At 68.2% G+C, this 48,743-nt stretch carries 47 protein-coding genes (1 of these 47 cut by a window edge); 13 read left to right on the top strand and 34 right to left on the bottom strand.

Annotation, left to right across the window (positions count from 1 at the left end; translation table 11 throughout):
- The first annotated feature begins 158 nt into the window (after positions 1-158).
- On the top strand, positions 159-461 hold the full coding sequence (locus ACZYZE_RS10110) for a hypothetical protein (RefSeq protein ID WP_463907511.1): 303 nt from the start codon (positions 159-161) through the stop codon (positions 459-461).
- Here ACZYZE_RS10110 and tyrS read toward each other — a convergent pair.
- From tyrS to ACZYZE_RS10090, 4 genes are all read right to left on the bottom strand, one after another.
- Positions 458-1,771 carry a tyrosine--tRNA ligase gene (gene tyrS, locus ACZYZE_RS10105; protein ID WP_459320093.1) on the bottom strand — a complete coding sequence of 438 codons (1,314 nt, stop codon included), beginning with the start codon at positions 1,769-1,771 and terminating at the stop codon, positions 458-460. The genes ACZYZE_RS10110 and tyrS overlap by 4 nt on opposite strands.
- 115 nt (positions 1,772-1,886) lie before the next feature.
- Positions 1,887-4,115, bottom strand: coding sequence for a HelD family protein (locus ACZYZE_RS10100; protein ID WP_459320092.1), 2,229 nt, complete (start codon positions 4,113-4,115; stop codon positions 1,887-1,889).
- Positions 4,116-4,260: 145 nt separating this feature from the next.
- Entirely contained in the window at positions 4,261-4,803 is a 543-nt protein-coding gene (locus tag ACZYZE_RS10095; protein ID WP_463907518.1) for an adenine phosphoribosyltransferase, read from the bottom strand.
- 26 nt (positions 4,804-4,829) lie between these two features.
- On the bottom strand, positions 4,830-5,504 hold the full coding sequence (locus tag ACZYZE_RS10090) for a DNA-3-methyladenine glycosylase (RefSeq protein ID WP_459320091.1): 675 nt from the start codon (positions 5,502-5,504) through the stop codon (positions 4,830-4,832).
- 89 nt (positions 5,505-5,593) lie between these two features.
- Here ACZYZE_RS10090 and ACZYZE_RS10085 point away from each other — a divergent pair, with 89 nt between their 5' ends.
- Both ACZYZE_RS10085 and ACZYZE_RS10080 read left to right on the top strand, forming a co-directional pair.
- Entirely contained in the window at positions 5,594-7,144 is a 1,551-nt protein-coding gene (locus ACZYZE_RS10085) for a DNA-3-methyladenine glycosylase 2 family protein (RefSeq protein ID WP_459320090.1), read from the top strand.
- Positions 7,141-7,653, top strand: a complete 513-nt coding sequence (locus tag ACZYZE_RS10080; protein ID WP_459320089.1) for a methylated-DNA--[protein]-cysteine S-methyltransferase — start codon at positions 7,141-7,143, stop codon at positions 7,651-7,653. The genes ACZYZE_RS10085 and ACZYZE_RS10080 overlap by 4 nt, the downstream gene beginning before the upstream one ends.
- A 6-nt stretch (positions 7,654-7,659) precedes the next feature.
- Here the strand turns inward: ACZYZE_RS10080 and ACZYZE_RS10075 are convergent, their stop codons facing one another.
- From ACZYZE_RS10075 to argC, 10 genes are all read right to left on the bottom strand, one after another.
- Complete coding sequence (locus ACZYZE_RS10075; protein ID WP_463907510.1) at positions 7,660-8,400, bottom strand: maleylpyruvate isomerase family mycothiol-dependent enzyme; 741 nt, start codon at positions 8,398-8,400, stop codon at positions 7,660-7,662.
- A gap of 38 nt (positions 8,401-8,438) precedes the next feature.
- Complete coding sequence (locus ACZYZE_RS10070; RefSeq protein WP_463907509.1) at positions 8,439-8,969, bottom strand: pyridoxine/pyridoxamine 5'-phosphate oxidase; 531 nt, start codon at positions 8,967-8,969, stop codon at positions 8,439-8,441.
- Between the two features lie 102 nt (positions 8,970-9,071).
- Positions 9,072-10,517 (bottom strand): argininosuccinate lyase, encoded by a 1,446-nt coding sequence (argH, locus tag ACZYZE_RS10065; protein WP_459320086.1) that lies wholly within the window; start codon positions 10,515-10,517, stop codon positions 9,072-9,074.
- Positions 10,518-10,521: 4 nt separating this feature from the next.
- Positions 10,522-11,727: an argininosuccinate synthase gene (locus tag ACZYZE_RS10060; protein WP_459320085.1), complete on the bottom strand. Its 1,206-nt coding sequence runs from the start codon at positions 11,725-11,727 to the stop codon at positions 10,522-10,524.
- A gap of 130 nt (positions 11,728-11,857) precedes the next feature.
- Positions 11,858-12,391, bottom strand: coding sequence for an arginine repressor (locus ACZYZE_RS10055; RefSeq protein ID WP_459320084.1), 534 nt, complete (start codon positions 12,389-12,391; stop codon positions 11,858-11,860).
- A complete protein-coding gene (gene argF, locus ACZYZE_RS10050) occupies positions 12,391-13,389 on the bottom strand; it encodes an ornithine carbamoyltransferase (RefSeq protein WP_463907508.1) in 999 nt (332 codons plus the stop codon). Before argF ends, ACZYZE_RS10055 begins: the two co-directional genes overlap by 1 nt.
- Positions 13,386-14,645, bottom strand: coding sequence for an acetylornithine transaminase (locus ACZYZE_RS10045; protein ID WP_463907507.1), 1,260 nt, complete (start codon positions 14,643-14,645; stop codon positions 13,386-13,388). Before ACZYZE_RS10045 ends, argF begins: the two co-directional genes overlap by 4 nt.
- Positions 14,642-15,598, bottom strand: coding sequence for an acetylglutamate kinase (gene argB / locus ACZYZE_RS10040; protein WP_459320081.1), 957 nt, complete (start codon positions 15,596-15,598; stop codon positions 14,642-14,644). The genes ACZYZE_RS10045 and argB overlap by 4 nt, the downstream gene beginning before the upstream one ends.
- A 24-nt stretch (positions 15,599-15,622) precedes the next feature.
- The gene (gene argJ / locus ACZYZE_RS10035; RefSeq protein WP_459320080.1) at positions 15,623-16,789 is read right to left on the bottom strand and encodes a bifunctional glutamate N-acetyltransferase/amino-acid acetyltransferase ArgJ; all 1,167 of its coding nucleotides are present in this window, start codon (positions 16,787-16,789) and stop codon (positions 15,623-15,625) included.
- Positions 16,786-17,817 carry an N-acetyl-gamma-glutamyl-phosphate reductase gene (gene argC / locus ACZYZE_RS10030; protein ID WP_463907506.1) on the bottom strand — a complete coding sequence of 344 codons (1,032 nt, stop codon included), beginning with the start codon at positions 17,815-17,817 and terminating at the stop codon, positions 16,786-16,788. The genes argJ and argC overlap by 4 nt, the downstream gene beginning before the upstream one ends.
- A 184-nt stretch (positions 17,818-18,001) precedes the next feature.
- Between argC and ACZYZE_RS10025 the strand changes: the two genes are divergently transcribed.
- The 4 genes from ACZYZE_RS10025 (at position 18,002) to ACZYZE_RS10010 (ending at position 25,816) form a co-directional block, all read left to right on the top strand.
- Positions 18,002-19,105 (top strand): fatty acid desaturase family protein, encoded by a 1,104-nt coding sequence (locus ACZYZE_RS10025; protein WP_463907517.1) that lies wholly within the window; start codon positions 18,002-18,004, stop codon positions 19,103-19,105.
- 201 nt (positions 19,106-19,306) lie between these two features.
- Positions 19,307-20,272, top strand: coding sequence for a quinone oxidoreductase family protein (locus ACZYZE_RS10020; protein WP_459320078.1), 966 nt, complete (start codon positions 19,307-19,309; stop codon positions 20,270-20,272).
- Between the two features lie 231 nt (positions 20,273-20,503).
- Positions 20,504-24,382 (top strand): Pls/PosA family non-ribosomal peptide synthetase, encoded by a 3,879-nt coding sequence (locus ACZYZE_RS10015; protein WP_463907516.1) that lies wholly within the window; start codon positions 20,504-20,506, stop codon positions 24,380-24,382.
- Between the two features lie 51 nt (positions 24,383-24,433).
- The gene (locus ACZYZE_RS10010) at positions 24,434-25,816 is read left to right on the top strand and encodes a M1 family metallopeptidase (RefSeq protein WP_463907505.1); all 1,383 of its coding nucleotides are present in this window, start codon (positions 24,434-24,436) and stop codon (positions 25,814-25,816) included.
- 27 nt (positions 25,817-25,843) lie between these two features.
- Here the strand turns inward: ACZYZE_RS10010 and ACZYZE_RS10005 are convergent, their stop codons facing one another.
- From ACZYZE_RS10005 to pheS, 4 genes are read right to left on the bottom strand one after another with little or no spacing between them, the layout of a single operon-like run.
- Entirely contained in the window at positions 25,844-26,293 is a 450-nt protein-coding gene (locus tag ACZYZE_RS10005; protein ID WP_459320076.1) for an SRPBCC family protein, read from the bottom strand.
- A gap of 59 nt (positions 26,294-26,352) precedes the next feature.
- Positions 26,353-27,123: a 4'-phosphopantetheinyl transferase family protein gene (locus ACZYZE_RS10000; protein WP_463907504.1), complete on the bottom strand. Its 771-nt coding sequence runs from the start codon at positions 27,121-27,123 to the stop codon at positions 26,353-26,355.
- A gap of 20 nt (positions 27,124-27,143) precedes the next feature.
- Complete coding sequence (pheT, locus tag ACZYZE_RS09995) at positions 27,144-29,687, bottom strand: phenylalanine--tRNA ligase subunit beta (protein ID WP_463907503.1); 2,544 nt, start codon at positions 29,685-29,687, stop codon at positions 27,144-27,146.
- 2 nt (positions 29,688-29,689) lie between these two features.
- The gene (gene pheS / locus ACZYZE_RS09990; RefSeq protein ID WP_459318733.1) at positions 29,690-30,751 is read right to left on the bottom strand and encodes a phenylalanine--tRNA ligase subunit alpha; all 1,062 of its coding nucleotides are present in this window, start codon (positions 30,749-30,751) and stop codon (positions 29,690-29,692) included.
- A gap of 274 nt (positions 30,752-31,025) precedes the next feature.
- Between pheS and ACZYZE_RS09985 the strand changes: the two genes are divergently transcribed.
- Positions 31,026-31,493, top strand: coding sequence for a hypothetical protein (locus tag ACZYZE_RS09985; RefSeq protein WP_459318732.1), 468 nt, complete (start codon positions 31,026-31,028; stop codon positions 31,491-31,493).
- Between the two features lies 1 nt (position 31,494).
- Complete coding sequence (locus ACZYZE_RS09980) at positions 31,495-32,133, top strand: SIMPL domain-containing protein (RefSeq protein ID WP_463907502.1); 639 nt, start codon at positions 31,495-31,497, stop codon at positions 32,131-32,133.
- A 34-nt stretch (positions 32,134-32,167) separates the two neighbouring features.
- Here the strand turns inward: ACZYZE_RS09980 and pcp are convergent, their stop codons facing one another.
- Entirely contained in the window at positions 32,168-32,809 is a 642-nt protein-coding gene (pcp, locus tag ACZYZE_RS09975) for a pyroglutamyl-peptidase I (RefSeq protein WP_463907501.1), read from the bottom strand.
- Between the two features lie 77 nt (positions 32,810-32,886).
- On the opposite strand from pcp, the gene ACZYZE_RS09970 reads away from it, so the two are divergent.
- Complete coding sequence (locus ACZYZE_RS09970; protein ID WP_463907500.1) at positions 32,887-34,056, top strand: Rv2578c family radical SAM protein; 1,170 nt, start codon at positions 32,887-32,889, stop codon at positions 34,054-34,056.
- Positions 34,057-34,069: 13 nt separating this feature from the next.
- Here ACZYZE_RS09970 and ACZYZE_RS09965 read toward each other — a convergent pair whose 3' ends face one another.
- The 4 genes from ACZYZE_RS09965 to ACZYZE_RS09950 all read right to left on the bottom strand — a co-directional run bounded on the left by ACZYZE_RS09965 (position 34,070) and on the right by ACZYZE_RS09950 (position 37,507).
- Complete coding sequence (locus ACZYZE_RS09965; protein ID WP_463907499.1) at positions 34,070-35,443, bottom strand: NAD(P)(+) transhydrogenase (Re/Si-specific) subunit beta; 1,374 nt, start codon at positions 35,441-35,443, stop codon at positions 34,070-34,072.
- The gene (locus ACZYZE_RS09960) at positions 35,440-35,775 is read right to left on the bottom strand and encodes an NAD(P) transhydrogenase subunit alpha part 2 (RefSeq protein ID WP_459318744.1); all 336 of its coding nucleotides are present in this window, start codon (positions 35,773-35,775) and stop codon (positions 35,440-35,442) included. The genes ACZYZE_RS09965 and ACZYZE_RS09960 overlap by 4 nt, the downstream gene beginning before the upstream one ends.
- A 16-nt stretch (positions 35,776-35,791) precedes the next feature.
- Entirely contained in the window at positions 35,792-36,949 is a 1,158-nt protein-coding gene (locus ACZYZE_RS09955; protein WP_463907498.1) for a Re/Si-specific NAD(P)(+) transhydrogenase subunit alpha, read from the bottom strand.
- Between the two features lie 102 nt (positions 36,950-37,051).
- Positions 37,052-37,507 carry a (deoxy)nucleoside triphosphate pyrophosphohydrolase gene (locus ACZYZE_RS09950; RefSeq protein ID WP_463907497.1) on the bottom strand — a complete coding sequence of 152 codons (456 nt, stop codon included), beginning with the start codon at positions 37,505-37,507 and terminating at the stop codon, positions 37,052-37,054.
- A 170-nt stretch (positions 37,508-37,677) separates the two neighbouring features.
- Here ACZYZE_RS09950 and ACZYZE_RS09945 point away from each other — a divergent pair, with 170 nt between their 5' ends.
- Positions 37,678-38,886 carry an MFS transporter gene (locus ACZYZE_RS09945; RefSeq protein WP_463907496.1) on the top strand — a complete coding sequence of 403 codons (1,209 nt, stop codon included), beginning with the start codon at positions 37,678-37,680 and terminating at the stop codon, positions 38,884-38,886.
- A 75-nt stretch (positions 38,887-38,961) separates the two neighbouring features.
- Here ACZYZE_RS09945 and ACZYZE_RS09940 read toward each other — a convergent pair whose 3' ends face one another.
- A complete protein-coding gene (locus tag ACZYZE_RS09940; protein ID WP_459318724.1) occupies positions 38,962-39,882 on the bottom strand; it encodes a cation diffusion facilitator family transporter in 921 nt (306 codons plus the stop codon).
- A 252-nt stretch (positions 39,883-40,134) separates the two neighbouring features.
- Between ACZYZE_RS09940 and ACZYZE_RS09935 the strand changes: the two genes are divergently transcribed.
- A complete protein-coding gene (locus ACZYZE_RS09935; protein ID WP_459318723.1) occupies positions 40,135-40,404 on the top strand; it encodes a GlsB/YeaQ/YmgE family stress response membrane protein in 270 nt (89 codons plus the stop codon).
- Positions 40,405-40,522: 118 nt separating this feature from the next.
- On the opposite strand, the gene ACZYZE_RS09930 is transcribed toward ACZYZE_RS09935, so the two are convergent.
- From ACZYZE_RS09930 to infC, 4 genes are all read right to left on the bottom strand, one after another.
- On the bottom strand, positions 40,523-41,431 hold the full coding sequence (locus ACZYZE_RS09930; RefSeq protein WP_463907495.1) for a TrmH family RNA methyltransferase: 909 nt from the start codon (positions 41,429-41,431) through the stop codon (positions 40,523-40,525).
- A 65-nt stretch (positions 41,432-41,496) separates the two neighbouring features.
- Positions 41,497-41,973, bottom strand: coding sequence for a 50S ribosomal protein L20 (rplT, locus tag ACZYZE_RS09925; protein ID WP_459318721.1), 477 nt, complete (start codon positions 41,971-41,973; stop codon positions 41,497-41,499).
- A 118-nt stretch (positions 41,974-42,091) separates the two neighbouring features.
- Positions 42,092-42,286 (bottom strand): 50S ribosomal protein L35, encoded by a 195-nt coding sequence (rpmI, locus tag ACZYZE_RS09920; protein ID WP_009358635.1) that lies wholly within the window; start codon positions 42,284-42,286, stop codon positions 42,092-42,094.
- Positions 42,287-42,401: 115 nt separating this feature from the next.
- Positions 42,402-43,652, bottom strand: a complete 1,251-nt coding sequence (gene infC, locus ACZYZE_RS09915; protein ID WP_463907515.1) for a translation initiation factor IF-3 — start codon at positions 43,650-43,652, stop codon at positions 42,402-42,404.
- A gap of 352 nt (positions 43,653-44,004) precedes the next feature.
- On the opposite strand from infC, the gene ACZYZE_RS09910 reads away from it, so the two are divergent.
- A complete protein-coding gene (locus ACZYZE_RS09910) occupies positions 44,005-44,391 on the top strand; it encodes a DUF1844 domain-containing protein (protein ID WP_463907494.1) in 387 nt (128 codons plus the stop codon).
- Between the two features lie 191 nt (positions 44,392-44,582).
- Here ACZYZE_RS09910 and ACZYZE_RS09905 read toward each other — a convergent pair whose 3' ends face one another.
- The 6 genes in view from ACZYZE_RS09905 to hisB are tightly spaced (at most 60 nt apart) and all read right to left on the bottom strand, a layout consistent with a single transcriptional unit that may run on beyond the window.
- Positions 44,583-45,896 (bottom strand): MFS transporter, encoded by a 1,314-nt coding sequence (locus ACZYZE_RS09905; RefSeq protein WP_463907493.1) that lies wholly within the window; start codon positions 45,894-45,896, stop codon positions 44,583-44,585.
- Positions 45,897-45,956: 60 nt separating this feature from the next.
- Positions 45,957-46,859 (bottom strand): SseB family protein, encoded by a 903-nt coding sequence (locus ACZYZE_RS09900; protein WP_463907492.1) that lies wholly within the window; start codon positions 46,857-46,859, stop codon positions 45,957-45,959.
- A gap of 12 nt (positions 46,860-46,871) precedes the next feature.
- On the bottom strand, positions 46,872-47,618 hold the full coding sequence (gene priA, locus ACZYZE_RS09895) for a bifunctional 1-(5-phosphoribosyl)-5-((5-phosphoribosylamino)methylideneamino)imidazole-4-carboxamide isomerase/phosphoribosylanthranilate isomerase PriA (RefSeq protein WP_463907491.1): 747 nt from the start codon (positions 47,616-47,618) through the stop codon (positions 46,872-46,874).
- A 54-nt stretch (positions 47,619-47,672) separates the two neighbouring features.
- Positions 47,673-47,831 (bottom strand): CG2302 family histidine operon protein, encoded by a 159-nt coding sequence (locus ACZYZE_RS09890; protein WP_459318716.1) that lies wholly within the window; start codon positions 47,829-47,831, stop codon positions 47,673-47,675.
- Positions 47,832-48,611, bottom strand: a complete 780-nt coding sequence (hisH, locus tag ACZYZE_RS09885; RefSeq protein ID WP_463907490.1) for an imidazole glycerol phosphate synthase subunit HisH — start codon at positions 48,609-48,611, stop codon at positions 47,832-47,834.
- Positions 48,608-48,743: the final stretch of an imidazoleglycerol-phosphate dehydratase HisB gene (gene hisB / locus ACZYZE_RS09880; protein ID WP_459318714.1), read on the bottom strand. It continues 491 nt past the right edge of the window; only the last 136 of its 627 coding nucleotides appear in the window; its start codon lies off the right edge, out of view; it ends in the stop codon at positions 48,608-48,610. The genes hisH and hisB overlap by 4 nt, the downstream gene beginning before the upstream one ends.

Below are 48,743 nucleotides of genomic sequence, written 5' to 3'. Positions count from 1 at the left end.
TTTGAAACCAGCTGTAAAAACCAGACCACACCACGGGGTGGCGGATCCGGTCAATTCAACCAATTCAATACAATAAATTGGTATCAACAAACTTGGCACACTATTGAGTTCTCAAACAACAGACACATTCGAATACTTGTCGAACCAATTCATGTTCAATGAATTCTTTTGTTTCGCTTTTCTTCGCTGCGATGTTTACAGCTTATTTCATTCATTTCCACTTTGCAAATCCGGGATATTCTCTCGAAATTCACTTTGCGGAACGAATCCTCCCAGCAAACATGAAGCAATTTTTCATATCCACGCCAGGCGGAGGAAGAATTGCTTCTCTATTTAGTGGGGGTTGGCCGCCACTCATCGGTGGCGACTCAGAAGACATTACACGCTCCTCCCCGGCCGTGCAAATCGGCTTGGAAGGGCGTGCAGACGACGTTTTGGGGCGGCGGACTGACGCTCGTTAGGACGCAGCGACTTCCACGGTCGCCAGGTTCTTCTTGCCGCGGCGCAGCAGCAGGTACCGGCCGTGCAGCAGCTGGCCCGTCCCAATGACGGCCTCGGGATCCGCGACCTTGGTGTTGTTCACGTAGGCTCCGCCTTCTCCAACCGTGCGCCGGGCCGCGGATTTGCTCTCCGAGAGTCCCGAGGCGACCAGCAGGTCGATGATTCCCAGTGCCCCGCTGTCGACGGTGACGGACGGCAGTTCGGAGGTGGCTGCCTTCAGCGTGGCCTCGTCCAGGACCGTGAGGTCACCATTGCCGAACAGGGCAGCAGAGGCGGCGATGACCTTTTCGGTGGCGTCCACGCCGTGGACCAGCGAGGTCACTTCGTAGGCGAGCTTCCGCTGGCCTTCGCGGGCGAACGGCCGCTCGGCAACGGAAACTTCTAGGGCCTCGATCTCGGCCCGGCCCAGGAAGGTGAAGACCTTGAGGCGTGCCGCAACATCACTGTCCGCCGTGTTAAGCCAGAACTGGTAGAAGGCATACGGGCTGCACATCTCCGGATCCAGCCAGATGGCGTTGCCCTCGCTTTTGCCGAACTTGGTGCCGTCGGAGTTGGTGATGAGCGGCGTCCCCAGAGCGTGGACGTGCCTGCCCTCGACCTTGCGGATGAGATCGGTGCCGCTTGTGAGGTTTCCCCACTGGTCCGAGCCGCCGGTCTGCAGCACACAGCCGTAGTCGCGGAAGAGCTGGAGGTAGTCCATCCCCTGCAGGATCTGGTAGCTGAACTCCGTGTAGCTGATCCCCTCATCGGAATTGAGGCGGTTGGCAACAATATCCTTTTTGATCATGGTGCCCACGCGGAAGTGCTTGCCGATCCCCCGCAGGAAATCGATGGCGCTCAGCGGCGCGGTCCAGTCCAGGTTGTTCACCATGCGGGCGGCGTTGTCCCCTTCGAAGCTGAGGAAGCGCTGGACCTGTGCCTGCAGCTTGCCGACCCATTCCGCGACCGTCTCGGGGGTGTTCAGCACGCGCTCGGCGGTCTGCCGGGGGTCTCCGATCAGACCGGTGGATCCGCCGACCAGGCCGAGGGGCTTGTGGCCGGCCAGTTGGATCCGGCGCATCAGGAGCAGCTGGACCAGGTTGCCCAGGTGGAGGCTCGGCGCCGTCGGATCGAAGCCGCAGTAGTAGGTAGCGGGATCACCGGCGAGCAGCTTCTCCAGCTCCGCCTCATCCGTGGAGACGTGGACAAGGCCCCGCCATTTCAGCTCCTGCCAGACATTGGCGAAGCTCGGGTCATTCTGCTGGGAACGGAGATCATTTAGCTGGGACACGGAATCTAAGTTAGCAGGATCGGGACGCCGGCCGCCGATCGGCGCACCACCGGTGACCGTCACCGCCGTCACCGCCGTCGGCTGCCGGCGCCGCCGTACCGGCCGCCGTCGCCAGCTATTCTTCGATGCCGGCCGGTACGGCGGCAGCGGCGATGAGTCGCAGCCGCTGGGTGGGCCGGGTCATGGCGACATACAGGTCGCCGACGCGGCCGTGCTCGTGGTTCAGCATCGCCGACGGCTCCAGCACCACAACGCCGTCGAACTCCAGCCCCTTGGCCTCGCGCGGGCTGATCACCACGATGTCCTGGACATAGCTGCCGGCGTCCGTGCCGACGCGGCGCCCGTAGACGGCGCGCAGCGCGGCGGTCGCCTCGGGGAGGAGATCGCCGTCGGCAATCACCGCCAGCAGGCCGCCCTCAAGGGCAGCCAGCTCCTGCGGCAGGACCTCGACGAGCTTGCTGACGATCCGGCCAGGCTCGACGCGGTCGATGATCGGTGACCAACGGCCCTCACGGACCGCCTTGGGTGCCGAGACAACCAGCCCGGCCGCCGTGGCCATCCGTGCGGCTGCTTCGGCAATTTGCGACGGCGTGCGGTAGTTGACGGTGAGTTCCTCGAGCTGCCAGCGGTCCCCGAACATCGGGGCCAGTGCGCTCTGCCAGGAATTGGCTCCGGCGACGGAGCTCGTCTGGGCGATGTCGCCCACGATCGTGAAGGACTTCAGCGGGCAGCGGCGGACCAGGAGACGCCATTGCATCGGCGAGAGTTCCTGCGCCTCGTCCACCACGATGTGCCCGAAAGCCCAGGAACGGTCGGTCGTGGCACGCTCAGCGGCGGTCAGCCGGGTTTCGCGTTCCTGGTTCTGATCCACCAGTTCCTCGGCGGAGATGAGGACATCCACCCCGGCGGTTTCCATGTTGACGAGGGTCTGCTTGGCATTGGCGATGTCGCGGGCGCGGTCGTTCTCCTGCTGCGCCAGTCCCCTGCCGGCGGCGGCATCGAGCTCGCCCAGCAACTCGGCGGCCTCATCCAGCAGCGGCACGTCAGCCTCGGTCCACGGTGCATCGGCGGGCCGGAGCAACAGTGCGCGCTCGGCCGGGCTCAGCATCGGTGTGCAGGCTTCGAGGATGGCCGGCTTGCTGAGCAGCTCCCCCACAAGTTTTTCCGGAGTCATAGGCATCCAGCAAAGGTTCAGCGCAATGCGGACGTCCCGGGCGGAGCGGACGTCCTCGGCCAGGTAGGAGCGGTCGGCGTTGTTGCCGATACTGCCGGCTTCCACCAGATCCGTCATCTGTTCGGTCAGTTCACGCAGCAGGATCCGGACGAACGAGACCCGGGCCTCGTTGTGCGGCTTGTTGGTGGCACGGGCCCTTTCGCGCGCCCGGCGGACCTGCCGGGGCGTCAGGACGAGCTTGCGCCCGTCGACGTCGAGGGTCCTGTTTTCGGCGGGGATCCGCTGGCGGTTGGCCACGGCGTTGGCCACGACGTTGGCCATGTCCAGCCGGCCTTTGATGGCGGCGACGGCGGATTCCGGCTCGGCGACGGCCTTGATTCCCGGCATCAGGCGTCCCACGCTGGCCATCACGACGCCGGTCTCGCCGAGCGAGGGCAGCACACGTTCGATGTACTTCATAAAGGACGACGACGGGCCCACGAGCAGCACGCCGGCGGTCTTGAGCCGGTCCCGGTGGGTGTAGAGCAGGTAGGCGGCGCGGTGCAGGGCGACGGCGGTCTTGCCGGTGCCCGGCCCGCCCTGGACCACGAGGGCGCCGGAGATGGAGGAGCGGATGATCCGGTCCTGCTCGGACTGGATGGTCCCGACGATGTCGGACATCCGGCCGGTCCGTTTGGAGTTCAGGGCTGCCAGCAGGGCGCCTTCGCCCTGAAGGGAATCGTCGTCGGCGAGCATGTCGGCGTCGAGCACGTCGTCCTCGATCGCCTTGACCTCGCGGCCCTGCAGGATCAGGTGGCGCCGGCGCCGCACGCCCTGCCGGTCGAACGCCGTGGCCTGATAGAAGTGGCCGGCCTCGGGGGCGCGCCAGTCCAGCATGAGCCGCTGGAGGTCGTCCGTGGTCAGGCCGATGCGGCCGATGTACTGGGCTTCCCCGGAGTCAAGGTCGAGCCGGCCGAATACCAGGCGGTCGTCGACGGCGTCGAGCTGGGCGAGGCGGTCCTCGTACATTGCCGCAAACGCGTCCCGTTCCGAGACGTTTTGCATGGTGCCCACCGCGCCGGCGCGGCGCACCTGGGCCAGCTGGGCGCGCTTTTCTGCCCGCAATTCATCCAGCCGGTCATAAAGTCCGGCCACATAGTCGCGTTCATGGGCCAAATCAGCGTCGTGCATCGAACGTTCCCCTATCGAAAAAGACAGACCCACCATTCTACAACCATTTCGCCAACCGCGTCGGAATCATGTCAGGGCCTCGTTTTTTTCGGGCCTTCTACCGATGCATCCGACGGTGTCCGACGGCGTCCAGCCGCGCGTTGGGCTAGACGCGCAGCAGCGACTCGATCCGGTACCCGTCAAGGGCGGCGCGGCCCTGGAGCCCCTCGAGTTCCATCACCACGCCCACGCCGGCCACTTCGACGCCGCAGCGTTTGAACAGCCGGGCGGCCGCGCCGAGCGTGCCGCCTGTGGCGAGGACGTCGTCGAGGATGAGGACGCGGCTTCCCGGCGCGAGGTCGGTGGTGTGCAGTTCAAGAGTGGCAGTGCCGTACTCAAGGGCGTAGTCCTCGGCGACCACTTCACGGGGCAGCTTGCCGGCCTTGCGGACGGTGATGACGCCGGTGCCCGTGGCGTACGCGGCGGCCGCGGCCAGCAGGAAGCCGCGGGCCTCCACCCCGGCGACGGCGTCGAACTGGCCGTTGAACGGCTCGACAAGGGCGTTGACAACAGCCTTGAACGCGGCCCCGTCAGCGAAGACGGGGGTCAGATCCCTGAAGACGATTCCGGGCTTGGGGTAGTCGGGGATGACAGCGCACAGGCTGCCGATCAGCCCGTCCACCGTGGCAAGGGTCTGGTGCTCGGTCAACCTGGTCTGGTGGCTCTCGCTGTGATTCACCCATCAACCCTACTTGCTGGCACCAAGAGGCCCGCGCTGCGCTTCTTCGCCGCCTTGTAGCGGGAGACCGTCGGGTCGCCGCTGAGCCAGAAGCGCCAGGGGTAGTCGTGGGTGCCGCCGGCGCCGGACACCCCGACGCGCGGCCCGGAGCTGATGCCGGGAGCCTGGACGGGCGGCAACTCCAGCCGGAACGGTGCGCCGAGCGCGTCCCGGCCGCTGTCCGCCGTGGTCAGTCCGAGCGCCGTGGCGAGACGGGCGGGGCCGCTCGCCAGGTCTTTCGGGGCTTTCGACGTCGGACGCCGGGCATGTGCCAGCTCCTCCCCCGCGACGATCTCGCCGGCCCGCAGGAGCAGGGCCGATGCTGTGCCCGCCGGTCCGCACACGATGTTGGCGCAGTGGTGCATGCCGTAGGTGAAGTAGACGTACAGGTGGCCGGCCGGGCCGAACATGGGAGCGTTGCGTGCCGTGGCTCCGCGGAAGGTGTGCGAACCGGGATCGGGGTGCAGCGAATCATGCGGGCCCAGATAGGCCTCCACCTCGGTGATCCGCACCGACACCGGGCCGTCCCTGCCCTCATGCGTCAGCACCGCGCCCAGCAGCCGCGGCGCCACCTGCCGGGCATCGGAGGACAACAGCTCCCGCACGGCCTCGGGTGTCAGTCCGGAATCCATGCTTCAACGTTAACTCTCCCGGCCGGGCCCGCCACGGCCGTGTCCGATTTCCGCTAGCAGCAGTACCGGGAAGCTGGCAGGATGAACAGATGGACTTCCTGCAGCGCTACCGGGCAATCGATGCCCGGGACACCCGTTTCGACGGGCAGTTTTACACCGCTGTCCGCACCACGGGCATCTATTGCCGGCCGTCGTGCCCGGCCCGGACCCCCAAAGCGGCCAATGTCACCTTCTACGAAACGTCTGCCGCCGCGCACGACGCCGGCTACCGGGCCTGCAAACGCTGCCTGCCCGAGGCCGTCCCCGGCACACCCGCGTGGAACCTCCGCTCCGACATCGCCGGCCGTGCCATGCGGCTCATCAATGACGGAGTTATCAACCGCGACGGCGTCGAAGGGCTCGCCGCCAGGCTGGGCTACTCCTCCCGGCAGCTCAACCGGATCCTGAGCCATGAACTCGGCGCCGGCCCGCTCTCGCTGGCCCGGGCCAGCCGCGCCCAGACCGCCCGCACGCTGCTCGTCTCAACCCCGATGAAGGTGGCCGACATCGCATTCGCCGCCGGCTTCAGCAGCGTGCGCCAGTTCAATGAGACCATCGGCGAGGTCTTCGCGATGACCCCCTCGGCGCTCCGGGCCACCGCCCGGCACAACCAGGCGCCAGGCCCGGCAGCAGTGTCGTCGACCGCACTCACGCTGAACCTGCCGTACCGGGAACCGTTTGATCCCGGCGTCTTCGACTTCCTCGCCGTCCGCGCCGTCCCGGGCATCGAGGAAGGGACGTCAAACTCGTACGCCCGGACCCTGCGGCTTGCCCACGGCGATGCCCGCTTCCGGGTGGACTACGACGCCGGTGCAACGGGCCGTCCGCTGGTGCTGACTATCGGCGCCGTCGACCTGCGGGATCTGGCCTCGCTGCTCAGCCGGGTCCGCCGCCTGCTGGATCTCGACGCCGATCCGGTCGCCATCGACGGCGCGCTGGAGGCCGATCCGCGGCTCGCGGAGAGCGTGGCGCGCATTCCGGGCATGCGGATGCCCGGCGCCGTCGACCCGCAGGAGCTCCTGGTCCGTGCCATGATCGGGCAGCAGATCACGGTGGCGGCGGCCCGCACCGCGCTCATCCAGCTGTCCGCGGCAGGGAGCGAGTGCCTGGTTTCCGCCGACGGCCTGCACCGGCTGTTCCCCACGGCAGCGCAGATCGCGGAGACCGGCTTCGAACTTCTCCGTGGCCCGCAGCGCCGCATCGACTCCGTCCGCGGGGCTGCCGCGGCGATGGCCTCCGGGGAGCTCGATTTCGGCTACGGCGATGATCTGCCCGGGCTGGCGGCCAAGCTCCTGCCGCTGCCCGGCGTCGGGCCGTGGACCGTGGGGTATGTCGGGATGCGGGTGATCGGTGCGCCCGATGTTTTCCTGGCCAATGACGCCGCTGTGCGGAACGGGATCCGCTCGCTCGCCGGATCTTCCGACGGCGCGGCCCGGTCCCCTGGATTCCGGCCGAGCCCGGACTTCCGTGAACTCAGCCCGTGGCGCTCCTACGCAACCATGCACCTCTGGCGGGCAGCCGCCGCACGCACCGCTGTACGGGCCGCGACCCGCACCCAGACACCCACTCCGACTCCGACTCCGAAGAAAGCGATGCCATGAAAGCCCAGCTGTTGACCATGTCCACCCCGGACGGCCCGTTCACCATCATGGCCCGGGACGGGGCCGTGCTGGCCTCCGGCTGGACGGCCGTCCCAGGTGAGCTGACCGGGCAGATCCACGCGGACCTGCTGCCTGTGGAGTTCGAGCCCGTCACGGAGCTGGGCTCCATCTCGGCCGCCGTCGAGGATTTCTACGCGGGCAATCCGGGTGCGGCCATGGCGGTACCCGTGCTGCAGAAGTCCGGACCGTTCCGGGGACATGCCTGGGACGTGCTGCGGACCGTGGAGCCCGGGCATCCGGTGACCTACACCGAGTACGCGGAGCTGTCCGGCAATGTAAAGGCCGTCCGGGCCGCGGCCAGCGCCTGCGCCTTCAATGCGGCGGCGCTGTTCGTACCCTGCCACCGGGTGATCCGCACCGACGGCAGCCTGGGCGGCTTCCGCTGGGGACTGGTCATCAAGGAAAGCCTGCTGGACCGGGAACGCGAGCTGGCCCGCACCTCAAAGTGAGGGGCCCTACTTCGTCACGGGCACCCCGGCGGGCCACGGCAGCAGCGCGGGGAGTTCGACGCCGTCGGCCGCGGCTGTGGCGCGCAGGCTGCCCAGCGTCGGAGTGCGTCCCGCAAGCCACGCCGCAATATCCGTCAGCATTCCGTTGATAACGGTGGACTTGCCCCCGGCCGCTCCGATGGCTTTCGCCGGCAGACCGAGCGGCTGGAGGACGAACCGCTCCCCCTCGGGGACGCGTACCGCGAGGAAGTCGAAGAGGTGCTCACAGAACGGCCGACTCCAGCTTTCCGGGCCCCGGCCCGTCCCGAGGTCGCCGGCGTGGATAGTCAGTTCGCGCCAGAGCGCCAGGCCGCCGTCGAACACGACGCCGCCACGGTAGCTGATCGGCGCCTGCCAGCCTGCCGGCTCGAGGGACCCGAAGGCGCGCAGGGCCCGTTCCAGAGCTGCGTCCACGTCGGCCCCGTGGTCCTCGAGGCTGTGCCCGGCGGCCATGTCAATGGCCCGGTTACGGCCTTCGAAGCCGCCGTCGTAAAGCTCGACGCTCTCGCCCCGGGCGGCATATTCCAGCTGGCGGGCCATCGCGTTGGCGATACCGCAGAGATGGGCCAGCACATGGCCGCGGGTCCAGCCCGGCAGTTCCGAGGGCGCGCTGACGTCCGGCTCCGTCAGGTTGGCGGTGATTCCGGCCACGGCATCGGCGGCGCGGTGAAGATCTTCCAGAAGCTTTCCAGGGGTGATAGCGGTCATGGCGAACATCCTAGCCGGAGCTCCCGCATTAGCGCGGACTAACCCAGCTCGGCCGGTCCGTAGCGGTGGCGGATGTGCCGGCGGTCGTGCCGGGCCTGCCAGAACTCGATCTCGCGGGGCCGGACGGCGTAGAGCTGCCAGCCCGGGTTCTCGGTGCCGTCGGCGCCGGGCCGGGCGTGCCAGTCGGAGACGGACGCCTCCGCGGACAGCTCAACGACGCCGCCTGCGACGCGGACCTGCCGGCCCTGCTGCTGCCAGTAGAAGTTCAGGGCAGCCTGCGGATTCCCCGCGAGTTCCCGGCCCTTCCGCGAGGCGCGGGACGTGGCGAAGTGCCAGCCGTCGTCGTCGATGTCCTTCAGGATCAGCATCCGGCAGGAGGGGCGTCCATCGGCATCGGCCGTGGCCAGGCTGCACGCGTTGGGCTGCGGCACACCGGCTACCAGCGCTTCGGCGAGCCAGAGGCGGAACAGCTCCGCCGGGTCCGCGGGCGCCGCGGCGGGATCAAAATCCGGGAGGCGCTCGGGGGAATCGGGCAGGGCACGCAGAAGTTGGCGGAAGGATTCGCTCATGCACCCATCTTAAGCGCCGCGAGTTGGCATTTCACGGCAGTGTTTTCGAAAAACATTGCCGCGAAATGCCAACTCGGGGGTGGGGCCCGGGACCAGCCGGAGCTAGCCCGCGTATCCGCGGACGCCGGCAAGCTCGCCTTCGAGAGCCAGCAGCTGGCGCTCGACGGCGGCCGGTGCGGTGCCGCCCTGGGAGTTCCGGCTGTTGAGCGAGCCCTCGGTGGACAGGACCGTGCGGACCTCCGGCGTCAGGTGCTCGGAAATGGCGGCATATTCCCCGTCCGTCAGGTCCCAGAGTTCGACGCCGCGGCTTTCGGCCTGCTTGACGGCGGCACCGGAGAGTTCATGCGCCTCGCGGAACGGAATACCCTGGCGGACCAGCCATTCGGCGATGTCCGTGGCCAGCGCGAAGCCCTGCGGGGCCAGGGACTCCATCCGCCCGGTGTTGAACGTCAGCGTCGCGATCATGCCGGAGACCGCCGGGAGCAGGACTTCCAGTGTGTCGGCGGCGTCGAAGACCGGTTCCTTGTCCTCCTGCAGGTCGCGGTTGTACGCGAGCGGCAGGCCTTTCAGGGTGGCCAGCAGCCCGGTCAGGTTGCCGATCAGCCGGCCGGCCTTGCCGCGTGCCAGTTCGGCCACGTCCGGGTTCTTCTTCTGCGGCATGATCGAGGATCCGGTGGAATAGGAATCGTGCAGGGTCACGAAGGAGAACTCCTTGGTGGCCCAGAGGATGACTTCCTCCGACACCCGGGAAAGGTCCACCCCGATCATGGCCGTGATCCACGCGAACTCGGCAAAGACATCGCGGGAGGCGGTGCCATCGATCGAGTTGTGCGTGGCGGAGAAGAAGCCCAGTTCCGCGGCCACGGCCTCCGGATCCAGGCCCAGCGAGGATCCCGCCAGGGCACCCGAACCATAGGGCGAAACCCCGGCGCGCTTGTCCCAGTCCTGGAACCGCTGCACATCGCGCAGCAGCGGCCAGGCGTGGGCCAGCAGGTGGTGGCTGAGCAGCACCGGCTGGGCGTGCTGGAGGTGGGTGCGGCCGGGCATCGCCACGCCCTGGTGCGCCTTGGCCTGGCCTACCAGCGCGTCGATCGTGGCCAGCACACCGCGGGCGATGATCCGGGCGTGGTCACGCAGGAACATCCGGCCCAGCGTGGCCACCTGGTCGTTGCGGGACCGGCCGGCGCGGAGCTTGCCGCCGAGCTGGGTGCCGGCCCGCTCGATGAGTCCGCGCTCCAACGAACCGTGGACGTCCTCGTCGGACTCCGCCGGGAGGTAGGCGCCGGAGGCCACATCCTCGTCGAGCCGGTTCAGGGCGTCGAGCATGCCCTCCAGTTCGGCGTCATCCAGGAGCCCGGCCTGGTGCAGCACGCGGGCGTGCGCCTTGGATCCGGCGATGTCGTAGCGGGCCAGCCGCCAGTCAAAGTGCGTGGACTTACTCAGGGCCGCGAGGGCATCCGCGGGGCCGCCGGCAAAGCGGCCGCCCCACAGCGCACCCGTATTCGTCCCCGAGCGCACCCCGGACTTGGTGGTTTCCGACTCAGCCACGGGGCTACTGACCCGCGACGCGGATGTCGCGGCCGGAGGCAACCTTGGCGGACATGCCCCACAGCTCGATGAAGCCGCGCGCCATCGACTGGTCGAAGGTGTCGCCGGTGTCGTAGGTGGCGAGGTCGAAGTCGTAGAGCGAGGTCCCGGAGCGGCGTCCGTTGACGATCGCCTGGCCGCCGTGCAGCACCATGCGGATGTCGCCGGTGACGTAGCGCTGGGTGTCCTCGATGAAGGCATCGAGGGAGCGCTTGAGCGGCGAGAACCACTGGCCGTCGTAGACCAGCTCGGACCAGCGCTGGCCGACGGTCGCCTTGAAGCGGGCCTGCTCGCGTTCGATCGTGATGTCCTCGAGGTGCTTGTGCGCGGTGATCAGCGCCATGGCACCTGGTGCCTCGTAGATTTCGCGGGACTTGATGCCGACGAGGCGGTCCTCGACGACGTCGATCCGGCCGACACCCTGGGCGCCGGCGCGGCGGTTCAGTTCCTTGATGGCCTGCAGCGGGGTGACCCTGACGCCGTCGATCGCCACCGGGACGCCGGCTTCGAAGGAGATAGTGACCTCATCCGGCGCCGGCGGAAATTCCGGTGCGGCGGTGTAGTCGTAGATGTCCTTGGTGGGGGCGTTCCAGATGTCCTCGAGGTAGCCGGTTTCGACGGCCCGGCCCCAGACGTTCTGGTCGATCGAGTACGGGTTCTTTTTGGTGGTCTCGATCGGCAGTCCCTTTTCCTCGGCGAAGGCGATGGCCTTGTCGCGGGTCAGGGCGAGGTCGCGGACCGGGGCGATGCACTTCAGGTCCGGGCCGAGCGTCTGGATGCCGACTTCGAAGCGGACCTGGTCGTTGCCCTTGCCGGTGCAGCCGTGGGCCACCGTGGTGGCGCCGAATTCGCGGGCGGCCTTGACCAGGTGCTTGACGATCACCGGGCGGGAGATCGCGGAGACCAGCGGGTAGTGGCCCTGGTAGAGGGCGTTGGCCTTCAGGGTGGGCATGCAGTACTCGTTGGCGAACTCGTCGCTCGCGTCGGCCACATAGGCCTCGACGGCGCCGCAGCCCAGGGCGCGCTGGCGGATGGTCTCCAGCGACTCGCCGCCCTGTCCGACGTCGACGGCTACGGCGATAACCTCGGCGCCGGTGGCTTCACCGATCCAGCCGATTGCTACGGAAGTATCCAGGCCACCGGAGTAGGCCAGAACAATACGCTCAGTCACGTCAAATGCTCCTTAGTTGTTGGGTGATGCTTTTGTCTGTGAATCTGTGGGTGGATCTGTGTGGGTGGATCGGTCTACGGAAAGCCTGTCACAGGACAGCGGCGGCCCCAATCCCGGGAACGCCGGCCGGCTACTGGCCGCCGGCTTCCTCGGCCAGCTGCAGGAAACGCGCGGCCGTGGCCGCACCGCCAAACGGATCGCGGGTGACCAGCAACACCGTGTCGTCCCCTGCGATGGTGCCCAGGATGGACGGCATCACCGAGTGGTCGATCGCGAGGGCCAGGAAGTTGGCGGCCCCGGGCGGCGTCCGAAGCACCACGAGGTTCCCGGACGCTTCGGCCGTGACCAGCAGTTCCCCGCACAGCCGGGCCAGGCGGGCATCGAGGATTTCCTGGGTGACGCCGCTCTTGGCCGCGCGCTCACCGCCCTCCCCGGGCACCGCGTACACGAGCACGCCTTCCTTGCCGCGTACCCGGACTGCGCCCAGCTCCACAAGGTCCCGGGACAGCGTGGCCTGGGTGACCTGGACGCCGGCATCCGCCAGCAGGGCCGCCAGTTCCGCCTGCGAGCGGACGGACTCGCCGGTCAGGATCGCGGTGATCCGCGCCTGCCGGGCCGTCTTGGTGGCCGGGCTGGCCCCCGGAGTGGCCGGCTGGACGGACACTATCCGAGTCCTTCAACCACGGCGAGGCCGGAGCGGTGCATGAGCCAGGCCATCAGCGCCTTCTGCGCATGGAGCCGGTTTTCGGCCTCGTCCCAGACGACCGACTGCGGGCCGTCGATGACGCCGGCGGCGATCTCATAGCCGCGGTAGGCCGGCAGGCAATGGAGCACGACGGCGTCCGGTGCCGCGAGCTTCATCGCCGCCTCGTCCACGGCGTAGTCGCGGAACAGCCTGAGCCGGGCTTCCTTTTCGTCCTCCTGGCCCATCGACACCCAGGTGTCCGTGGCGACCACATCGGCACCCAGCAGGGCCTCGGCGGCGTCGATCGTGACCAGTACGGAGCCGCCGGTTTCCGCGGCACGGTCCTCGGCTGCGGCGATGATCTCCGGGGACGGCAGGTAGCCGTCGGGGCCGGCGACGCGTACGTGCATGCCCGCCGTGACGCCCGCCAGCAGGTACGAGTTGGCCATGTTGTTGGCCGAGTCGCCGAGGTAGCTCATGGTGAGGCCCGTGAGTGGTCCCTTGTGTTCCTTGACGGTGAGCAGGTCGGCGAGCAGCTGGCAGGGGTGGTAGTCATCGCACAGGGCGTTGATCACCGGGACGCGGGAGTTCGCGGCCATCGCGACGAGGCCGGAGTGCGCGCCGGTGCGCCAGACGATGGTGGACACCATGCGTTCGAGCACCTTAGCGGTGTCCTCGACCGATTCCTTGTGCCCGATCTGTGCCTCGCCCGGGTTGATGATGAGGGCGTTGCCGCCCATATCCGCCACGCCGGCGGCAAAGGAGACGCGGGTCCGGGTGGAGGTCTTGTCGAAGATGACGGCCACGGTCTTGCGGCCGCTCCCCTCCGCGGCGAAGGGCTGCACGCTGTAGGGCGCCGCCTTCATCCGCACGGCGAGCTCGAGGACTTCGGCCTGTTCGGCCGGGGTGAGGTCGGTGTCCTTGAGGAAGTGGCGGGTCTGGACTGGGCTCTGGGAAGAGATGCTCGGTGCGTTCACTGGGCGTCCTTTGCGGTCTGGAGGAGGGCGGGCAGCGCGGCCAGGAAGCGGTCGGCCTGGTCCGTGGTGAGGATCAGCGGCGGCGCGAGCCGGATGGTGTGCGGGGTGGGGCTGTTGACGATGAAGCCCGCCTCGAGCCCGGCGGTCACGACGGCGGGGCCGACGTCGGCGTCGAGGTCGAAGCCGATCAGCAGCCCTTCGCCGCGGACCCCCGTCACGCCGTCGACCGCGGCGAGGCCGGAGCGCAGGTGCTCCCCCACGTCCCGGACGTGGTCCAGGAGCTGCTGGTTTTCCAGCACGTGCAGGGTGGCCAATGCCGCGGCGGCGGCCACCGGGTTGCCGCCGAAGGTGGTCCCGTGCTGGCCGGCGGTCAGCAGCGAGGACGTCTCCGGGCCGAAGGTGATGAGCGCGCCGATCGGGAAGCCACCGCCCAGGCCCTTGGCGAGGGTCACGGCGTCGGGCACGATCCCGGCGTCCTCGCTCGCGAGCCATTTGCCGGTACGGCCGATCCCGGTCTGCACCTCGTCCAGGATCAGCAGGGCGCCGGCGGCACTGGTCGCCTCGCGGGCGGCCGTGAGGTAGCCGGCGGGCAGCGGCCGGACGCCCGCCTCGCCCTGGATCGGTTCGAGGAAGACGGCAGCCGTAGTGTCATCCACCGCGTCCCGGAGGGCCCCGATGTCACCGAAGGGGATGTGCACGACGCCGGCGGGCAGCGGAGCGAAGGGCGCCCGGTAGGCTTCCTTCGCCGTGAGGGCGAGGGCGCCCATGGTGCGGCCGTGGAAGGCGCCTTCAAGGGCAATGATCTTGGTCCGCGGTTTCCGGGCGGGCCCGGTATTCCGCCGGGCCAGCTTGAACGCGGCCTCGACGGCTTCGGTCCCGGAGTTGGCGAAGAACACCTTGGACCCGGCCGGGGCCTTGGTGAGTTCCAGCAGTTTCTCGGCCAGCGCGATCTGGCTGGGGCTCGTGAAGAAGTTGGAGACGTGGCCCAGGGTAGCGAGCTGGCTGGAGATCACCGAGGTGACAAACGGGTGCGCGTGACCCAGGGCGTTGACGGCGATCCCGCCGAGCAGGTCCAGGTATTCCTTGCCGTCGGCGTCCCAGACGAGGCAGCCGGCGCCGCGGACCAGGACGCGCTGCGGGGTGCCGAAGACTCCCAGCAGCGAGGAGGAGTAGCGGGACAGCCACTGCGCACCGGTTGCGTGGCCCCGGGTTTCGATAATCTCGGCAAGCTCCGGTGATTTTTCGATCCGGTTCATTTGTTTTCCTCGTCCGGGACGACCTGCGTGCCGATGCCCGCGGTTGTGAAGGTTTCCAGCAGCATCGAGTGCGGCAGCCGGCCGTCCACAATGTGGGCACGCTCCACGCCGCCCTCGACGGCCTTGAGGCAGGCTTCCATTTTCGGGATCATGCCGGACTCCAGGCGCGGCAGCAGCTCGCGCAGTTCCGAGGCCGTCAGCGAGGAAATCAGCGAGGAGCGGTCCGGCCAGTCGCCGAAGAGTCCCTCGACGTCGGTGAGGATCACCAGCTTGGAGGCGCCGAGCGCCTCGGCGAGGGCCGCGGCGGCGGTATCGGCATTGACGTTCAGGACCTGGCCCGTCGTCTGCGCTTGTTTTGCTCCCCTGTCGCCTGTTCCGTCATCAAAGATCTCCGGGGCGACGGTCGAGATCACCGGGATCCGGCCGGCCGCGACGATGTCCAGGATGCCCTCGGGATTCACCCCGATGACTTCGCCGACGAGGCCCAGGTCCACCTCTTCACCGTCCACGACGGTGCCGGTGCGGACGGCCCGGAGCAGTCCGCCGTCCTCTCCGGACATGCCGACGGCGTAGGGGCCGTGGGAGTTGATCAGGCCCACGAGCTCACGGCCGACCTGGCCGGTGAGGACCATCCGTACCACGTCCATCGCCTCGGGGGTGGTGACGCGCAGCCCGCCCTTGAACTCGGATTCGATGCCGAGCCGGTTGAGCATGGCGTTGATCTGCGGGCCTCCGCCGTGCACCACCACCGGGTGGATCCCAACGTGGTGCAGGAAGACGACGTCTTCGGCGAAGGCGCGCCGAAGCTCGTCGTTGACCATGGCGTTGCCGCCGTATTTGATCACCATGGTGGTGCCGGCGAAGCGCTGGATCCAGGGCAGTGCCTCGATCAGGGTGCCCGCCTTGCTCTGGGCATCGCGCATGGAGGTGGTTTCGCGTGTCTGGGTGTTCATGCTGTTCGTCCCTCCGGGAACTGCCTAGCTTGAGTAGGCGCTGTTTTCGTGGACGTATTCGTGCGTGAGGTCGTTGGTCAGGATCGTGGCCTCGGCGCCCCCGGCGTGCAGATCGATCTCGACCAGCACCCCGCGCGGCTCGAGGTCCACGAGGCTGCGGTCATCGCCGATGCTGCCGTTGCGGCAGATCTGGACGCCGTTCATGGACACGTTCAGCTGGTCCGGTTCGAAGGCCGCGTCCGTGGTGCCGACGGCGGAGAGCACCCGGCCCCAGTTGGGATCCTTGCCGAAGATGGCTGTCTTGAAGAGGTTGGAGCGGGCGACGGCGCGGCTGACGGTCTCTGCGTCCCGTTCGCTGGCGGCGTTGAAGGTGCGGATGGCGATGTCGTGACTGGCGCCTTCGGCGTCGCCAATCAGCTTGCGGGCCAGTTCCGCGCAGACCTGCGTGAGGGCCTTGCCGAACTCGACGGCGGACGGCACGGCCCCGGACGCGGCCGAGGCCAGCAGCACCACGGTGTCGTTCGTGGACATACAGCCGTCCGAGTCCGCCCGGTCGAAAGTGACCCGGGTGGCATCGCGGAGGACGACGTCGAGCATGTCCGGCTGGACGTCCGCGTCCGTGGTGAGGACCACCAGCATGGTGGCGAGCCCGGGAGCGAGCATGCCGGCGCCCTTGGCCATGCCACCGATGGTGAATTCGATTCCTTCGGCATCCACACCCGTGAAGACGGCCTGCTTGGCCACAGAGTCCGTGGTCATGATGGCAGCGGCGGCGTCGGACCCGCCGTCGGTGCTCAGCACTGCCGTGGCGGCGCCGAGCCCGGCAAGGATCTTGTCCATCGGGAGCTGCTCGCCGATCAGGCCGGTGGAGCAGACCACAACGTCGGTCGCGGAAATACCCAGCGCTTCGGCGGTCTTCTCGGCCGTCGTGTGGGTGTTCTGGAAGCCTTGCGGGCCGGTGCAGGCGTTGGCTCCGCCTGAGTTGAGGATGACGGCATCCACCCGCCCGTCCTTGACCACCTCGCGGGACCAGTGCACGGGGGCTGCGGCCACCCGGTTGGAGGTGAAGACGGCTGCGGCGGCCTTGGCAGGCCCGTCGTTGACGACGAGGGCCAGGTCCGGGTTGCCGGAGGTCTTGAGGCCGGCCGTTACGCCGGCGGCGCGGAATCCCTTGGGTGCGGTGATGCTCACGGTGCGACTCCCTGCAGGTCGAGGCCGGCGGTTTCCGCCAGGCCGAGGGCAATGTTCATGGACTGCACGGCGCCGCCGGCGGTCCCCTTGGTCAAGTTGTCGATGGCGCAGGTGACGATCACACGGCCGGTGTGCTCGTCGAGCGCCAGCTGCATCACGGCATGGTTGGATCCCTGCACGGACTTGGTGGAAGGCCAGCGGCCTTCCGGCAGCAGGTGGACGAACGGCTCGTCGTCGTAGGCCTCGCTCCACGCGCCCCGGAGCTCCTCGGCCGTGACGCCGGGGCGAATCTTCGCGGTGGCGGTGGTGAGGATGCCCCGGCTCATCGGCGCCAGGGTGGGCGTGAAGGAAACGGTGACCGGTCCGCGTGCGGCCTTGGACAGTCCCTGTTCGATCTCCGGGGTGTGCCGGTGTCCGCCGCCCACGCCGTACGGGCTCATTGAGCCCATGACCTCGGCGCCGATCAGGTTGAATTTGGCGGCCTTGCCGGCCCCTGAGGTACCGGAAGCGGCAACGATGACGACGTCGTCCCCCTGCAGCAGGTGGCTGCCGAAGCCCGGCGTGAGGGCCAGCAGGGCCGACGTCGGGTAGCAGCCCGGGACGGCGATCCGCTTGGCGCCGCGGAGTTCTTCGCGCTGGCCGGGAAGTTCCGGCAATCCGTAGGGCCAGGTGCCCGCGTGCGGCGATCCGTAGAACTTTTCCCAGGCGGCAGGGTCCGCCAGGCGGTGGTCGGCGCCGGCGTCGATCACCAGGGTGCCGGCCGGCAGCTGGGCCGCGATCCCGGCGGAGGCACCGTGCGGAAGAGCCAGGAACACGACGTCGTGTCCGGACAGGTTTTCCACCGTGGTGTCTTCGAGGATGCGGCTGGCCAGGCCATGGAGATGCGGCTGCAATTCCCCTAATCTGGAACCGGCGTTGCTGTGCGCCGTAATGGCGCCGATCATAACGTCGGGATGGCCGGCGAGGAGGCGCAGCACCTCGCCGCCGGCATATCCGCTTGCGCCGGAGACGGCGACAGAAATTGTCATAACCACTACTATACAGCAAGAGTATGCATAGGTGTCGATATTTATGCATCCACTTTCCCGTGTCCGGGCCCCATTCCGGAGCCGGCAGAATCCGGAGAGCGTATGCTTGGCAAAGGGTGATCCAGACCGTGCGGTCCGAATGTCGGATGCGCGTTGCCCGAAACAGTTACGAGGCATGCCCTACATGACCCCCACGCTCACTGCCCCTCTTGAAGCTTCGGGGCGTCCGAAATCGCGCATCCGGCAGCCCAACGCCGTCGTCCTGAGCTATTCGGAACTGCTGAAGACGGTCAAGGCTGCCGGGCTCCTCGAACGCCGCGTCGGTTTCTACATCACCGTGTTTGCCAGCCTGGTCCTCCTGATGACCGCCACGTGGTTCGGTTTCGCCCTCATCGGCGACAGCTGGTTCCAGCTGCTCATCGCCGCCGCCGTGGGCATCCTTTGCACCCAGTTGAGCTTCCTGGCCCACGAGGCCGGACACCGCCAGATCTTCGCCTCCCGGCGCGCCAATGACTGGGCCGCCCGGCTGCTCGCCACCTCCGTGGCCGGCATCAGCTACTCCTGGTGGGAGCAGAAGCACGGCGCGCACCATAACCACCCGAACGTCATTTCCAAGGACCCGGACATCGCCACCGGCGCCATCGCCTTCTTCCCGGAAGCCGCTGCCACGAGGCAGGGCCGGTTCTCCTTCCTGACCCGCAAGCAGGGCTGGTTGTTCTTCCCGCTGCTGTTCCTGGTGGGCCTGGGCCTGCAGATCGATTCGATCAAGTTCGTCTTCCAACGCGCCAAGGTCACGCACCGCTGGGTGGAAATCCCGATTCTCGCGGTCCGCCTGAGCCTGCTCCCGGTTCTCGCCTTCACCTTCCTGCCGTGGGGCATGGCACTGGCCTTCATCGCCGTCCAGCTCCTCGTCTTCGGTTTCTACATGGGCGCGTCCTTCGCGCCGAACCACAAGGGCATGCCGGTGCTGCCGGCGGACAGCCGCGTGGACTTCTTCAGCCGCCAGGTCCTGACGTCCCGGAACATCTCCGGCGGCTTCTTTATGGACATCCTGCTCGGTGGCCTCAACCGCCAGGCCGAGCACCACCTCTTCCCGGACATGGCCCGCCCGCAGCTGGACAAGGCCGCCGTGATCGTCCGCGAGTTCTGCGCCAAGCACCAGGTCCCCTACACGGAAACCACGCTGCTGCAGTCCTACGGCATCATCGTCCGGTACCTCAACGAAGTCGGCCTCTCCGCCGGCCGGCACTTCGAATGCCCGATGGCTACGGTTACCCGCCGCTTCTAAAGCGGCGGCCAGTTCTCCGCTGCTGCGGAGGCGCACTGCGACGCGGCACTGAACATCCTGTTTGACCCGAAGTGACGGCCGGTTACCGGCCGTCACTTCGTCGTTGGAGCCGGTGTCTCTAGGATGGGTGCAGGATCATGGCGCGGAAGTCCGGGCCCGGAAAATTCTGCCGGGAGAATCCAGCCCGGCATAAGGAGACACATGATGCATGCAATCGTCGCCCGCGAGGCAGGCGGGCCAGGCGTTCTCACGCTCGCCAAGGTGGAACGCCCGGTGCCGGGTCCCGGCCAGCTGCTGGTCCGGGTCTCCGCCGTCGGTGTGAACTTCATCGACACCTACAAGCGCAGCGGCACCTACAAGGTGCCCTACCCCTTCACCCCCGGTTCCGAGGCATCCGGCACTGTGGAGGACCTCGGCGACGGCGTCACGGGGTTCTCCCCCGGTGACCGGGTTGCGACGGCCGAAGGCATCAACTGCTACGCCGGCTACGCCCTGATCGATCAGGACAAGGCCCTGCCCGTCCCCCGCGGCGTAGACGATTTCACCGCCGCGGCCCTGCCGCTTCAGGGGATCACGGCGCATTACCTGGTCAATTCCTCCTTCAAGGTAGAGCCGGGCCACACCGTGTTGCTCCACGCCGGCGCGGGCGGCGTCGGCCTCCTGCTGATCCAGCTGCTCAAGGCCAGGGGCGCCCGCGTCATCACCACCGTCTCCGCCGATGCGAAGGAGCGGCTGGCCCGCGGGGCCGGCGCAGACCATGTGCTGCGCTACGACGGCTTCGCGGCCAAGGTCCGCGAACTGACCGACGGGACCGGCGCGGACGTCGTGTACGACGGCGTCGGCAAGGACACCTTCGACGGCTCCCTCGCCGCCCTGCGCATCCGCGGCACCCTCGTGCTCTTCGGCGCGGCCTCCGGCCCGGTGCCGCCCGTCGACCCGCAGCGGCTCAACGCCGGCGGCTCGCTGTACCTGACCCGGCCGACGATCGCCCACTTCCTGCGCGACGCCCAGGAACGCCGCTGGCGCTCCGACGAGATTTTTGCGGCGGTGGCCGACGGAAGCCTCAGGGTCCGGATCGGCGCCCGCTACGACCTGGCGGACGCGGCCCGGGCCCACGACGACCTGGAGCAGCGGCGCACCACCGGCAAAGTAATCCTGGTTCCCTGATGTCCGGGACGCCGGCGGCCGGGCGGCGGGACCGGCAGCAGGACAACAGCGAAACATAATACGAGCACCGGTCCGGGCGGCCGAGGATTAACGCAAAGCGAACCCGGACACCTTCCGTTCACCTCAACCGGAGACAATCCCCCTGTGACTGAGCAGCAACCGCACCCCAGCGATCCCCCGCAGGCCCCGGCCACCGTCAGCCCGGTCTATCCGGCGCAGCTTCCGGGATCGCTGGCGGCACCGCCGGAGCGGACCCTGATCGACATCCTGCAGGACACCGCCACCCGCTTTCCGGACGCCTCCGCACTCGACGACGGCCACGAATCGCTCAGCTACGCCCAGTTGCTGGCGGCAGTCCGGGCCACGGCGAAGGAACTGCACCTGGCCGGCCTCGGCGCCGGGGACAAGATTGGCATCCGGATCCCCTCCGGCACCAACCGGCTCTACCTCTCAATCCTGGCCATCCTGATGGTCGGCGCAGCCTACGTCCCGGTGGACGCAGATGACCCGGATGAACGGGCCAAGCTGGTCTTCGGCGAGGCCGGGATCGCGGGCATACTGCGGGGAAGCGGAGAGATCGTGACGGGCAGCGGGCGGCCCCGGCCGTTCCGGTCCCCGCGGCTGCCCGGTGCGGACGACGATGCCTGGGTCATCTTCACCTCGGGCTCCACCGGAACCCCCAAGGGCGTTGCCGTGCGGCACCGCTCCGCGGCGGCCTTCGTCGATGCCGAAGCCCGGATCTTCCTGGCGGACGATCCGATCGGGCCGCAGGACCGTGTCCTGGCCGGCCTGTCCGTCGCATTTGATGCTTCCTGCGAGGAAATGTGGCTCGCGTGGCGCCATGGCGCCTGCCTCGTCCCTGCTCCGCGGGCCCTCGTAAGGACCGGCATGGACCTCGGCCCGTGGCTGATCAGCCACGGCATTACGGTGGTCTCCACGGTGCCCACCCTTGCCGCCCTCTGGCCGGTCGAATCCCTCGAGAGCGTCCGGCTGCTGATCTTCGGCGGCGAGGCGTGCCCGCCGGAACTCGGGGACCGGCTCGCGGTCGAAGGCCGCGAAGTCTGGAACACGTACGGCCCCACCGAGGCCACCGTCGTTGCCTGCGCGGCACCGCTGGGAGGTCCCGGGCCGATCAGGATCGGGCTGCCGCTGGACGGCTGGGACCTCGCCGTCGTCGATGCCAACGCGCTGCCCGTCGGCGAGGGCGAGGTGGGCGAGCTGATCATCGGCGGCGTTGGACTGGCCCGCTATCTGGATCCGGCGAAGGACGCCGAAAAGTACGCCCCCATGCCTTCCCTCGGCTGGGATCGGGCCTACCGTTCCGGTGACCTGGTCCGCTACGAAGCCGCCGGCCTGGTCTTCCAGGGGCGCGCCGATGAGCAGGTGAAGCTCGGCGGCCGCCGGATCGAACTGGGCGAAATCGACGCCGCCCTGCAGGCTCTCCCGGATGTTGCCGGCGCAGCCGCCGCGGTGCAGACCACGGCGGCCGGCAACCAGATCCTGGTCGGCTACCTCGCTCCGGCCGGCGGCGTCGGGATCGATCTGGCCGCGGCGCGGGAATTGCTCGGCGCGAGCCTGCCGGCCCCGCTGATTCCCCTCCTCACCCTTGTGGAGTCGCTCCCCACAAAGACCAGCGGCAAAGTCGACCGCCACGCCCTGCCCTGGCCGCTGGCCGGTGCCGGAGCCGCCGATGCCGACGGCGCCCCGCTGAACCTCCCGGACGATGCACGCTGGATCGTGGAACAGTGGAGCGCCGTGCTGGGCAGCGCCGTCAGCAGCCTTGACGCCGACTTCTTCGCCTACGGGGGCGGCTCCCTCGCCGCGGCCCAGCTGGTCTCTGCCCTGCGCGTCCGCTACCCCACCATCACGGTGGCCGACATTTACGCCACGCCGCGGATCGGGGCCCTCATCGACGCCGCCCGGCAGTCCCTGCCCGAGGGCGGGGCTGGCCCCGCCCCGGAGCGGACCGTCCGCCGCACCGCCCGCAAGTCACAGGTCTTCCAGACCCTGATGGGCGTGCCGCTGCACCTCCTCGTGGGCATGCGCTGGCTGAGCTATCTGATGGCAGCCAACAACCTCCTGTCGTCGCTGGCCGGCTTCAGCGCAGCGCCCACGGTGTCCTGGTGGTGGGTGGCCGCCTCCTGGCTGGTCTTCGTCAGCCCGGCGGGCCGGATGCTGATCTCAATAGCCGCCGCCCGACTGCTGCTCCGGAAGGTGGTGCCGGGAGCATACCCCCGCTCCGGCCGGGTGCATCTGCGCCTCTGGCTAGCCGAGCAGATCCAGGACCTGGCCGGCGCCATCAGCCTCGCCAGCGCACCGTGGGTGCCCTACTACGCCCGTGCCCTCGGAGTGAAGGTGGGCAACAACGTCCAGCTCCACTCCCTGCCGCCCGTCACCGGGATGCTTTCCCTCGGCAGCGGTTGCAATGTCGAACCCGAGGTGGACTTGTCCGGCTGGTGGATCGACGGCGACGTCGTCCACATCGGCGCCATCCACATCGGTGCCGGAGCGACCATCGGTGCGCGCAGCACACTCATGCCCGGCGCCACCATCGGCGCCGGAGCCCAGGTGGCGCCCGGCTCGGCCGTACTCGGCAAGGTCAAGGCCGGCCAACTTGTCGCCGGGTCCCCGGCCGAGCGGCGAGGAAAGGCCAAGCATTCCTGGCCCGACACGGCGCCGGAGCATCCCCTGATGGGCCGGCTCTGGTTCGCCGGCTTCGCCGCGGCCTCTGCCGTCCTGGCCCTGATCCCCCTGGTGTCCGCGTCCGCCGCGGCGGCGGTCATGTTCTACTTCATCCAGGGCAAGGAATCGCTCTCCGCAGCGCTTCCCCAGCTCGTACTTTCCCTCCCGCCGGCGGCGCTGGTGTGGTTCCTGATGAACCTCGTGCTCATCCTGCTCACCACCCGGCTCCTCGGCGTGGGACTGGCCGAAGGCTACTACCGGGTCCGCAGCCGGATCGGCTGGCAGGTCTGGGCCACCGAACGTGTGCTCGACCTGGCCCGGGACCTGCTGTTCCCCATCTATGCCAGCCTCTTCACCCCGGTCTGGCTGCGCTTGCTCGGCGCGAAGATCGGCAAGAACGTGGAGGCCTCCACCGTCCTGCTGATCCCCAAGATGACCACCGTCGGCGAAGGCGCCTTCCTGGCAGACGACACAATGGTGGCGTCCTACGAACTCGACGGCGGCTGGCTGCGGATTGCCCCAGCCAAGATCGGCAAACGCTCCTTCCTGGGCAACTCGGGCATGACGGCCGCCGGCCGCAGCGTGCCCAAGAACTCGCTCGTCGCGGTGCTCTCGGCGACGCCCGCGAAGGCCAAGTCCGGGACCTCGTGGCTGGGCAGCCCGCCCGTACGGCTCCGGCGCACAGCGATCGCCTCGGATGACACGCGCACGTACCAGCCGCCGCTGAGGCTCAAGATCGCCCGTACGCTCTGGGAACTGGGCCGGTTTGTCCCGGTCGTAGCGACCGTGTCGGTCGCGGCCGGGGTCTTCCTCGCCTTCGATTGGCTGGCCTCCACCTTCAATTACGGGGTTGCCGCGGCCCTGGGCGGCGTCGTGATCCTGATTGCCGGCGCCGTGGCCGCGGGAAGCGCCGTCGTGGCCAAATGGGTCCTCGTGGGGCGCATCCGTCCGGGCGAGCATCCGCTCTGGAGCTCCTTCATCTGGCGCAACGAAGTGGTGGACACCTTCATCGAGATGGTCAGCGCGCCGTGGTTTGCACGCGCGGCCACGGGAACGCCGGCCATGGTCTGGTGGCTCCGGGCTCTCGGCGCGAAGATCGGGGCCGGGACCTGGTGCGAAAGCTACTGGCTGCCGGAAGCGGACCTCGTGACCCTGGGCCGGAACTCCACGGTAAACCGCGGCTGCGTCGTCCAGACCCATCTGTTCCACGACCGTGTGATGAGCATCGACACTGTTACGCTCGAAGACGGAGCGACCATGGGACCCCACGGTGTCATCCTCCCGCAGGCCCGGATCGGCACCGGCGGGACGGTGGGCCCGGCGTCCCTGGTCATGAGGGGCGAAACGGTGCCCGCCGCGACGTACTGGATGGGCAATCCGGTGAGTCCCTGGGGCGGGCCGGCCGCTCCTGCCGCCAAGCCCAAGTAGCCACGCCCGCACCGCCAGTCCCGCACCTGCAATCCCGAAGGCCCGTTTCCCATGAGTTTCACCCCGATGAGTCCCACTGCAGCAGGCACCGGCAGCGCGCTGTCTTCGGGGGGAGCAGCCGGCGCACCGGATCCTTACCTGCCCGGCCACGGCACCAACGCGTACCGCGTTACCCGCTATGAACTCGAACTGGACTACAAGCTCAGCAGCAACCGCCTGAGCGGCCGCGCCGTCCTGCACGCGGTCACGCAGTACGCGACGGCGGCGATCGTCCTGGACCTGACGGGCCTCCGGGCCAGCAAGATCCAGCTCAGCGGCCGGCGGGTGCGGAAGTTCAGCCAGCGTGCGGAGCAGCTTGTCATTGTGCCCGACGCCGCCCTGCTTCCGGGCGAGGAATTCACCCTGGACATCCGTTACGAAGGCAACCCGGCTCCCCGCCGGGGGCTGTGGGGCGAGGTGGGCTGGGAGGAACTCACCGACGGCGTGCTTGTCGCCGGCCAGCCCAACGGGGCGGCGTCCTGGTTCCCGTGTAACGACCACCCGCGGGACAAGGCCAGCTACCGGATCAGCGTGACCACTGACGCCAATTACCGTGCCGTGTGCAACGGGGTGCTGCTCTCACACAGCAGCCGGTCCAGCCGCGAGACCTGGGTCTACGAACAGGCCGAACCCATGTCCACGTATCTCGCCACTGTCCAGATCGGCCGCTACGAACTGCTGGCGCTCAACCCTGGCGGCACGGCGGCTCAAGTGCCGCAGTACGCGGCCGTTCCCGTGGCGCTGGCGGAGGCTGCCCGCGCCGGGCTGGCACGCCAGCCGGAGATGATGCGGACCTTTACCAACTGCTTCGGCCCCTATCCCTTCCCGGAGTACACCGTGGTGGTGACGGAGGACGAGCTGGAGATCCCGCTCGAGGCGCAGACCCTGTCCATCTTCGGTCCCAACCATCTGGAGCCGGGCTGGGAGTCGCAGCGGCTTATTGCCCATGAGCTCTCACACCAGTGGTTCGGCAACTCGCTGACCGCGGCGTCCTGGAAGGACATCTGGCTGCATGAAGGGTTCGCCTGCTACGCGGAATGGATCTGGTCCGAGGAAGCCGGCGTGATGCCGGTGGCGGGCCGGGCGGCCGCCGCCTGGCGGAAGCTTCACGCCGGCAGGCAGGACCTGCTCGTGGGTGACCCCGGGCCGGAGCTGATGTTTGATGACCGCGTGTACAAGCGCGGCGCCCTCGCGCTGCACGCCCTCCGCCTGCGCTGCGGCGACCTGGCGTTCTTTGCCCTGCTGCACGACTGGGCTGAACAAAACCGTCACGGCTCCGTGTCAACACCCCTGTTCATCCTTACCGCCGGCCGGGCGACGGGGCTCGACGCCGATGCCCTGCTGCACCCCTGGCTTTATGAGGAAGCCCTCCCGCCGCTGCCGGTCAGCGGTTAGCCGGGTTTCAGCGGCCGGCCGCCGCCCTCAGGTGGCGGGGTGGGTGAGGTATTCGGCCAGGGTCGCGAGATTTGCCCGGACCGTCCTCGCCTGGGCCATTTCGATGAACGGGTCCGCGAGCTTGCCGAAAATACCGCCCAGGCCCGAGGCTGCGTCGATCCGGTAGGTGTACTTCGTGCCGCCCTCGGCCGCTTGGAGGATGTTGGTCACGGTGAACTCCATTTTTCCTTCAACAGCCTTCTGCGTGAGGCGGCCGGGAGGGTCGAACTCCGTCACTTCGACCGTCCAGTCGAAGAGCCTGCCGACGATCTTGCTCGTGCCGCGGGCCCTGCTTCCCGGGCCAACCGGCCCGCTCCCCTGCTGCTCGGCTTTCACCACCGAGGAGTCCCAGACCGGAATGTTTTCCGGCGCAGCCAGGAAGTCGAAAACCGCCTGGGGCGGGCGGGCAATGAAGACGCTTTCCTCGATAACAGGCATCGCTGAACCTCCAATCTGACGTTGCGTGCGCGCTTGGCGACGGGGCGCCGGAAGCATTTTCAGCGTGCCCCCCGGCGCCAACGCTGGCAAGGACTAACTGCAGTGGCGGCAGGTTTCGGAAGGGCACCCGAAATGATGGCCAGGGCGGCGGTGAATCCTTCGGGCAGTCCCAGCGCCGCCGTGTCTGGCTCCACCAGAGCGGTGCCGTCGGTGAGGCCGGCAAAGGACTCCACCGAGGCCGGATCGACCCGCAGCCCCGTGCCGCCGGCCTTGAGCAGGGCCTCTTTCCGGGCCCAGGCCGCCGCGCGCCACAGCGCCTGCCGCTCGGGCGCAAGGGCGTCCACCAGCCGCCGCTCCGCCGGGGTGAGGGCCACGCCGTCGAACCCGGCAAAGCCGACGCCGGTGCTGTGCGCCAGATCGATACCGATCGCCGCCGGCCCGTAAAGATCTGTCCTTTGGCCGCCGGGCCGGTGATGCCCGACGGCGGCCAGCAGCGCCCATCCGCGGCAGCGCGACAGGCTAAGGGAAAGTCCGGTCGGGGCGCCGTCGAGCCAGTAGCCCGGCCGGCCGTGGTCCAGATCCGGGCCTGTTCCGCAGTCCGGGCACGAATAAGCGGCCGTCAGCTCCCCGGGGCGTACGCCCAGGAGCCCGGCCGCGAAAACGCGTTGGGCAATGCGTCCGGCGAGGAAGTCCTGCCGGCCGGCCGCCGCCTTGATCCCGGCGGCACGCTCGTGTTCCGCGGGATCAAGGAAGGTCCCGCCGTCCGGTCCGACGTCGGCGAGACGAACGGACCGGACGGTGATTCCGGAAACCTCCAGGATTCGGGCCACGTCGGGGCCACCGGATCTTTCTAGCGTTGGACTGCTCCGAAGCGCTCGTGGGCAACCGCCACCGCGCTCTCGCGGGCCACGGATGCCTCGTCGGCGGTCAGCGTGCGGTCGCCGGCCCGGAAGCGCAGGCTGAAGGCCAGCGACTTCTTGCCGTCCTCGATGCCCTTGCCCGCGTACACGTCGAAGAGTGCGACGTCTTCGAGCAGGTCGCCGGCGCCCTCGCGCAGTGCCGTGAGTACCTCTTCCGCCGGAACCTCCTGCGGCACCACCAGGGCAACATCCTGGCTGGCCACAGGGTAGGTGGAGATGTGCCGGGCGACGATCACGTCGGCGGCGGCCTCAAAGAGGGCGTCCGCGTTGAATTCGAGGGCCACCGACCGCGCGGGCATATCGTGCGCGGCGAGCAGCTTCGGGTGCAGTTCGCCGGCGTAGCCCAGGACCTCGCCGGTGCGGAGCGCCAGCTGGGCGGCCCGTCCCGGGTGGAAGGCCTGGTGCCGGCCCTGGCTGACCACGATCTCGACGCCGAGCACGTCGCCGGCGATCCTGGCGATGTCCAGCGCATCGGCCCAGTCCCACGCACGCGGCGCGTGGCCGGCGGCGGCCGGTGAGTCATGTCCGGTGAGCACCGCGGCGAGGTACAGCGGCTGGTCCGGGACGCCGTCGTACAGGGCATCCAGCACCTCATCGCCGGGCCTTGCGCCGAGCGGCGGGATCGTGGCGGTGCCGAGCGTGTCGCCCGGCAGGAACACGAGGCCGGCCTCGAACAGGGCCAGGTCGCGGAAGCCGCGCGAGTGGTTGCGCTTGGCCACCTCGATCAGGCCCGGCAGGATCGAGGTGCGCAGGTATCCCTGCTCCTCGCTGATGGGGTTGGCGAGCTTGAGCGCCTTGCGTGCCTCACCTGCCGTGGCAACGCCGAAGGTGTCATTGGCGGCCTTGGAAACGAACGGGTACGCGAGGACCTCGGTGAGGCCCGAGGCGGCCAGAGCCTGGACGAGGCGCCGGCGCTGCTGCTGGACGCGCGTCAGGCCGCGGCCAGGAGGCGCCACGGGAAGGCTCGCGGGGATCTGGTCGTAGCCGACCAGCCGGGCGATTTCCTCGGTGAGGTCCTCCTTGGTTTCCAGGTCGTTGCGCCAGCTCGGGGCGGTCACCGTGTACCCGCTGTGGTGCTTCTCGACGACGGCGCCCAGGTCCTCGAGCGAGGTGACAATCTGCTCCTCGGTGAAGTCGATGCCGATCCGTTCCGAGGCGAAGGCCGCGGGCAGCTCGACGGTGACGGTGTCAGGCGCGGTGCCGACGTCGGTCCCTGCCTCATCAGCGGTGCCGCCGGCGAGCTCGACCAGGAGGTCAACCACCCGTTGCGCAGCGGTGTTCGCGACGTGCCAGTCAACGCCGCGTTCGAAGCGCTTGGAGGCTTCGGACGGCAGCTTGTGCCGGCGGCGGGAGCGTCCGATGGACACCTCGTCGAAGTGCGCCGCCTCGACCAGGACGTTCGACGTCGAATCGCTGACCTCGGTGGCGGCGCCGCCCATGACGCCGGCGATGCCGATCGCGCCGGAACCGTCGGTGATCAGCAGGTCCTCGACGTCGAGCGCGCGGACCTTCCCGTCCAGGGTGGTTATCTTCTCCCCCGCCACGGCGCGCCGGACCACGATGTCGCCGGACAGCTTGTCCAGGTCGTAGCAGTGCGTGGGCTGCCCAAGTTCGAGCATGACGTAGTTGGAGATGTCCACCGGCAGCGAGATGGAGCGGATGCCGCCGAGCCGGAGCCGGGAGGACATCCACGGCGGTGTGGGCCTGGTGGCATCCACGCCGCGCACGGTGCGGGCCACGAAGCGGTCGCAGCCGGGCTTGCCGTAGACCGGGGCGTCGTCGTTGAGCTTGACGCCATGGCCGCCGGACAGTTCAGCCGGTGCCTGCACCCTCGACGCCGGATCCGTGAAGGATGTGCCGGTGGCGTGCGCGTATTCGCGGGCAACCCCGCGGATGGAGAACGCGTACCCGCGGTCCGGCGTGACATTGATTTCGGCGGCCTGGTCGTAGAGGCCCAGGAGCTCCATTGCGTCGGTGCCGAGTTCGGGATCCAGCCCCATCCTGGACAGCACCAGGATGCCGTCGTGGTCCTCGCCGATGCCGAGTTCGCGCACGGAGGCGATCATGCCGGCGGACAGGTGCCCGTAGGTCTGCCGCGCGGAGATGTGGAAGTCGCCGGGCAGCACGGCGCCGGGGAGGGTGACCACCACTTTGTCGCCTTCCACGAAGTTGTGGGCGCCGCAGATGATGCCCTGGACACCGGAGGGGTCGATGCCCTCGCCGGTGAGGATCTGCTGCTGGCCTTCGGGGACAACCCGGACCTGGCACCAGTTAATGGTTTTGCCGTTGGTCTGGGGCTCCTTGACGATGCTCAGGACCTGGCCCACCACGATGGGGCCCTGGAGGGTGTCCGTGGGGCGGTGGACCGCTTCTTCTTCAAAGCCGACCGTGACCAGCTCGGCCATGACATCTTCGGCCGTCGCTCCGGCCGGTACCTGCGCGAATTCACGCAGCCAGGAAAGTGGGATACGCACTGTTAGATCTCCATCCCGAAGTGCTCGCTGAAACGTACATCGCCTTCGATCATGTCGCGCATGTCGCCGACCTCGTTGCGGAACATGAGCGTCCGCTCGATGCCCATGCCGAAGGCAAATCCTGAATAGATGTCCGGATCGATGCCGGCGGCGCGGAGCACATTGGGGTTGACCATGCCGCAGCCGCCCCATTCGATCCAGCCGGGACCTCCCTTGGCGCCTGGGTGCCAGATGTCCAGCTCCGCGGAGGGCTCCGTGAACGGGAAGTAGTTCGGGCGCAGCCGGATTTGGGCCTCGTCGCCGAACATCTGGCGCGCGAAGTGCTCCAGGGTGCCGCGGAGGTCCGCCATGCTGAGCTTCTTGTCGATGGCCAGGCCCTCGAACTGGTGGAACACCGGCGTGTGCGTCGCGTCCAGCTCATCGGTGCGGAACACCTTGCCGGGGCACAGCACGTAGATGGGCAGCTCGCGCTCCAGCATGGAGCGGACCTGCACCGGGGAGGTGTGGGTGCGCATCAGCAGGTGGGCCTCGGGCGGCTCCACGAAGAAGGTGTCCTGCATTTCACGGGCAGGGTGGTCCGGCTTGAAGTTCAGCGCGTCGAAGTTGAACCATTCGGACTCGACCTCGGGGCCTTCGGCGATCTCCCAGCCCATGCCGACGAAGATGTCCGCGACGCGCTCCTGCAGGGTGGACAGGGGGTGGCGTGCACCGGCACGACGGCGGCGCGGAGCCGCCGTGACGTCCACCGTCTCCTCGACCAGGATGCGGGCGTCATTCTCGGCTTCGAGCTCGGCGGTGCGGTCCGCGAGCGCCTTGTTGACGCGTCCGCGGGAGGAACCCATGAGCTTGCCGGCGGCGGCCTTCTGGTCCTTCGGCAGCCCGCCGATTTCACGGTTGGCGAGGCTCAGCGCGGACTTCTCCCCGGTGTGTGCGAGGCGCACGGCCTTGAGCTCATCGAGCGTGGAGGCGGCGGCAATGGCGGCAACGGCCTGGTCTACGGCGGCGGTGATGGCGGCTTCATCCAGGGGATTCGGGACGCCGGCGCCCGGCAAAGTTTCAGTCATCTACTGTTCTTAGCTACGAGTCGGTTCATGCCAACGGCACAGGACCTTCAGGGATGCAGGGACCAGTGCGTTGACAAAGGACAGGGCTCGCCAGAATCGCTCCGGCGGGCACTGCCCTTCAGTCTAGTTGAACGCACTCAGGTGCCCGAACGTGACGGTGTTCCACGGCGCCCTCCGGGCCCTCGGCTCTGCCGCGCATTCTCTCCGCCCATCCCCTCCCGCCATCCCTCGTGCTTCGTATCCCGCAGGCGGGGTGCCCGGCTAGCATGGCCTCATGACGCCGGGACAACGGCTGCGGCAGCTGGCCAACGTACTGAATGCAACAACTCCGCTGGGGTTGGTGCTCGCCGCCTGTGCCCGCGCTCCCGTCCGCCGCGGGCCCCGGGGCCTGCTGATCGCCACCGGCTACCGCTGGCGGCTGCCCATCGCCGGGGCGTTCACGCTGGGCAATGTGGTGCTTTTCCGTGCCGGGCCGGACGGGGCCCTGGCCGATCCGGTCCTCCTAGGGCACGAGGAGCGCCACAGCACCCAGTACGCCTGGTGCCTGGGCCTTCCCTTCCTGCCGTTGTATTTCCTCGCGGCGGGCTGGTCCCTGGCCCGGACCGGGAACCCGGGCTCGCGTAATTTCTTCGAACGGCACGCCGGACTGCAGGCCGGCGGCTACCCGGATCTGAACGCCGGATCCGAAAACACAAGCACCGGCAGGACGGGCCCGGCGGCCCCCGAACGGAACGAGGCATAACATGAGCGACACCCCCAGGACCATCTCCGTCACCGGATCAGGCAGCGCGGAAGCCGCGCCGGACCTGCTGACCCTCTCGATCGGCGTCGAGTGCCGCCGGGAGGACGTCGGCACGGCGTACGGCGAGGCAGGCCGTGTCTCGGCGGCAATCACCGCGGCGCTTCGGCAACGCGGCGTCGATAGCAGCGACATCACGACGTCGGGACTCAATGTCCGCGCCGAAGTGAACTGGCAGGAGGGCCGGGGGCAGGTCGTCTCAGGCTACCTGGCGTCCAGCGTGCTGAGTGTCCGGATCCGTGAACTGGCGGCCTCCTCGGACATCATCGCCGCGGCCGTCGCGGCCGGCGGCGACGACGTCCGGCTCAACGGACTGGAGCTGGGCTTCGCGGACCCTGCCGCCGTCACGGCCGGCGCCCGCGAGGCCGCCTGGGCCGATGCCCTCGCCACGGCCCGGCACTTCGCTTCCCTTGCCGGCGCCTCGCTGGGCAAGGTGGTCACGGCGGCCCAGCAGACTGGAGCGCAGGCCCCCGTCCCGGTTGCCAGGATGCAGCGCGCCGCCGCTGTGGAGTCCCTCACCGTGGAGGCCGGCGGATCCAGCGTCAGCGCAGCAGTCGGCGTCGTCTGGGAACTGCTCGACTGACGTCCTGATTCGCGGCCGCCGGCGCGCGGCGTAGCTAGTGCGTGGCGCCCGCGGCCAGCTTATGATCCGACGTGGTGGCCAGCGTGGTGCGGACGACCACGGCGAGCGCCGCCGCCATGAGCCCCACGGGCAGGGACGCCGTGAGGCCCCCCGGCGGGACCTGTTCGACCGCATACGGGACGTGGACGAACCCTCCGCGTGTTCCGGGGCGCAGCCGCAGTGCGTGCATGAGCCCGTAGAAGAGGTGATTGCAGACGTAGGTCCCTGCCGTCTGGGATACCTCGGCGGGGATCTGCTCGGCCCCCAGCGCCGCCAGGGCAGCCTTCACCGGCAGCGAGCTGAAATACGCAGCCGGTCCGCCGGGGACCACGGGCTCATCCACCGGGGCATTGCCCGCGTTATCAGGAATCCGTGCGTCGTCGCAGTTGATGGCAATCCGTTCAAGCGAGATGCGGGACCTGCCGCCGGCCTGGCCGGCGCAAATCACCAGTTGCGGGCTGTAATGTCCCAGCGCTTCCTCCAGCGCACGGATCGAGTCCCCGAAGACGCAGGGCAGCTCCACCGTCCGCACGTCGTGCCCCTCGGCCCGCAGCAGCACCCCGGCTTCCCGCGCCGCCGTCCAGGACGGGTTGGTGCTTTCGCCGCCGAACGGCTCGAATCCTGTCAGGAGAATCATCGCCCCAGCCTAGCAACGTGGCCGAAAGGCCGGACCGGATGCTTGACTTAAACTAGAACATACCTTCGAATATAGTCATGAGATGGGACGCACAGGCACTCACGCCAGCTGTCAACACAGCGGCTGGCGGGACGGCACCGGCAGCCAACAGCGGGGGCGCTGGGCCGCCGGCCGCCCCAGCCGTCGATGCCTTGCTGCCGCTGCTCGGGCTGGTGCGATCCGTTACGACCCCTGAGTTTGCCGGGGTCACTTTCCATGAGGTCACCGCCAAATCGGTGCTCAACAAGGTGGCCGCCGGTTCGCAGATGCCGTTCGAATGGACGATCAATCCTTACCGCGGCTGCAGCCACGCCTGCGTCTACTGTTTCGCCCGGAAGAGCCACACCTATCTGGACTTCGACGCCGGCCTGGACTTTGACAGCCAGGTGGTGGTCAAGATCAACGCGGCCGAGGTCCTGCGCAAGGAGCTGGCTAAACCATCTTGGGCGTGCCAGCACGTGGCCCTGGGCACCAACACGGATCCGTACCAGCGCGCCGAGGGCCGCTACCGGCTCATGCCGGGCATCATCGGCGCCCTGGCCGACTCGGGCACTCCCCTGTCCATCCTGACCAAGGGCACCCTGCTTGCCCGGGACATCCCGCTGCTGAAGCACGCCGCCGCCCAGGTCCCCGTTGGGGTGGGCATTTCGCTGGCGATGACGGACGAGCGCCTTTCGGAGGCCGTGGAGCCCGGGACGCCCGGCCCGCGGGCACGCCTGAAACTCATTTCCCGGCTGCGGGAGGCGGGGCTGCCATGCGGCGTGATGGCCATGCCTATCCTGCCGTGGCTCTCGGACAGCGACGATGCCCTGGATGCCCTCTTCGGTTCCCTCGCGGCGGCCGGCGCTACGGGCGTCACCGCCGGAGCCCTCTACCTCAAGCCCGGGACCAGGGAGTGGTTCATGCAGTGGATCGCCAAGGAGCATCCCCAGCTCGCCGGCAAGTACCGGCGGCTGTACGGTGCCGGCTCCTATGCCTCGAAGGACTACCGGACCTGGCTGTCCGGCCGCATCCGCTATTTCAAGTCCCTGCACGGCTTTTCCGGCTCGCAGGGCCTCAGTCACCGGAACGTCCACGGTGATCCCCATAACCCCGATCCCCGGCAGGAAGAGGCCCAGTATCCGGCCGGCAGCCTCCCCGAGACAGCGGGCCACTCCGGCCGGAATGGAGGTCCGGCAGCCCCCGCGGCCCAGCCCACCTTATTCTGATCAGGCCCCCGGCCTAGAGGGCCTTCACCGCGCCCAGCACCTTGGCGAGCGAGTCTTTCGCGTCGCCGAAGAGGAGCGTGGTCTTCGGGTCGTACAGGAGTTCGTTCTCGATGCCCGCGAAGCCGGGGCGCATCGAGCGCTTCAGGAACACCACTTGCCCGGCCTGGGCCACCTCGAGGATCGGCATACCAAAGATGGGTGCCCCGGGCGTTGACTTCGCCGCCGGATTCACCACGTCATTGGCGCCGACCACCAAGGCGACGTCGGTGTTCGGGAACTCCGGATTGGCTTCCTCAAGCTCCTTCAGGGCCTCGTAGGGCACGTTGGCTTCGGCGAGCAGCACATTCATGTGGCCCGGCATCCGCCCTGCCACCGGATGGATGGCGAAAACGACTTCGACGCCGCGGGCCTTCAGCGCCGTGGCGAGCTCCGCGACGGTGTGCTGGCCCTGAGCCACGGCCAGCCCGTACCCGGGGACGATCACCACCCGCTGCGCATAGCCCAACTGGACTGCGACGTCCTCGGGTGAGGACGAGCGGACCGGCCGTTCACTCTGGACGGTCGAGCCCGCCGTCGAGCCTCCCCGGAAAGCACCGAACATGATGCCCGCCACCCCGCGGCCCATGGCGGACGCCATCACCTTGGTCAGTATGGTGCCGCTGGCCCCCACGAGCGTGCCGGCGACGAGCAGCAGCACATTGCCGAGCACGATGCCGGAGGCCGCCACCGCGAGGCCGGTGAAAGCGTTGAGCAGCGAGATCACGATGGGCACGTCGGCGCCGCCGACGGGCAGCACCAGCAGGAGTCCGGCCGCCAGCCCCAGGACCAGCAGCGCTATGGCCCAGGCCCCCGAACCCGTGAGGATGATGAAAACTCCGGCGGCGACCGCACCCAGCAGGACAACAGCCATGATCACGGGCATGCCGGGAAAGAGCAGGGGGCGGGTGCTGATCAGCTCCTGCAGCTTGCCCACCGTCACCGCGGAGCCGGCGAAGGACACCGCGCCGACGGCCATGGTGAAGACCACGGCCAGCCGCACCCACGGGTCATCGCTGTGCCCGAGCTCCAGCACGGCGACCAGCGCGGCAGCCCCGCCGCCTACCCCATTGAACAAGGCGACGAGCTGGGGCATCTGGGTCATCTGCACGCGCCGGGCCACCGGGACTGCCACGGCGGAGCCGACGGCGATCGCGGCCAGGATCAGCGGGATATTCTCCAGCTTCGCGGACAAGAACACGGTGATGACGGCCACGACGGCGCCGGCGGCGCCGATGGCATTGCCGCGCCGGGCGGTCCGGGGCGAACTCAGGCCCTTAAGCGCGAGGATGAAGCAGACGGCGGCGACCAGGTAGAACAGGGCGGTCCACTCCGGGGCGAGCACGCTCACGTGCCGTCCTCCCCTGCCGGGCGTCCGGATCGGGGGTGGGCCGGCTTCCGTCCGCCCTTCCGTCCGCCGAACATCTCAAGCATCCGGTCGGTGACGACGAATCCGCCGACGAGGTTCGCTGTTGCGAGCACCACGGCGAGTAGGGCGATCATGAGCAACCACGGCTCGCTGGCTTGTCCTGCCACGATGATCGCGCCGACGAGGATGATGCCGTGGATGGCATTGGCACCGGACATCAGCGGAGTGTGAAGCTTGCTGGTCACCTTGGAGACGACTTCGAAGCCGACGAACACCGCCAGCACCACCACCGTAAGTATCGTGACCGGATCCATCACTGCTGTACCTCCATCACTTGGCTGCCTCCATGGCGTCGGCGGTAGCGGCGTGCCGGACCGAGCCCGCGTGGGTCAGGCAGGCTCCGGCGACGACGTCGTCGTCGAAGTCCGGGGTGACCTGGCCGTCGGCGGTCATCAGGGCAAGCAGGTTGGCGACGTTCTTGGCGAACAGGCGGGACGCATCGGAGGCCATCGCGGAGGCGGCGTCCCGCAGCCCCACGAGGGTCACGAAGCCGCCGGCCACAGGCACCCTGACGTCCTGGCCCGCGATCACCCCCTCGACGTTTCCGCCGGATTCGGCCGCCAGGTCGACGACGACGGATCCGGCCCGCATCCCGGCAACCATGTCCATCGTGACGAGTAGGGGTGCTCGGCGGCCGGGAATGGCTGCCGTGGTGATGAGGACATCCGCCGCCGCGACATGCGGGGCCAGCAGGGCCCGCTGCCGCGTGGCCCGGTCCTCGCCGAGTTCGCGCGCGTAGCCTCCGGCCCCCTCCGCAGCGGCGTCCGCCGTTCGACTGTCCAGGTCCAGGTGGATGAAGGTGCCGCCCATCGAGGCGACTTCATCTGCGGAGGCCGCCCGGATGTCGTTGGCCGAGACCCGGGCGCCCAGGCGTTTGGCGGTGCCGATTGCCTGCAGCCCGGCCACGCCGGCTCCGAGGATCAGCACTCGTGCGGGCGGAATGGTTCCGGCCGCCGTCATGTAGAGCGGGAAGAACCGCGGGTAGCGCAGGGCCGCCTCCAGCACGGCCCGGTAGCCGGAGACGAGGGACTGGGAGCTGAGCGCGTCCATGGACTGGGCGCGGGATATGCGCGGCACGAGTTCCAGCGCGAAGGAGGTGACGCCGGCGTCGGCGAGGGCCCGGACGGTGGGCAGTTCCGAGGCCGGCGAGCCGAATCCGATGGTGATCGTTCCTGGCCGCAGCCTGGCGGCCGTCTCGGTTGCCAGTGGCCGGACGTGCAGGAGGACATCCAGGGCCTCGGGCGGTAGCTCCCGGACAATCGTGGCTCCGGCCGTGGCGTAGGCTGCGTCCGCATACCCGGCTTCCGTACCCGCACCGCCTTCCACGGCGACGTTCAGGCCAAGAGCCGTGAGCTGCTGCACCGTCTCCGGTGTGGCCGCAACCCGTCGTTCCCCCGTATGCTGCTCCCGCCTGACACCGACCTGCACGGGCGACTCCTCTCGATTCGCTTCAGAGTAGTCACATGCCGAACGCTTTGGCGAGAGGCACGGCGCGAAGAATCGCCGCCGGAGGTCATGCGGCCCTGCCGATCAGCCGGCGGGGACAGCCGGGCGGAGGGAATCCTGGAGGTCATCCAGCAGCGCCTCCACGATGGGGAGGTCCGCCGGAATCCAGGGCAGTCCCAGGACTTCCCCGCGGTTCCGCAGCTCGATCCAGCGCAGCTCGTCGTGGTCCTGAAGTGGCCGCGGGTCGCCGTCGACCAGCTCCGCAAACCACACCCGCATCGCGGCGCGCTCGTTGAGCTGCCAGCCGGTGGCGGAACCCGCTTCCAGTTCGGCGCCCAGCCGGACGCTGACGCCGAGTTCTTCGAGCAACTCGCGATGCAACGCCTGCTCGGCCGTCTCGCCGGACTCCACCTTGCCGCCAGGGAACTCCCACATGCCGGCAAATTGCGGGGGTGCCGTGCGCCGTGCGACAAGCAACCTTCCCGGATTTTCCAGGGAGTCCAGTACTGCGCCGCCAACGACGCTTATGAGTCCAGTCACGCCCCCAAGTCTAGGGCGGCGGCCGCCTAAGGGAGAATGGAGGTGGCCGCCTTCCCGATCACCCGGAATACCGAGTGCGTCCGCCCCGTTACACGGACCAGCCCACACATCAGGTTTAACATGCCGCATTTCCCTGGCTCCGGCCGGGAACGTCACCGAAAAGCAGACGAATGACAACCACCACACAAGCCCCGGCCACGCCCAAAACCGGCACACGCCATCTTGCCCTTGCCATCGTCTCCCTTGCAATGGGCGGATTCGGGATCGGCACCACGGAATTCACCATGATGGGCCTGCTCAAGGAAGTGGAGCAGGGGCTCAACATCAGCACCCCGGAAGCCGGCCACCTGATCTCGGCGTACGCGCTGGGCGTCGTCGTCGGCGCCCCGCTCCTGGCCGCCGTCGGCGCCAAAATGCCACGGAAATTCCTGGCCCTGGGGCTCATGCTCTTCTTCAGCATCGCCAACCTCACCTCGTTCATCGCCCCGGACTACGGCACCATGCTGGTCTCCCGCTTCGCGGCGGGTCTCCCGCACGGCGCGTTCTTTGGCGTTGCGGCAGTTATCGCCGCTTCGCTCGTCGCCCCGACCCGGCGCGGCTGGGCAATTTCGATGGTCATGGCCGGCTTGACCATCGCCAATGTTATCGGCGTCCCCTTTGGCACGTGGCTGGGCCAGACGTACGGCTGGCGGCTGCTCTTCCTGCTGGTGGGCCTGATCGGCGTCATCACACTCGTTATGCTCTGGCAATTCGTCCCGTTCCAGAAGCCCCATGCCGACGCCAGCTTCCGCCGCGAGCTCGGTGCGCTCAAGCGGCTCCAGGTCTGGCTGGCCATCCTGATCGGCATTGTCGGCTTCGGCGGTTTCTTCGCCACTTACACCTACATCGCCCACACCATGACTTCGGTGGCCGGCATCCCCCCGGCCTGGCTGCCCCTCGTGGTCGCGCTCTATGGCCTGGGCATGGTGGCCGGCAACATCGTGGGCGGCCGGATTGCGGACAAGTCCGTGATGGGCACCATTTACTGGGTTCTGCCGGGCATCGCCGTGGCGCTCGTGGTTTACGCTGTGGCCGTGCACTGGCCCTGGTCCGCCCTCGTGATGGTGTTCGTGGTGGGCGGCGCCGGCGCAATGCTGGTTCCGGCCCTGCAGACCAGGCTGCTGGACGCCTCCCCCGATGCCCCCTCGCTGGCATCCTCCCTCAACCATGCTGCCCTGAACGTCGCCAACGCGCTGGGCGCCTTCCTCGGCGGGCTCGTCATCGCCTGGGGCTGGGGCTATGTGGCCCCTGCACTTGTCGGCGCAGGCCTGGCTCTCCTGGGGCTAGGTGTCGCCGCCGTCAGTGGCCTGGTGGAACGAAAGAGGCCGCTGGCGCCGTAGCCGCGAAGCGGCATCGGCCCACCGGCCCCTGGATCAGCCGACATCAGCCGAAAGGGCTGTCAGCCGAACGATTCCTTAGCTTGCGCTGACGCGCTGCACATCGGGTTCGAGGTAGATGACCTGCGCAATCGGGACGGCCTCCCGGATCCGGGCCTCGGCGTCGTCAATCACCCTGGCAACGTCCTGTCCAGTGTCCGCCCGGCCGACGCTGATCTTGGCCGCAACCAGCAGTTCCTCGGGGCCCAGATGCAGGGTCTTGAGGTGGATGATGCCGGTTCCGTCCGCCTCGATGGCCGCCCGGATCTTCACAACATCATCCTTCGTGGCGGATTCGCCGAGCAGCAGGGACTTGGTCTCGATGGCCAGCACCGCCGCGATTGCCACGAGCAGGAAGCCGATCATGGCGGTACCGAGAGCATCCCAGATGCCGTTCCCGGTGATAAGCGTCATGCTCACGCCGAAGAGCGCGAACACCAGGCCCACGAGGGCGCCGAAGTCCTCCAACAGGATGACCGGAAGCTCGGGCTGCTTGGCGCTGCGGATAAACTTGATCCAGCTCTGCTTGCCGCGGACGTGGTTCGATTCGATGATCGCGGTCCGGAATGAGAAGGATTCGGCGACGATGGCGCCGATGAGGACCGCGAGCGGCACCCACCAGAAGGCACCCTCGATGGCGTGCGGGTGCTGGATCTTTCCCCAGGCTTCATACAGCGCGAAAAGCCCGCCGACGCTGAACAGCACGATCGAGACGATGAACGCGTAGATGTAGCGCTCCCGCCCGTAGCCGAAGGGGTGCTCCGGGCTCGCTGCCCTCTTGGCGCGCTTCCCGCCGACCAGCAACAGAATCTGGTTGCCGGAGTCGGCGAGCGAGTGGATCGCTTCCGCCAGCATCGACGAGGAGAACGTCAGGAAATACGCGACGAATTTCAGGACGGCGATGGTCAGGTTGGCGGCTAGCGCCGCAACAATCGCCTTGGTACCGCCATTTGCAGCCAAAAGAGCTTCTCCTTAGGGGGTTGTTCCGGGGTGGTCGCGGACACCGGCCGATGCCTGCGCCCACAAGGAATACCGTACCCGTGGGACCGGGCCGCGCGCACCGCGAATGCCCGGACGCCGGACAGGGGCGCTGCCTGATCACGGCAGGTAACGATTGCATGTGATCCTGCTGACATTTAAAGCCGCAGGTGTTAGCTTGAAACCATATTCGGGATCCACAATTTGGATGCCGACGAATATGTAGGAGGAGACATGGGCTTTCTTGGCTGGATCATTCTCGGACTCATAGTAGGTGCAATCGTTAAGGCAATCATGCCCGGCAGGGTCGGCGGCGGCTGGGTCACCAGCCTCGTGCTCGGAGTCGTCGGTGCTGTTGTCGGCGGCTGGATCGGCGACCTGCTGTTCGGCGGCGGCAAAATGGAATTCTGGAATCTCGGTTCCTGGCTCCTTGCCATAGTCGGCGGCCTGGCAGTTGCCGGAATTTACGGCGCCATCACAGGACGCAATAAGACCACCACGTAGTCGCCCGGACCGTATTGCACGGACACGACGGCGGGGGCCCACCTTTCGGTGGACCCCCGCCGTATTTCGTGCAGGTGTTCAGCTGGCCGTTGCGCCGGGTTCCGGCCTCGCCGGTTGATTACTTGGGCGCGGTGCTGCCCTGTTGCGCGCGGGCACTGGCGTAGAGGCACACCGTGGCCGCGGTTCCGAGGTTGAGGCTTTCGGCAGCCCCGTAGACGGGCACCGCCACCCGGTGGTCGGCCAGGACGAGCTCATCCCCGGACAGGCCCTGGGCTTCGTTGCCGAAGAGCCACGCCGTCGGGTCCTCCAGCGCGTACCCGGCATCCTGTGCCGGTGCGCCCAGCCTGCGGGCTGCGTTCTGGTCCTGGAGCCTGTCCATGTTCAGCTCCCCGTTGCCGTCCGCGGCCAGGACGCCGATTCCGCGTTCCTTGCAGCGGGCCACGATCTCCTCGACTTCGGCGCCGAGCACGACGGGCAGGTGAAAGAGGGATCCTGCCGTCGACCGCACGGCTTTGGGGTTGTAGATGTCGACGCTGGAGGCGGTCAGGATGACGGCGTCCGCACCGGCCGCGTCGGCTGCCCGCAGAACGGTGCCGGCGTTTCCGGGGTCCCGGACCGCGCACAACACGGCAACCAGCCGCGGTCCGGCGTCGAGCACGTGCTCGAGGCCCGCGTCCAGGAAGCCGCAGACCGCGAGAATGCCCTGCGGGTTGACTGTGTCCGCCATCGCGGCGAGTACCTCGTCCGTGGCGAGGTAGGCGGTGGTGCCCTCCGCGAGTGTCTCCAGGTCCGGGTGCCGGTCCAGGCAGGACTCGCTCGCGTAGACCTCATAGACGATGCCGGGCTCCCCCGCGGCAATCCTCTTCTGGTGCAGGACCAGGGCTTCGCGGACCGCCTGCGGCCCTTCCGCGAGGAACTCGCGGCGCTTTAAACGGGCCGGGCGCCCGGCAAGTTGTGCCACCTTCCTCACCCGATCAGCTCGAGGGTTGGAGAGTAAGACATCTTGCGGGCGCCCGGTTTCGTTCATATAAGAACCTTAGTAGCTTTTCCAGCCGGTTCTTGAACGACGCAGTTCGTGAGCTACGTCAGGTACTATTCGGCAGCCGTGTCAGCGGCCGGCTTGGCAGCGGACTTCTTGGCGGGGGTCTTCTTCGCGGCCGGCTTCTTGGCGGCCGGTGCAGCCTCAGCCTGGACGGCCGGAGCGGACGTGTCGGCGGGCAGCGAGTCTTTGGCGATCTTGACCAGCGCGGCGAAGGCGTTGGCGTCGGAGACGGCAAGTTCGGCCAGCATACGGCGGTCAACCTCGACCTCAGCGGCCTTGAGGCCCTGGATCAGACGGTTGTAGGTCAGGCCGTTGGCGCGGGAAGCAGCGTTGATGCGCTGGATCCACAGGCGGCGGAAGTCGCCCTTCTTCTTTTTGCGGTCGCCGTAGCTGTACACAAACGAGTGCAGCAGCTGCTCTTTGGCCTTGCGGTACAGGCGTGAACGCTGTCCACGGTAGCCCTTTGCGCGTTCGAGGATAACCCTGCGCTTCTTGTGGGCGTTTACCGCCCTCTTCACACGTGCCACGTGCGTACTCCTTAGAATTCTGATCCCAAGCGTCTACTGCCGGAACAACCGGCTGGCCTGAGAAGCCTTTTTGGTAGTTGACTGCTGCCAGGTGGCAACCAGTCAGAGAACTTGGAACTTAGATGCCGAGCATCTTCCGGATGACCTTGGCGTCGCCCTTGAAGACGATCTTGTCGCCGGCAAGGCGGCGGGTCAGCCTGGAGGACTTGTGCTCGAGGTAGTGGCGGCGGTTGGCCTGCTGGCGGCGCAGCTTGCCGCTACCGGTCAGCTTGAAGCGCTTCTTGGCACCACTGTGGGTCTTCATCTTCGGCATGGGAACCGATCTCCTTACGTATCCGCAGACAAGGTCTGCAGTCTTTCGTGCAGCCACCCCTTCGGGCGGCGTGCTGGTTGCTTGCTGCCGGACATTGCTGTCCGGCAGCCGTGAACTAGTTGGTCTTCTTGGTTCCCGGCCGAACGGCGGCTTTGGGAGCAGCCGGCCGTGCCGCAGGCTTCGGTGCCGCAGGACGCGGTACCGGCTTCGGTGCTGCTGCCGGAGCTGCCTTTTCAGTCTCGGGGGCCTTGGCAACCTCGGCGGCCTTGGCCGGTACGGCCTTGGCCGCGGCGGGAACCTTGGCCGGTGCGGCCTTGGGGGCCGCGGCGGGAGCCTTGGCTACGGGCGGCTTGGCGGCGGCCTTCGGAGCTTCGCGCTTCGGAGCAGCCTTGGCGGCCTTGGGGGCCTCCTGCTTGGCGGCTTCCTGGACGGGAGCCTTTTCTGCCGGAACTTCCTCCACCTTCGCCTCGGCGGCGGTGGCCTCCGGAGCTACGGCTACCTTGACGGTAGTTTCCTCAGGTGCGGCCGCTTCGGCCGGGGCCTCGACGACGGCGGGAGCTGCTTCCGCTGCGGGGGCTTCCGTTGCCGGAGTCTCCGTCTCGGTGACCGCTGCCTGAGGTGCCTCAGCCTCGGGTGCCTCTGACTTGACGACGTATCCTTCGGGAAGGAGCTCGGCCAGCGACTGCGTCAACGGAGCGCTGCCACCGGAGACGTCGACGCGGCCCGATGCCTTGGCTTCGTTCTCGGCCTTGGCGTCGGCGCGCTGCGATGCGCGTCGGGCCTCCGCCTTGGCCTCGGCCTTGTTCTTCAGGGGGCCCACCACCATGACCATGTTGCGGCCATCGATCCGCGGGCTGGACTCCACAACGCCAACTTCGGAGACGTCGTCGGCAAAGCGCTGGAGCAGGCGGATGCCCATCTCGGGGCGCTGCTGCTCACGGCCGCGGAACTGGATCATGGCCTTAACCTTGTCACCGGCACCGAGGAAGCGGAGCGCGTGTCCGCGCTTCGTCTCGTAGTCATGGGTGTCGATCTTCAGGCGGAAACGGATTTCCTTCAGAACCGTGTTGGTCTGGTTCTTCCGGGCCTCGCGTGCCTTGACCGCAGCTTCGTACTTGTACTTGCCGAAGTCCATCAGCTTGCACACCGGAGGCTTAGCCTGAGGTGCAACTTCAACGAGATCAAGATCCGCTTCGGCAGCCAAACGCAGGGCATCCTCAATACGGACAACTCCTACTTGTTCGCCTGCAGGGCCGACCAGCCGCACCTCGGGGACGCGGATACGCTCATTGATTCTTGGCTCGCTAATGTTAAGGCTCCTGTGTTTGTGAGGGGTATTCCACCGGCAAAAAGAGAAGGCCTCCAATTGCCGGAGCAATCGAAGGCCTCGAGGATCGGAACTGCCTTCCTCCTTTCGGAGGCGGCATACATTTCCGCCAGGCTGACGCCCGGGTAAATGCCCGACCAGGTACCCGGCAACCTTGCTTCTTGCGAAGCCTCCCGAAGGAGAGCGGCTGACGCGGGTGGGAGAGAACTCCGCTTGCAAACTGAAAAACGATTCTACAGAAAGAATCCCATCCGGCGCACATCCATGACTGATCATGTTTGGCGCGGTGGGGTTTCCTCCTGTAGTCATTCACGGCAGTGTCACTCAAAACAGTGCTACCCAAAGCCGTGAAAATAACGACATCCAGTCGGTCTGTGACAAGCTTACCAGCATGAGCACAGCAGATAGTAATTCACACGTTTACGAGCCCGCCGGTGTCCAGGGCGATGTCTCACAACAGATCCGCGACATCTCCGAGGTCCCCGCGATCGAGGTCATCACCACCGCCGCCGTGCACCTCATGAGTGCCGCCGCAGTGAAGCTCGGCCTCGCCGCCGAGGAGAACGCCGAAGAGCTCAAGGACCTGGACGAAGCCCGGAAACTGATCACGGCCCTCGCCGGCCTGGTCACCGCGGCCGCGCCAGAGATCGGTTCGCAGCATGCGGGCCCCTTGCGCGACGGGCTGCGGTCGCTGCAGCTGGCCTTCCGCGAGGAATCAATCATTCCGGATGCCCCGGGCAAGGGCCCGGGCGAGAAGTACACCGGCCCGGTCAACTAGGCAGGCAGCAAGGCAGGCAGGCACCAGTCAGTACGCGGCGGCGGCCGGACCCCCGGGTCCGGCCGCCGCCGTCGTTAAGGCCGGCGTTGTGAACGCCGCCGTCGTCAGGGCCTGCGTTGTTAGCGCCGCCGTCGCAAGCGCGGGCGGGTTGACGCCCTCTTGGCTGCCGCCCGTTGCGCCGGCGCCGCTGCTTAGGCAGCGGAGGCCAGGCGCCGGCGGCGGCGGTGCTGCAGCACGAGTCCCACGAGGCACAGCGCAACGCCGGCCACCCCCACCGCGACGAAACCGGCCCCGGGACCCACGCTGTCGATGAAGAGTCCGGCCAGCGGCGCGCCGAGGGCCACGCCGCCGGTGAGCGCCGATCCGTACCAGCCCATCGCCTCGCCGCGGCGGTGCTCGTCGACGAGCGCGGCCACCTTCTCCGAAGCTGCCGAGAGGACCGGGGCACACAGCAGCCCCGGCAGGAGCGAGAGAAGGCTCAGCGTCCAGGTGTCCTGCGCAAACGCCATGGGGATGGTCAGGGCGGACATGCCGAGAAGCAGCAGGATCGGCGAGATCGGCCGGTGCAGGGCGCCGTAGATGATCCCGCCCACCACTGAGGCCGCGCACCAGAAGAGGAACACCAGACCGATCTCTGCCTGGTGTCCGCCGGTCTCGAGAGCCGCAACGATCCCCACGTCGGTACCGCTGAGCACCATCCCTGCCCCGGCCGCGACGGCGAAAACGGCGCCCACGGCGGCGGTGAACCAGGCGAAATTGTGGATGACCTTGTGCCGCAGCCCGGACCGGCTTTGCCGTCTTCCCCCGGCGGCGGCCAGCGGCGCCAGCTCTGCGGCGGCTTCTTGCAGGTGCGCCGGTGCGGCGGCGACGACGGCGGCTTCCGCACAAACCAGCTGGTCCGCCTCGAATCCGGCATCGGGAACCGCGGTGCGGGTCGGCGGATTGAACCACATGAGGAAGAGTCCGGACACGGAGGTGGCCAGGCCGATGATCGTGAGCCCCAGGACCGAGTATCCGGCGGTAGCGACGAGGGCGCCGGCGGCAGGCCCAATCATAAAGACCAGTTCGGTGGAGATCGCGTCGAGGGCGAAGGCCGTGCGCCGCTGCTCCCCCGTGGCGAGGACACCCAGGGACTGGCGGACCACGCTGAAGATCGGCAGCGTGAGCAGGCCACCGACGAAGACCAGGGGCAGCAGCAGCTCGTAAGACACGTGCGGAACGATCGACCAGATGACCGCCTCGGAAATGACCGACGGGATCAAGGCCCTGCGCAGGCCCACGGTGTCGACCCGCCGGCCGCGCCAGGGCGCCCCGACCGCAATGCCGATAGTCATGACGGCGGCTGCGGCTCCCGCGGCGGCATAGCCCTGGCCCAGGGTCAGGACGATGTGCAGGGTCAGCAGCACGCCCGCTGCCGAGTGGGGTATGCGGGCGATCATCCCGACCAGCAGGAGCCGCCTGATCGGCCGTACGGCCAGGAGTTCCCGGTAAAGCGCGAAGTTCACGGACTACATCCTTCTGGTACTGCTCTCGGCAGCACCGGGAGGTCTCCCGCTGGCCGTCAGCTACGGTGCTGCGCGCTGCAACTTGACTTCGATCGAGTCAACCCGCTCGGCAAACATTTCATTCCGTCCCCACGCGGTGTTGAGGCCGGCCACGATGAACTGCACACCGGCGGCGTCGAGGCCGTCTTCCAGATACAGGACGACTCGGACTTCCGGGCCGGAACCACCGCCGGGAAGCTGGCGCCCGTCGGCCGCAGCCGAGGCAACTCCACCGCCTGGATGAATTTCAACACGCCGGACCTCCGGAAAGCCAACCGCCGCCAATCCGAGGGACTGCGCCAGCTCGGGATCAGCGTACGACGGTGTCCACGGCCGCTGCTGCGCCAAGGCCCAGACTGCTGGCCGGCGCACCACGAACGTGATGTCAGAGCCGGGATCGAGCACGAGCAGTTCGGCCCCTTCCGCGACGGCGGAAAGCGCGGCGCGGGCCGCATACACGGCAACGGGCCGTGCCTCGGGATGCCAGGCTACAAGAGCGGCCGCAGAGGTGAAGAGGGGCATCGCGGTCCGGCCGTCGGGCGCCTTCAGCGTCACCAAGGCCATGTCGGCTTGCTTGTCGCCGCGCAAAACGGCCCCGTGAAATCCCGCCGCGCCGTCGCCTTCCGCGGCGAGCTGGGCCAGGATCGGCACGAAGACCCGGGCGGTGGACAGCGACGCGACCACGCCGGCTTCGTCACCTTCCCCCGCCGCGAGGGCAGCAATGGCGGCCACGTAGCCGGCGTCGGCCGTGCCGTCGTCGTCCTCGAAGTTGTGGATTCTGGCATCCTCGCCGGCCAGGCTGCGGCCTGCCCAGGGCCTGCCGGCGGAGTCCGTGGCCTGCCCGGCGCCGGCCAGGGCAGCGGAAATATGGCCCGGCAACTGCCGGGAAGTGGTTACGCTCTCGCCTTCCGGCTGGTGCTTCATACTGCGGACCGGCTAGCGGCGGCCGGCGACGTCAAGGGCCTCGGGCAGCGTGAAGTTACCGTGGTAGAGGGCCTTGCCGACGATCGCACCCTCGACGCCCAGCGGCACGAGGGAGCGCAGGACCTTGAGGTCTTCGAGGCTGGAGATGCCGCCGGAGGCGACCACGGGCTTGCCGGTCTTCTCCACCATCTGGCGCAGCAGTTCCACGTTGGGGCCCTGGAGGGTGCCGTCCTTCGTCACATCCGTGACGACGTAGCGCGCGCAGCCGGCCTCTTCGAGGCGGCCGAGGACCTCCCAGAGGTCTCCGCCTTCCCTGGTCCAGCCGCGGCCGGCGAGGGTGGTGCCGCGGACGTCCAGTCCGACGGCGATCTTGTCGCCGAAGCGCTCGATCACCCGGGCAGTCCACTCCGGGTTTTCCAGCGCCGCAGTTCCCAGGTTCACCCGGGCGACGCCGAGGTCGAGGGCGTTCTCCAGGGATTCGTCGTCGCGCAGGCCGCCGGAGAGCTCCACCTTGATGTCCAGCCGACCCACGACTTCGCGGAGCAGTTCCGCGTTGGAACCCCGGCCGAACGCGGCGTCAAGGTCGACCAGATGGACCCACTCGGCGCCTTGCTGCTGCCAGTTGAGCGCAGCTTCCAGCGGTGTGCCGTAGCTCGTTTCGCTGCCGGCCTCGCCCTGGACGAGTCGGACGGCCTGGCCGTTGACGACGTCGACGGCGGGCAGGAGTTCAAGCACGGGCAGCGGGGTGTCGGTGGTCATCGTGGGATCCTCAGTTTCTCAGGGGATGGCAGTGGTCGGGTTGCTGCGCGCGGCTTAGCGGGCGGGCAGGGTCAGGAGATAGGCGGCCAGCAACGACATCCCGGCCAGCACATAGAACACCATCTGGACCCAGCGAGGGCTCTTCTGCTGCCGGAAGGACAGCGCCCCGCCCACCAGCAGGCCGGCCAGGCCCATGAGCACGATGGACCACATCTAGGCGGTCGTTTCCGGAGCGGTGGCTTCCGCGGCCGGGGCGGCGGCCGGGGCGGCGGCCGTCCTGGAGCCCTTGCGCAGACCCTCGACCCAGTTGCGCAAAAGGCGCGCCCCGGCGTCGCCGGACTTCTCCGGGTGGAACTGGGTGGCGCAGAGCGGGCCGTTTTCCACGGCCGCGATGAACGGGGCGCCGTGCTCGGACCAGGTGACCAGCGGCGCCGTCATGCGGGGCTGGATCACGTCGAAGTCCCAGTGCTGCACACCGTAGGAGTGCACGAAGTAGAAGCGCTCGTTCTCGACGCCGGCGAAGAGTTTGGAGCCGGCCGGCACGGACACGGTGTTCCAGCCCATGTGCGGAACGACCTCGGCAGGCAGCAGCTCGACTTTGCCAGGCCATTCCCCCATGCCCGGGGCCTCGGTGCCGTGTTCCACGCCGGCCTCGAACAGGACCTGAAGGCCCACGCAGATGGCCAGCACCGGCCGGCCGCCGGCAACGCGGCGTCCGATCATGCGGATGGCGTCAACGGCTTTGAGCTCGCGCATGACCGTTTCAAAGGCGCCGACGCCCGGGACGACGAGGCCGTCGGCGTTGAGCACGTCGTCCGGCTTGGCGCTGAGTATGACCTCGGCACCGGCGCGCTCAAGCGCGCGGACAGCCGAGCGGATATTGCCGGAGCCGTAGTCCAGCACCGTCACCGTGGGCTTGCCCTCGGGCGAGGCAGGCTTCCTGCCGGCGTCTGGATTGATGATGGCACCGTCCTGCACCACCTTGCCTGTCACAGCGCACCCTTGGTGGAGGGAATGCCCTCGACGCGGGGATCGGGCTCCACGGCCGCGCGCAGGGCGCGGGCGAAGGCCTTGAACTGGGCCTCGACAATGTGGTGCGGGTCCCGGCCTGCGGTCACGTTCATG

Source organism: Pseudarthrobacter woesei, assembly GCF_055412745.1.
The sequence above is the reverse complement of the archived record's forward strand: the minus strand, read 5'-3'. Positions and strand labels throughout refer to the sequence as shown.

Excerpts from the sequence above, each read along its gene's own strand:
- ACZYZE_RS10110 (WP_463907511.1), top strand. The coding sequence starts at position 159 with ATGAATTCTTTTGTTTCGCTTTTCTTCGCTGCGATGTTTACAGCTTAT.
- ACZYZE_RS10100 (WP_459320092.1), bottom strand. The coding sequence starts at position 4,115 with ATGCACGACGCTGATTTGGCCCATGAACGCGACTATGTGGCCGGACTT.
- ACZYZE_RS10090 (WP_459320091.1), bottom strand. The coding sequence starts at position 5,504 with ATGGATTCCGGACTGACACCCGAGGCCGTGCGGGAGCTGTTGTCCTCC.
- ACZYZE_RS10085 (WP_459320090.1), top strand. The coding sequence starts at position 5,594 with ATGGACTTCCTGCAGCGCTACCGGGCAATCGATGCCCGGGACACCCGT.
- ACZYZE_RS10080 (WP_459320089.1), top strand. The coding sequence starts at position 7,141 with ATGAAAGCCCAGCTGTTGACCATGTCCACCCCGGACGGCCCGTTCACC.
- ACZYZE_RS10075 (WP_463907510.1), bottom strand. The coding sequence starts at position 8,400 with ATGACCGCTATCACCCCTGGAAAGCTTCTGGAAGATCTTCACCGCGCC.
- ACZYZE_RS10070 (WP_463907509.1), bottom strand. The coding sequence starts at position 8,969 with ATGAGCGAATCCTTCCGCCAACTTCTGCGTGCCCTGCCCGATTCCCCC.
- ACZYZE_RS10045 (WP_463907507.1), bottom strand. The coding sequence starts at position 14,645 with ATGAACCGGATCGAAAAATCACCGGAGCTTGCCGAGATTATCGAAACC.
- argB (WP_459320081.1), bottom strand. The coding sequence starts at position 15,598 with ATGAACACCCAGACACGCGAAACCACCTCCATGCGCGATGCCCAGAGC.
- argC (WP_463907506.1), bottom strand. The coding sequence starts at position 17,817 with ATGACAATTTCTGTCGCCGTCTCCGGCGCAAGCGGATATGCCGGCGGC.
- ACZYZE_RS10025 (WP_463907517.1), top strand. The coding sequence starts at position 18,002 with ATGACCCCCACGCTCACTGCCCCTCTTGAAGCTTCGGGGCGTCCGAAA.
- ACZYZE_RS10020 (WP_459320078.1), top strand. The coding sequence starts at position 19,307 with ATGATGCATGCAATCGTCGCCCGCGAGGCAGGCGGGCCAGGCGTTCTC.
- ACZYZE_RS10010 (WP_463907505.1), top strand. The coding sequence starts at position 24,434 with ATGAGTTTCACCCCGATGAGTCCCACTGCAGCAGGCACCGGCAGCGCG.
- ACZYZE_RS10005 (WP_459320076.1), bottom strand. The coding sequence starts at position 26,293 with ATGCCTGTTATCGAGGAAAGCGTCTTCATTGCCCGCCCGCCCCAGGCG.
- pheS (WP_459318733.1), bottom strand. The coding sequence starts at position 30,751 with ATGACTGAAACTTTGCCGGGCGCCGGCGTCCCGAATCCCCTGGATGAA.
- ACZYZE_RS09985 (WP_459318732.1), top strand. The coding sequence starts at position 31,026 with ATGACGCCGGGACAACGGCTGCGGCAGCTGGCCAACGTACTGAATGCA.
- ACZYZE_RS09980 (WP_463907502.1), top strand. The coding sequence starts at position 31,495 with ATGAGCGACACCCCCAGGACCATCTCCGTCACCGGATCAGGCAGCGCG.
- pcp (WP_463907501.1), bottom strand. The coding sequence starts at position 32,809 with ATGATTCTCCTGACAGGATTCGAGCCGTTCGGCGGCGAAAGCACCAAC.
- ACZYZE_RS09970 (WP_463907500.1), top strand. The coding sequence starts at position 32,887 with ATGAGATGGGACGCACAGGCACTCACGCCAGCTGTCAACACAGCGGCT.
- ACZYZE_RS09960 (WP_459318744.1), bottom strand. The coding sequence starts at position 35,775 with ATGGATCCGGTCACGATACTTACGGTGGTGGTGCTGGCGGTGTTCGTC.
- ACZYZE_RS09945 (WP_463907496.1), top strand. The coding sequence starts at position 37,678 with ATGACAACCACCACACAAGCCCCGGCCACGCCCAAAACCGGCACACGC.
- ACZYZE_RS09935 (WP_459318723.1), top strand. The coding sequence starts at position 40,135 with ATGGGCTTTCTTGGCTGGATCATTCTCGGACTCATAGTAGGTGCAATC.
- ACZYZE_RS09930 (WP_463907495.1), bottom strand. The coding sequence starts at position 41,431 with ATGAACGAAACCGGGCGCCCGCAAGATGTCTTACTCTCCAACCCTCGA.
- rpmI (WP_009358635.1), bottom strand. The coding sequence starts at position 42,286 with ATGCCGAAGATGAAGACCCACAGTGGTGCCAAGAAGCGCTTCAAGCTG.
- ACZYZE_RS09910 (WP_463907494.1), top strand. The coding sequence starts at position 44,005 with ATGAGCACAGCAGATAGTAATTCACACGTTTACGAGCCCGCCGGTGTC.
- ACZYZE_RS09900 (WP_463907492.1), bottom strand. The coding sequence starts at position 46,859 with ATGAAGCACCAGCCGGAAGGCGAGAGCGTAACCACTTCCCGGCAGTTG.
- priA (WP_463907491.1), bottom strand. The coding sequence starts at position 47,618 with ATGACCACCGACACCCCGCTGCCCGTGCTTGAACTCCTGCCCGCCGTC.
- ACZYZE_RS09890 (WP_459318716.1), bottom strand. The coding sequence starts at position 47,831 with ATGTGGTCCATCGTGCTCATGGGCCTGGCCGGCCTGCTGGTGGGCGGG.